We start from the raw sequence: 57,671 nt of genomic DNA, 5'->3' as shown, positions 1-57,671 counted from the left end.
CAAGCGATGGAAAGGCAAAATGAGCGAGGTATTCGCTTATTGGGTGTATCGGTCGGTCTCGCCTCGAATAGTGTCGCTTCTGAGCATGATGATATAGATAGCTCGCAGATGGATTTAGGTTTTTAAGCACACCGTCAGAAATAGCTCATATTTTAGTTTTACTTCGACGTTAAAGGCTAATAATAGCTGCCAATATTGGCCAACAGTTGTGATGTTAACGGTAATGTTAATTTTTTCATCAGGGCTGTGTGGGTAACAATTACTTAGGACTAAAGCGCCAATTGATACCTTATCCTCTGCTATAGATAGTAAAGGCCACTTATGACTAAGTGGCCTTATTCTTATAAAGCTGTTTTATTGATTAGCCTTTAACTAGTGTACGCTCCAGTACCGCTAACAATAGCTTCCAGTATTGGCCAACAGTAGTAATGTTAACTTTTTCATCAGGGCTGTGTGGGTAGCGAATGGTTGGGCCAATAGAAACCATATCCATTTCAGGGTAAGGCTTCTTAAATAGACCACATTCAAGACCTGCATGGATCACCATAATCGTCGGCTCTTTGTTATAAATTGCCTCGTAGGTTTCGCGTACGCTTGCCATAACTGGTGAGCTATTGTCTGGCTTCCAGCCTGGGTATGCACCACTAAATTCAACATTCGCTCCAGCAAGGTTAGCCAGTGAGCTCAATACGCCTTCAACTTCTTCGCGACCTGAATCAATAAGAGAGCGAATTAAGCATAAGATTTGCACGCTATTGTCATCGGTACTGATCACACCCACGTTAAGTGATGTCTCTGTAACACCTTCTACTTCGTCACTCATGCGAATGACGCCATTAGGGCAAGCATTAAGCACGTCAATTAAGATCTGTTGTGACTCTTCACTCATGACCTGTTTTTCTGCTGGGATCTCTTCTAGCGTTAGAATCGTACCTGGATCGGCGATGGCTAACTCTTGACGAACTAAGGCTTGAAACGCTGAAACACGCTCTTGCAGTAAAGCCAAGTTTTCAGGAGGAAGCATAAAATTAACGTCTGCTTCACGTGGAATGGCATTGCGCAGTGAGCCGCCAGTAAACTGAGTTAACTCAATAGCCAGTTCATCGCCATGGTCAAACAGGAAGCGGGCTAAAAGCTTGTTAGCATTACCACGACCTAAATGGATGTTAACCCCTGAGTGGCCCCCTTTTAGGCCCGAGATTGACAACTTATAGCTGGCATTGGTCGGTTCTGGCGATTGCCAAACCATAGGTACTGATAACTGTGCGTCAACACCGCCAGCGCAGCCCATGTAAATCTCACCTTCTTGCTCTGAGTCGGTGTTGATCAAGATTTCAGCATCTAACATGCCAGCTTCTAGACCAAACGCCCCAGTCATGCCTGCTTCTTCATCAATTGTCAGCAGTACTTCTAGTGGGCCGTGAACAATGTCATCGGCGCCTAAAATAGCCAGAGCAGATGCCATACCAATACCGTTATCAGCACCTAAAGTTGTACCATTTGCTTTGACCCAGTCACCATCAACATACGCTTCAATAGGATCTGTTTCAAAGTCGTGAACTTTGTCTGCGTTCTTTTGTGGCACCATATCAATATGGGCTTGTAACACTACGATTTTGCGGTTTTCCATGCCGGCGGTTGCGGGCTTTTTGATGATCAGGTTGCCAACTTTATCTTCGACAACGCTCAGCTGCTTATCTTTAGCCCAAGCTTGAATATGCGCACTCAATGCTTGTTCATGTTTAGATGGGTGTGGAATAGCACAGATCTGCTCGAACCATTGCCAAAGTGCTTGTGGTTGTAATTGGTTTAAAGTGGTCACTTAAAAATCCCCTGTTCTAATAAAATCACCCAAGTGCTATTAAGTCGTCGATTTTATTTAAATCGATAGCGCGCTGGTGCGGGTGTGGCGGAAAATGCACACAGTCTAGCATAGTCTTTGGGCGCCGCGGAGTCGTTTGCAATGGCTTTAAATCTTACGTGGCAGGCAAAGTTTCCATAATCATTTTCATGCACATTAAAGTCGTTGGTAATCTAAGCACAATAGAGGAATAATGCCTGAGCAAATGAGTCGTTTTGCCAAATGGGTTATGAGGCAAAATGGCAATATAAAATATAATAAGGAAGGGTTATGGGGTCAGTTAAGTTTATTGATGTAGTTGAACAAGATGCTATTTTTGAAGGTCATGGTTGGGATGCGCTGGTGGTGGTTACACCGGACTTGGACTCGATACAATTTGAAGAGATATCCTTGCTGGCTAATCATGGCCAGAAGGTGGATAAGCGAGTTGGCAAATCAGCCACTCTGCTTTTTGCGCCAGGCATGGCGGGTGGACGTCTTATTGTTGCACCGGTTACAAAGGCTGATGATGACTATCAAGATGTGCGGGTGTTTGCTGATGCAGCAAGGCAAGGGATCAAGCTTGCTAAAGAGGCGGGGGCAAGACGACCGCTGTTACTCGTTAATGGCTTAGCTGAGCATCGTTATCAACATGCCGAGCAGGTTGCAGCGCTCGCTTGTGGGCAGGAACTTTGGCAAGCACTAGAGCTTAGAGAAGCCGGTGGAGCCGATGAGCCGTTAGAGGCAATTGGCTTATTAGGCAGCGAACACACAGGTGAAATGTTAACGGCGATTGAGGCTGGTCGTAGCCTGGCTCGTGACTTATGTGGTACAGAGCCTGAGCGTATGTCAGCGCCAGCCTTTGCGGATTATTGTCTAGATGCGTTAAACGATCTTGGGCTGGCAATCAGCGTGGTTGAAGACCGAGATATTCTTGAGCGAGACTACCCGCTATTAAGTGCCGTTGGTCGCTCTTCGTTTGCCGTACTAAGGCATCAGCCTCGCGTAGTTAAGCTTGAATATGTTGGTGAAGGCCCAATTGAGCGTAGCTATTTCTTCGCTGGAAAAGGTGTGGTTTATGATACTGGTGGAGCAGACTTAAAAATTGCTGGTGGTATGGCTGGCATGAGTCGCGATAAAGGTGGTGCGGCAGCAGTAGCTGGACTAATGAAAACTATTGGTATGCTAAAACCTAAAGGTATACGCATCGTTGCTGAGCTGGGGCTCGTTAGAAATAGCATAGGTAGTGAGGCGTTTGTTACCGATGAAATTATCACCAGCCACGCAGGCAAGCGGGTGCGTATTGGTAATACCGACGCAGAAGGGCGTTTGGTGTTAGCCGATCTATTATCACATTTACGTTTAAAAGCCGTGAATGCCGTCAAGCCACAAATGTTTTCAGTGGCCACATTGACCGGCCATGTGGTTCGCTGTTTCGGCGGATATACCGCAGCGGTGGAAAACAGTGTTGCCAAGCAGGCTAATGTCGCATCTGTTATGCAGCAACAGGCCGCACTTTGGGGGGAGCCTATCGAGGTATCTCAGTTACGCCGTGATGACTTTAGTAAAATTGTCGACCCGTCGGCAGCCGCAGACATGTTGTCGTCTAACAACGCGCCATCTTCTGTCACCGCGCGTGGCCATCAGTATCCAGCAGCATTTTTGATTGAAGCTTCTGGATTGAGTGGTCATGGTTTAAATGCGGCTCTGCCGATTGCTTACACACATTTAGATATTGCCGGTAGTGCAACGGAAGGTCATCCACAATATGGATCACCAACCGCCACACCATTAGTTGGATTGTTTAAATACATAACGGAAAGTTAAACCGAGCAAGATTGCTCTCAAGCAACAACCTCTAACTGTCTAGCGCTTAACTGCGCTTGATAGTTTGCTTAAAGCTGGCGCTCAAGTGCCAGCTTTTTTATTTTAGGCCTGAAATAAGCACAAATTGAGCTACCTCTATTTAGCCCCGCTCGATTTAGCTCCCTTAATTTCAGATCTTTTCGTTCAGCCTCTGCGATAGCTGTAGATAAAGGTACAAAATGACTCAAATAGAGCAGAGTTACAGTTAGGTTTTGTAATAAAATAACGTAAAGTGGCTTTTTTACGCTTATTTAATAAAAAAGCTTGTAATAAAACTACAAATACCTATAATTGCTTTCGTCGGATAAGCAATGGTGCTTAACGACACTTAGTCTATCCAGGATGGATAATTCTCCAAGGAATCGAGCGACAAGTTGACTCTACAAGCCAGCGAACGGCTTTTACGAAAGTAGAGCATTAGGAATTCAACTTTGTTTGGAGTATTAATTATGTATTTTAGTAACACTATTTATTCGCAAAGCTTTTGGTTAAACACTGAGAGTATGCGTGGCGGTTTATACGCCATGACTTTTAAGGGCTAACCCTCCTTATATAAAGTCGCATCAGTTTCCATCAACCTTTATTGTATCTTTTAGATACTTATAGACCAAGTCGCAGATAGCCCGAGTTAGTATACTTCCGCTGTTTGCCATTGATTATCGCTAGCGCGCTAACCAATTTCCACTAGGAACACTTGAAATGTCTTGCCCGCTCATTGAGCGGGCTTTTTTTTAGCTTAAACTTGCACTTTTACCTGCTAAGCGCTTAAATCTTGTTCGATAGTTGTAGTATTTTTGATCGCGAAAGATAGCGGGTTGTGAAGCTTCACATTATACACGGGTGTTTTGTGATATGTGTCACTACACTGTGTCGTAAAATTACCGCTGTGACAGTTTTTGAGCATTATTTACAATAAATACTTGTAATAAAATTACGCGGGCTTATAATTGCTCTCACTGGTTAAGCAGAGCTTTCCAGTTTGTAAGTCTATCCAGGACGGATCATTCTCCAAGGAATCGAGCGACAAGTTGACTCATTAAATTAGTTTGGCTCAACCCCATTGGCTAATTTAATTTGAGATGATATTAACAACTTTGTTAGGAGTACTGACTATGCCTTATACAGGGCAAACTACGATTTACTGGCAAAACACTTGGTTTAATTCAAATGTTTTGCGTGGCGGTTTATACGCCATGACTTTTAAGGGCTAACCCTCCTTAAAAGTAGTTCCATCATCCATCATCCATCAACCTTATAACACCCTTTGGGTGTGTTTAGACCTCAAGTTGTATATTGACACAGTTGATATGCCATTGATTAACGCTGGCGCGCTAACCGATTTCCTTATGGAACACTTGAAACATGTCTTACCAGCTCTTTGAGCTGGTTTTTTTTGCCTAAATTTTAATGGATGCTAAAGGCTGGTGGGCGTCAATACCGATATTGCAATGAATTAACGCCAGCAACATTATGCCGATTTCCTTATAGCGCTTTGTTAGAGATAGTTGAAACATGTTTTGCCAGCTCTTTGAGCTGTTTTTCTGCTTTGGATTTAGAACTCTCATTTTATAAGCATTGCCAACACTGCAGTGGTGTTTAGTTTGGCCGCAAAAAAGTCGAGTAATGATTCAAGCTTTGACACCCAATATAAATGGCAAGTTCTACTTCCTCTGACTAAACTTTAGTGAATGCTGAAGTAGGAGGTTGGTATGCCGCGGGCAAGAAGTACCTTAATTAGCCTTGAAGATACGCCGTATTATCACTGTTGTAGCCGTGTAGTTCGACGCGCCTATTTGTGTGGTGATGATAAATACACAGGCAAGAACTATGACCATCGCCGTGGTTGGGTAGAGTCGCAAATTCTGAAGTTAACAGAGGTGTTTGCGATTGATGTCGCAGCCTATGCAGTGATGAGTAACCACCTACATGTCGTACTCTATATTGACTTAGAAACGGTGAATACCTGGACGGATAGGGATGTTGTTGAACAATGGCATAAGCTGTTTAACGGTACAGACTTAACTCAAAAGTTTGTTAAAGGTGATGTGATTGAAGCATGCATGGTCGCAGTATTAAAAAAACTCATTGCGACTTATCGTTCACGCTTAAGTGATATCAGTTGGTTTATGCGTTGCCTTAATGAACCGATAGCAAGGCAAGCAAATTATGAAGACAACTGTACTGGGCATTTTTGGGAAGGACGCTTTAAGTCACAAGCATTACTTGATGAAGCCGCAGTACTTGCCTGTATGGCCTATGTTGAGCTTAATCCTATACGCGCCAAGGTGGTTAAAACACCTGAACAATCAGACTATACCAGCTTGCAACTAAGAGTGAAGGCTGCATTAAAGGGCAAGCAGCCTGCCAAGTTACTGCCCTTTCTTGGTAATGAAAAAAAGTATCAACCGAAAGGCATTAACTTCTCGTTTGAAGATTACCTAACGCTTGTTGATGAAACGGGTCGAATCATTAGGGATGACAAGCGAGGAGCCATTTCTGCTAATGCAGAAAAGATTCTGAATACACTCAATATTGCTAGTGAGAACTGGGTCAAGCTTGCTACAGATTTTGGTAAGTTGTTCCATGGGCCGGTTGGTTCGTTACAGGAGTTAACTGACTACTGTGAACACCTAGAAAAGCGACGACGACATTTCGCGCGCAGCTGCGAGTTCCTCCAGGCAGGTTAAGCATTCACACAATCTTCTTATTTAGTTTATAGAATCATTCTATGAGCTAACTCTCTTTGTTTAAAATCCATTACTTTTCAGCAAAAGCATCGCTAATTGATACTGTCTTATCTTTAATCGCCAATCTGGAAATATGACTTGATAGTTTTATGTGGCTTGGAATCTCAATCTGGCAAGTTGGGGCTATCTTGTTGATTTAACATGGGTGGCTTGAATTAAACTACTAGTCAGAAAATGATACGTGCGATCAAAACTTTGAGAAAACAGAGCGTTTACTCGATGGATTTAATGCATTTGTATCCACGCTAGCCAACATAACGCCATACCCTTTTTCTAGAGAGATATATGGTATTTCTTCAAAGCGTGGTAATAAGTTCCAAGTGTCAATTTCAATGATACTAGCTGGTATTTATAAAAAGTTAGTGGAGTCCGGCTTTGACTTTGGGCTATTAGAAAATGCTACTAACTTAGAAACTTTCTCAATAGAGATTACCAGAATATTAAATCAATCTCATTTAGAAGACCCAGAGTATAAAGCTTCTACTACCAACCCTGTAGAAATTGAGAAAACCGTCGAGTCATTTGAGCTAAAGTTGGTATAAAAAGCATTTAAGAGTGATTCCCATAAAAGATAGGACAACCTTAACTTCCAATGTCAAAGCTTGTGCTTTTCTAACTCGGTGTAGATACGGCCGTGACCGTCCATGACATAGACGTCATGGCCGAGCTTCCAGGGATGGACTTGCTGCGTGTCACGGCAGTGTCTGCATATGCGCTGGCCGCAGGCCATTGGAACCACTTTAGCTGATTGTCATGCTTGGCCTAAAAATAACATTATGGCTATGCTATACAATCTCTCGGGTGCGGGCGAAGCGCCGCGACTTTAGTTGTTCGACGCAATCTAACTTGAAATCCTTCAGTGATTTGGAAGTTCACGATCTTTTATCAAACGAAGTTTGATTGCTTTAATTTTTAGACGAAGTCTAACGTTAATCGCTGACATGCCAATTGTTATCAACAACAAAACAATCAGATCACTGAAGCAGGCTAAAACTGAACTGAGTAGCCTCCCGAATTGCCAAACTCAAAAATAAACATGCGTTTTAAATATCTAGCCTCTGGCCTAAAGCCTCCGTATAATCGCTTCGAAATGTACAAGTTGGACAGTTATTGTACACCTCTATATGCGTGCTTTATCAACCTAGACTCCCTGTAAATAAAACTATTATTGTTTCATAAAAAGAAAAGTCATACTTAAGTGCTCTCAATGAGTACACCCTACAAATCAATATAATAAAAAATAAGGGACTCAGCTCCATGCTAGAGAAAATATTCAAATTAAAACAAAACCAAACTTCGTTAAAACAAGAAGTCGTTGCGGGCCTAACAACATTTTTGACCATGGCCTACATTATTTTCGTTAATCCTATGATGCTCGCTGATGCCGGTATGGATCATGGCGCCGTATTCGTTGCGACCTGTTTAGCTGCCGCCATTGGTTGCTTTATCATGGGTTTCGTTGCCAACTATCCCATTGCGCTGGCACCAGGTATGGGATTAAACGCTTTTTTTACCTATACGGTTGTTGGCGAGATGGGCTATTCGTGGGAAACCGCGCTGGGTGCGGTTTTCCTATCGGGGATCTGCTTCTTAGTGCTGTCTTTAGTGCGGATCCGTGAATGGATAGTCAATAGCATCCCTATGTCTTTGCGTTTTGGTATTGCAGCGGGTATCGGCCTATTTTTAGCGCTTATCGGGCTGAAAAGTGCGGGGATTGTGGTTGCGAGTCCTGCAACCTTAGTCACCATGGGAGATGTGACTGCATTTCCTGCCGTTATGGCGGTACTGGGTTTTTTCTTGATTATTGCCATGGTGCACCGAGGTATGAAGTCGGCAGTTATTGTTAGTATTCTTGCCGTTACCGCATTAGGGCTATTATTGGGTGATGTGCAGTATCAAGGCGTGGTTGCTATGCCACCTTCAATAGTACCAACTTTTATGAAGATGGACCTATCGAGTGTGCTTGAGATCAGTATGTTGTCGGTGGTGTTTGCCTTTTTGTTTGTCGATCTGTTCGATACGTCCGGCACCTTAGTTGCAGTGGCTCAGCGTGGTGGTTTCTTGGATGATAAAGGACGCCTGCCACGCCTTAATCGTGCATTGACTGCAGATAGCACAGCCACCATCGCCGGTGCCATGCTCGGTACGTCGACCACTACCAGTTATATTGAGAGTACCGCCGGTGTGAGTGCGGGCGGGCGCACAGGGTTAACGGCTATTGTGGTTGGCTTGTTATTTCTCGGCTCGCTGTTTATCTCTCCTTTGGCTGCTATGGTGCCTGCGTATGCGACTGCTGGAACGCTATTTTATGTGGCAATCTTAATGATGTCTGGGCTGGTTCATATTGAGTGGGAAGATATTACCGAGGCAGCGCCAGTCGTTGTGGTGTGTATTTTAATGCCGCTGACATTTTCAATCGCTACAGGCATTGCGATGGGCTTTATCTCATATGCGGTCATTAAGTTGATGAGTGGACGTTATAAGGACTTAAGCGTTGGCGTGGTGATATTAGCAGCTCTATTTATTGCTAAGTTTATTTATGGCTAGCGCTTAATTGACTTAAGCTGCACACACAAAAGCCGCACTCGCTGTGGCTTTTGTGTTTATGGGTATTAGCTCTGACTGTTAAAAAATCTCGCGTTAAATTTCAATATTCTGCTAAATTTCCTGCCATTTTTACGAGAAACCCCTAATTCAGCCTTTTTTTTCAGTTTCTTTGTTGGTGCTTACTACCAATTCAAACCTAGATTGGGTATAAGGTTTTATTCAATGTAATTTTGTTAGCAAATAATGAACTTAAGTGAGATTAGTTACCGCCGCGTAGTGGTTAAATTGGGAACAAGTGTACTGACATCTGGCAGCTTAAAGTTAGATAAAGCACACATGGTTGAATTAGCACGACAGATGGCTTGCTTGATGAAAGCTGGCGTAGAAGTCGTTTTGTGCACCTCGGGAGCAATCGCTGCGGGTAAAGAGCATTTAGGCTACCCCAAACTACCCGATACCATAGCCAGTAAACAGCTGCTCGCTGCGGTAGGGCAAAGCCAACTTATTCTTGCTTGGTCTCAGTTATTCAGTATTTATGGTTTGCATGTCGGCCAGCTATTGCTGACCCGCGCCGACCTGCATGACAGAGAGCGCTACTTAAACGCGAGAGACTCTCTTAATGCACTGCTTAACAATGGCATTATTCCCATTATTAACGAAAATGACGCCGTAGCAACGGCCGAGATTAAAGTGGGCGACAATGATAATTTATCAGCCAGAGCCGCACTGTTATGTGATGCGGACCTATTGATCTTATTGACCGACCAAAAAGGTTTGTTTGATGCTGATCCGCGTAAAAATCCGGATGCAAAGCTGATCACTGAAGTTCAAAATATTGATGATAGTTTACGCATGCTGGCTGGTGGCGCTGTTTCTGGGCTGGGCACTGGTGGCATGGCGACTAAGCTCGAGGCTGCAGACATTGCACGCCGTGCTGGTGTTGAAGTGGTCATCGCGTCAGGACATCATAAAGATGTGATTCAAAACGTGGTCTGCTCAAAACCTGTCGGTACTCATTTTACCGCGCTTGAGCACCCGCTTGAGAGTCGTAAACAGTGGATTCTGGCAGGGCCTAAGGCTCGTGGACAGCTGGTACTTGATAGCGGCGCAATTGGCGCAGTCACCGAGAAAGGCAGAAGCTTGCTCTCTAAAGGGATCATCGAGGTTAACGGTCTTTTTCAGCGCGGTGATACCATAGAGCTTGTTGATACAAAGGGTAAGGTTTACGCCAAAGGCATGAGTCGATACGGCTCACTAGATGTCAGTAAAATTGCTGGTAAGCACTCTGATAGCATCGAAGAGATGCTTGGCTACGATTATGGTGATGCAGTAGTTCACCGCAACGACATGGTGGTGTTATGAATAACGAAGAATATTTAACGGCTTTAGGGCAAAATGCTAAGCAGGCAAGTTATGCATTAGCGACACTTTCTGGCAACCAGAAATCTGCACTGCTTAAGTGCATCGCGCAAAAGCTGACTGCCGCAAAAGCAGACATAGTCAATGCAAACCTGCAAGATGTTGCTGCCGCTAAAGCCAATGGCCTATCTGATGCGATGATCGATCGCTTGTTGCTTGATGAAACCAGACTGATGGGCGTGATTAGCGATATTGATAACGTGATTGGCCTGACCGATCCAGTCGGAAGCGAAATTGATAGCCGCCTTTTAGATAACGGTTTGCGCTTATCACGCAGGCGTGTGCCGCTTGGGGTTATTGGCGTTATTTATGAAGCGCGTCCAAATGTTACCGTCGATATTGCAGTGCTAGCCCTTAAAACCGGTAATGCGGTGATTCTGCGTGGCGGTAAAGAAACGTTAGCGTCGAACAAAGCCCTATGCACTGTGATCCGTAGCGCTATGGTCGAGCACGGTTTATCAGAAGATTGTGTGCAGCTAATTGATAGCCCTGATAGAAGCTTGGTATCTGGATTATTAAAACTCGATAAATATGTCGATATGATAGTGCCGCGCGGTGGTCAAAATTTACAACGTTTATGCGCCGAGCAAGCCACGATTCCGGTGATCTTGGGCGGGATTGGTATTTGTCATATCTATGTCGATGCTGAGGCTAACTTAGAAAAAGCGATTGCAGTTATTGAAAACGCTAAAGTTCAACGACCTACAGTATGTAATGCACTTGATACCGTGCTTATTCATCAAAGCCATGCCAAGCAGTTTATTCCTCAGTTATGCAAGCACCTTGCAAGCCTTGGGGTTAAGTTTTATGGCTGCGACCAGACGCAAGCGATGTTAAACACGCAAGGGATTGAGGTTTGTGCTGCCAACGACGAAAGTTTTGCCACTGAATGGCTATCGTTAACACTCGGGATTAAGGTTGTTGCTGACTTAAGCCAAGCGGTAGAACATATTCGTACGTTCTCAAGCGGACATTCAGAGTCGATTTTGACTGACAATATCCATATAGCCAGTGAGTTTATGAATGCTATCGACTCGGCAGCCGTCTATGTTAATGCTAGCACTCGCTTTACCGATGGTGGCGAATTTGGCCTAGGTGCCGAAGTGGCGGTAAGCACCCAAAAGTTGCATGCTCGTGGACCTATGGGACTAGAAGCACTGACAACCTATAAGTGGTTAGCGTGGGGCGATTATACCATTCGAAGTTAAATTAATTCGCTTCTGTATCAGCATAAAAAAGCCGCATTGAGCGGCTTTTTTATGCTGATATTTTCTTACACTAATGGGTATAAGTGGGTAAAGGTGGGAATACGAGCGGCTCATAAGTGATGACTTGGTGCAGGTATAGCACCAAGTAGACGATTGCCATCACCGAGGTGTAGATCCTAAAGGGGGTGAGAAAACCTCGCATATGGAAAAAATGACGGTATTGGATCTCCCGGGTAAAATAGAGTGATGGCAGCAAGAAAAAGCAATACAAAAATGCGAAGTACCAAGTGTACGAACGCTCTTGTTGTAATTCATGTATTAGCATAGCAATAGCAAATGCCATTGAGCTCAGCCTGATAAACTTAACGACTTTAGCTTGCCTAAAAAACTTTAATGCATCCATATATTTGTAATACATAACTAATTTCCGTATTGTTACGCAGTTGTTACACTTATACCTAAGCTTGAACTTATTTACAATTGGCCATAGAAAAAAAGTCCATAAGTTGTAGATGAATAACATTAAATGGGTAAAAGAATGATTGTTAGCTGTGTTGACCTGCTACTAACTCTTCGTGTTTAGCCCCATTTTGTTCAGTTCTATTTTTAGTTCAGCTTTAGTTTGGCCCGATTCTGTTTAGTCTAATTTTATTTAGACCGAATCTATTTTATCTCGAATTTAGTTTAGTCCAATGTACATTAAACAGATGAAAAAACCGACTCAAGGTCGGCTTTGTTTTGAAACCATAGTGCTAAGCATTGCTTTAAAGCCATGATATTAGATCCATGGTGTTAGAACGGGGAGGAAGGACTAGTGCAGCCCTCCCTTGATTGGCGTTAGTCTTTCATGCCTAGATATTATGCCTAGATGTTATACAGGGATACGCTTTTTTGCGCGCCACTGACCGACTTTAGGCAATATTTGCTGTAATGCCAGCGCGAATATAATCAAACCTAAGCCTATGTATGTCGATTTTTCAATGCTCTCTTGTAAAATCCAAGCGATAAAGCCTATCGACATCACTGGCGTAATAAATACTAGCGTGCTGATACTCGCAGTGCGCTCTGCTTTCTTTAAGGCGATTAACCAAAGCACAAAAGTAACGCCCATTTCAAACAGCCCAACATATACGCCAGCGAATATGGCTTTTATGTCCCAAGTGGGTAATGACTGAGTCAATAACAGCGCCACCACAATAAAAGGCAGCCCGACCAAAAAGCTTAATAATAGGCTAACAACGGGATCGCCCTTATCTTTAGTATTCACTATCCAGTAAAGCGACCAAAGCAGGGTACTGGTTAACGCAAGCACTACACCAGTCATGCTTTCAAAGTGAACGTTGGTGATATTACCTTTTGTCGCAATAAAGAATACACCGCAGTACGCTACCAGTGCGGCCGTAATGTCACTCTTTCTTAATTTTTGCCCCAGTAATGGCACTGATAATAAAGGTAACAAAATCGCCCAAGTGTAATTTAAGGACAATGCTTGCTGAGCAGGTAAAAGATCATAGGCTTTGAACAGGACTAGATAATACAGAAACGGGTTGAGCAGGCCTGTTTGCAAATAAAACCAAGGTCGTCCCCAAAATTGCTGCTTAATGAGTGACAGCTTTTTTTGGGCGATTAATATCGCACCTAAAGCAAAGATAGATGTAGTCACGGCAATAAACACCAATTGTAAGGGTGTAAAGTGCGCCAAAGCTAACTTAAACGCCGTTGCGACAGTGGACCACAAGAAAATGGCGCCAATGCCAAATACGTATGCTTGATGGGATGATTTCAATGTTTACTACTCTATACAACAAGATGATGACAAAGCGCATAATCCAGTTTTAGCTCTGATATCGTGCGCCATCTTTAAGATTGTATTCATTATACGTTTTACCGTTTTTTTAACCGCGTCCTAGATCAAATTAATGCACTCTTAAGATAAAATTTAAATTTATCCCTTGTATTCATTCTAAACGTCCCAATATAGGGTTTATGAGAAGATTTAGGGTGATAAAAAAGACTTGAAAAGTATTAAGTCTGTCCCCACTTCATAAACCAGATAACAAATTTAGTTTTTAAAAGTTTTTCGGAGGACTCCATGGGTAGAATTATTGGTATCGATTTAGGCACAACTAACTCTTGTGTTGCAGTATTAGATGGCGGCAAAGCACGCGTATTGGAGAATGCTGAAGGCGATCGTACGACACCCTCAATCATCGCATACACTGCTGATGAAACATTAGTTGGCCAGTCTGCAAAGCGTCAGGCTGTAACAAACCCAACGAACACAGTATTTGCTATTAAGCGTCTAATTGGCCGTCGTTTTAAAGATGACGAAGTTCAGCGTGACGTTGACATCATGCCATTCAAAATCATCAGCGCTGACAATGGCGATGCATGGGTTGAAGCACAAGGCAAGAAAATGGCTCCACCACAAATCTCTGCTGAAATCTTGAAGAAGATGAAGAAAACGGCAGAAGATTTCTTAGGTGAAGAAGTGACTGAAGCGGTTATTACCGTTCCTGCTTACTTTAACGATTCACAACGTCAAGCAACTAAAGATGCGGGTCGCATCGCAGGTCTTGAAGTTAAGCGTATCATCAACGAGCCAACAGCGGCGGCACTTGCTTACGGTATCGATAAGAAGCAAGGCGACAATATCGTTGCTGTATACGATTTAGGTGGTGGTACATTTGATATCTCTATCATCGAAATCGACAGTGTTGATGGCGAGCAAACGTTCGAAGTACTTGCAACTAACGGTGACACTCACTTAGGTGGTGAAGACTTTGATAACCGTATGATTAAGTATCTTGCTGACGAGTTCAAAAAAGAGCAAGGTCTTGACCTACGTAACGATCCACTAGCGATGCAGCGTCTAAAAGAAGCGGCAGAAAAAGCGAAGATCGAACTATCGAGCACAACACAAACTGAAGTTAACCTGCCTTACATCACAGCTGACGCAACAGGTCCTAAGCACTTAGTGGTTAAAATCACTCGTGCAAAACTTGAGTCACTTGTTGAAGATTTGATTAAACGTTCACTTGAGCCACTAAAAGTTGCACTTGCAGATGCTGACCTTTCAGTTTCTGACATCAACGAAGTGATTCTAGTGGGTGGCCAGACTCGTATGCCTAAAGTGCGTGAAGAAGTTTCTGCATTCTTTGGCAAAGAGCTACGTCAAGATGTTAACCCTGATGAAGCGGTTGCTATCGGTGCAGCGGTTCAAGCGGGTGTACTATCAGGTGAAGTTAAAGACGTACTGCTACTAGACGTTACGCCACTGTCTCTAGGTATTGAGACTATGGGTAGCATCATGACGAAGCTTATCGAGAAGAACACCACTATCCCGACTAAAGCGTCACAAACATTCTCGACTGCTGACGACAACCAAAGTGCTGTGACTATTCACGTACTTCAAGGTGAGCGTAAGCAATCAAGCGGTAACAAGTCTTTAGGTCAATTTAACCTAGAAGGTATTGAGCCTGCACCACGTGGCATGCCACAGGTCGAAGTGACTTTTGACATCGATGCTGACGGTATCTTGCATGTATCTGCTACAGACAAGAAGACTGGCAAAGCACAAAACATCACGATTAAAGCCTCTTCTGGTCTAAGTGATGAGGAAGTGGACGCTATGGTTCGTGACGCTGAAGCACATGCTGATGAAGATGCTAAGTTCGAAGAGCTAGCTACAGCTCGTAACCAGGCTGATGGCATGGTTCACGCAACTAAGAAGCAGATCGAAGAAGCGGGTGAGGCACTACCAGCGGACGAGAAAGAGAAGATTGAAGCTGCAATGGCTAACGTTGACACTGCTGTTAAAGGCAATGACAAAGAAGCGATTGAAAAGTCTACTCAAGAGCTAATGGAAGCGTCTTCTAAATTAATGGAAATCGCTCAAGCTAAGGCTCAAACTGAGCAAGGTCAACCTCAAGGCGAAGCACAAGCTTCTAAGCCTGAAGATGACGTAGTTGACGCTGAGTTTGAAGAAGTTAAAGACGACAAAAAATAATGACGGGTAATTCCTAAATTATTGTAGCGGGCGTTATGAGGAAACTCTAACGCCCGTTTGTGCAACTTTAGCCAAAAAGTATTAAAAACTATGTCAAAGCGCGATTTTTACGAAGTATTAGGTGTCGGACGTGACGCCAGCGAACGCGAAATAAAGAAAGCTTATAAGCGTTTAGCAATGAAATTTCACCCAGACCGCAATCCGGGTAACAAAGAAGCTGAAGCAAGCTTTAAAGAAGTTAAAGAAGCTTACGAAATTCTAACCGACAGCGATAAGAAAGCGGCCTATGACCAGTTTGGTCATGCTGGCGTTGATCCTAATCGTGGTGGCGGCGGTGGTTTTGGCGGCGGCGGTGATTTTGGCGACGTATTTGGTGATGTGTTCGGCGATATCTTCGGCGGCGGACGCCGCGGTGGTCAACGTCAAGCTGCGCGCGGAAGTGACTTACGTTACAACTTAGAGTTGTCTTTAGAAGAGGCGGTTCGCGGCTTAACCAAAGAGCTACGTATTCCAACATTAGCGGCTTGTGATGTGTGTGACGGCAGCGGTGCTAAGAAAGGCTCCTCGCCAACAACTTGTGGTACCTGTCATGGCCAAGGCCAAGTACAGATGCGTCAAGGTTTCTTCGCAGTGCAGCAAGCCTGTCCAACCTGTCATGGCCGTGGCAAAATCATTAAAGATCCTTGTAACAAGTGTCATGGTGAAGGTCGCGTAGAAAAGAGCAAGACCTTATCAGTTAAGATCCCAGCTGGGGTTGATACAGGCGATCGTATTCGTCTTTCTGGCGAAGGTGAAGCGGGCGAGTTTGGTGCACCACCAGGTGACTTATATGTTCAGGTGAGTGTTCGTGAACATGCCATCTTCCAGCGTGATGGCAACAACCTTTATTGTGAAGTGCCTATTTCGTTCAGCAAAGCGGCGTTAGGCGGCGAGATTGAAGTGCCAACACTTGATGGTAAGGTTAATCTTAAGATCCCAACTGAAACCCAAACTGGACGCATGTTCCGTATGCGCGGTAAAGGTGTTAAGTCTGTTCGCAGTCATGCAGTGGGTGACTTGCTATGTAAGGTCGTCATGGAAACACCTGTCAACCTTAATGAGCGTCAAAAAGAGCTACTACGTGAATTTGAAGATACGTTAACGGGTCAATCAAAGAAGCACAGTCCAAAGGCTGATGGTTTCTTCGATGGCGTGAAGAAGTTTTTTCAAGATCTGAATAGCTAAATCTGAGCTCGTTCAGTATATAATTTAAGCCTCGCGAATGCGGGGCTTTTTGTTATATGTGCTGAAGCTATTTGTACTTAGGTTATTTGCACTAAAGCTATATATTATGTTTTACGTGAAGGGAGTTAAGCTTATATGAAAGGAATACTATTACTGCTTAGCGCTGTATTATTGTGTACGGGCTGCGCTACTCATCAATCGCCAACAGGGCGGGGGCAAACCTTGCTGTTTTCATCAGAAGAGATGTCGCAGCTTGGTGATACTTCATTTGCTCAGCTCAAGCAGCAAGAGATAGTTAGCCAAGACAAAGCGATAAACAGCTATGTTAATTGCGTTGCACAGCGTATTACTCAAGCGTTACCCGATCAGAGTTTGCCATGGGAGGTCGTGGTATTTGAGTCAGAGCAAGTCAACGCGTTTGCGCTGCCTGGTGGCCATATAGGGGTTTATACCGGTCTGCTAAACGTGGCGACCAACCCTGACCAGCTTGCCACAGTGATTGGTCATGAGGTGGCTCATGTACTGGCAAACCACAGTAACGAGCAAGTGTCGCGCGCACAGATGACAGGTGCAGGCATGCAACTGGCAGATCTTGCCTTAGGCGCGGGGGGGATTGCGGATAAAGAACTTTATATGGCAGCCCTTGGTTTAGGTGTACAAGTTGGATACATACTCCCCTATGGTCGTGACCAAGAATCAGAAGCCGATATGATAGGTGTCGAATTGATGGCCAAAGCGGGATTTGATCCAGCTCAGAGTGTCGATCTGTGGCGCAATATGTCTAAAGCGGGCGGCGAGCAGGGGCCAGAGCTGCTTTCTACTCATCCATCCCATGGGCAGCGTATTGCACAGTTACAACAAATGCAGGCGAAAGCCCAACCTCTATATAATGCCAGTAACGCGAGTATGAAAAATTCTTGCCAAAGACCAAAATAGCTACGGTTTTTAGGGCAATATCACAGAAATTATGATAAAGTTTCGCGCGAAATTTAAATTGAATCAATGAGAGTACAATCATTATGTCTGATAAGTTCAGTACAATTGAAGAGCAAGCAAGCTACGGTGTTGGTCGTCAACTAGGTGAGCAACTAGCTGCAAACTCGTTTGAAGGTATCGATATTTCTGCTGTTCAATTGGGTCTATCTGACGCATTCGAAGGTAAAGAAAGCCTAGTGTCTATGCAAGATATGCAAGTTGCTTTCACCGAAATCAGCCAGCGTATCCAGAAAGTTCAAGAAGCTGCTGCTGCGGCTGCATCAGAAGTAGGTGAAAAATTCCTTACTGATAATGGTGCTCGTGAAGGTGTTGTGACTTTGGACTCAGGTCTACAGTACGAAATCATTACTGAAGGTAACGGTGATAAGCCTGGTTACGACTCTACAGTACGTACTCACTACCACGGTACTTTCATCTCTGGTGACGTATTCGATAGTTCTGTTGCTCGTGGCGAGCCAGCAGAATTCCCAGTATCTGGCGTTATCGCTGGTTGGACTGAAGCATTGCAACTTATGCCTACAGGTTCTAAGTGGAGACTATTTGTACCACAGCACCTAGCATACGGTGAACGCGGCGCAGGTGCTGCAATCCCGCCATATTCAACTTTGGTATTCGAAGTTGAATTGTTAGACATTATCTAAGTTAGACAATAAGCCTAAGTTAATACTTAGGCTTTTTTTTGACATTTGCAGGGAGTACTGAGATGACTGAACAAGTAAGAGTGGCAATAACAGGCGGCAGTGGCCGTATGGGACGTACTCTTATTGAAGCGGCAAAACAAAATGAAATGATTTTGTTGGGCGCGGCGATTGAACGAGCTGGTTCGACTCTGATGGGCGTCGATGCGGGTGAACTTGCAGGCGTTGGGGCGATGAATGTGGCCATTACCGACTCTCTCGATAAAGCGGTTGATGATTTTGATGTGCTTATCGATTTTACCTCACCTGAAGCCAGTGTTGTGCATACAGACTGGTGTGCAAAGAATGGCAAAGCAATCGTTATAGGCACCACCGGGTTCAATCATGCTCAGAAAGAGCAAATTTCTGCCTACTCTGATCAGATACCGATTGTCATGGCGCCAAATATGGCGGTTGGCGTTAATCTTATGTGGAAACTGCTTGAAGTGGCCGCAGAGGTGATGGGCCAATACAGCGATATCGAGATCATAGAAGCTCACCATAGATATAAGAAAGATGCACCGTCAGGTACCGCGCTGAAGATGGGTGAAGTGATCGCTGAAACCTTAGGCCGTGATCTGGAAAAGTGTGCAGTGTATGGCCGCGAGGGGATTACTGGTGAGCGTGATAGAGAAACCATAGGTTTCGCTACTGTGCGTGCTGGCGATATCGTGGGTGAGCATACCGCATTATTTGCCGATATGGGTGAACGACTAGAGATCACCCATAAAGCATCGAGCCGAATGACCTTTGCAAATGGTGCTATGCGCGCCGCAACCTGGTTAGTCGAGCAAAATGCAGGGCTTTACGATATGCAGCAAGTCTTAGGCTTGAAGGCATAATTATTTAAAACCGCTATTAGCGGTTTTTTTTTGCTTGAAATTTTTTTGATAAAATACTTTCTTCATCTATAGACAGGTTTTGCTTTTACATATAAAATCGGCGGAATTTGTCAAAATTTTGCATTTTAGCGAAAGTTGGTATTTTAAAAACATATAAAAAACAATTAATTTCAATGATTTGGCTCTTTCCGGAGGTCGCGTTGACAAAGTCTGCCTTACTCGTACTTGAAGATGGAACCATTTTTTCTGGCACTGCAATTGGTGCTGAAGGGATGTCTGTTGGTGAAGTCGTTTTTAACACTTCAATGACCGGTTACCAAGAAATTTTGACTGATCCATCATATTCACGTCAAATGGTAACCCTCACTTATCCACATATTGGTAATACTGGTACCAATGATGAAGATACAGAGTCTAGCTCTGTTCATGCATGTGGCCTTATCATTCGAGACTTGCCGCTAATCGCAAGTAACTTTCGTAATCAGCAATCTTTAAGCGATTATTTGATCGCTAACAACGTTGTTGGTATTGCTGATATCGATACTCGTAAATTAACTCGTATCCTACGTGAAAAAGGCGCTCAAGCCGGTTGTATCATGGTGGGTGATTTAGATGAAGCTAAAGCGCTAGCTGCAGCTAAAGCCTTCCCAGGCCTTAAAGGCATGGATTTGGCTAAAGAAGTCACCACAAACGAAACATATTCATGGCGCAGCGGTAGCTGGCGTTTAGTTGGCGGTTTGCCATCTGATACGCCTGAAGCTGAGCTTAAATATAAAGTCGTTGCTTATGATTATGGCGTGAAGCGTAATATTTTACGCATGTTGGTTGACCGTGGCTGTGATGTCACTGTTGTACCAGCTCAAACTCCTGCTGCAGAAGTACTTGCAATGAATCCTGATGGGGTTTTCCTATCAAATGGCCCTGGTGACCCAGAGCCATGTGATTATGCAATTGCTGCGATTCAAGAGATTTTAAAGACTGACATTCCAGTTTTTGGTATCTGTCTTGGTCACCAGCTGCTGGCATTAGCTTCAGGTGCTAAAACACTGAAAATGAAGTTTGGTCATCACGGTGCTAACCACCCTGTGAGCAATATTGAGCAAGGTAATGTGATGATCACCAGCCAAAACCACGGTTTTGCTGCGGATGAAACAAGCTTACCAGCCAATATTAAAGTGACACATAAGTCACTATTTGATGGTTCACTGCAAGGTATACACCTTACAGATAAGCCTGCATTTAGTTTCCAAGGACACCCTGAAGCGAGTCCTGGACCACATGATGCGGCGCCACTGTTTAATCACTTCATTGACTTGATTGATTTGTACCGTCAAAACGCCAAGTAGTAACCTCATCCGGGAGAAGATTTAAGCAATGCCAAAACGTACAGATATAAAGAGTATTCTTATCCTAGGTGCTGGACCAATTGTCATTGGTCAAGCCTGTGAGTTTGACTACTCAGGCGCACAAGCCTGTAAAGCCCTACGCGAAGAAGGTTATCGAGTTATTCTTGTTAACTCTAACCCTGCAACCATTATGACCGATCCTGAGATGGCCGATGCAACATACATCGAGCCAATTCATTGGGAAGTCGTGCGCAACATTATTGCAAAAGAGCGTCCAGATGCGATTTTGCCAACAATGGGCGGCCAGACTGCACTTAACTGTGCACTTGAGCTTGAAAGCCGTGGCGTACTAAAAGAGTTTAATGTTGATATGATTGGCGCGACAGCCGATGCAATCGACAAAGCGGAAGACCGTAGCCGTTTCGACAAAGCAATGAAGTCGATTGGCCTTGAGTGTCCTCGTGCTGGTATCGCTCATACAATGGATGAAGCTCGTGCTGTTCAAGCTGAAGTGGGCTATCCATGTATTATCCGTCCTTCATTTACCATGGGCGGTAGTGGTGGCGGTATCGCTTATAACAAAGAAGAGTTTGAGGATATCTGTTCTCAAGGTCTTGAATTATCACCGACTAGCGAACTCCTTATCGACGAATCTTTGATTGGTTGGAAAGAGTACGAGATGGAAGTAGTTCGTGACCGTAATGATAACTGTATCATTGTCTGTGCGATTGAGAACTTCGATCCTATGGGCGTGCATACGGGTGACTCGATTACGGTTGCGCCAGCGCAGACACTAACCGATAAAGAATACCAGTTGATGCGTAATGCATCTCTTGCTGTATTACGTGAGATTGGTGTTGAAACTGGCGGTTCAAACGTACAGTTTGGTATCAACCCGAAAGATGGCCGTATGGTTATCATCGAGATGAATCCACGTGTATCTCGCTCATCGGCATTAGCATCAAAAGCAACCGGCTTCCCGATTGCTAAGATTGCCGCCAAGCTAGCGGTAGGTTTCACTCTTGATGAGCTAAGCAACGACATTACTGGCGGCGCAACACCAGCATCATTTGAGCCAGCCATCGATTACGTTGTGACTAAAATCCCGCGCTTTAACTTTGAAAAGTTTGCCGGTGCCAATGACCGCCTAACCACACAGATGAAGTCTGTGGGTGAAGTGATGGCGATTGGACGTACATTCCAAGAATCACTGCAAAAAGCCCTTCGTGGCCTTGAAGTGGGCAAAAATGGTTTGTGCCCAGAAATCGACTTGGCAGATCCTGAAGCGCTATCACGTATTCGTCACGAGCTTAAAGAGCCTGGCGCAGAACGTATTTGGTATATTGCCGATGCGTTCCGTATGGGATTGTCGGTAGATGATATCTTCGCACTAACCAATATTGACCCATGGTTCTTGGTACAAATTGAAGACTTGCTTAAGTCTGAAGCGCAAGTTGCTGAAATCGGTCTTGCTGGTCTAAATGAAGATGTTCTACGTAAGCTTAAGCGCAAAGGCTTTGCTGATTCACGTTTAGCAGCACTTGCAGGTGTGAGCGAAACAGAAGTACGTAAGCTACGTACTCGTTTTGAAATTCACCCAGTGTATAAGCGCGTTGATACCTGCGCTGCAGAATTTTCAACCGATACTGCTTACATGTACTCAACGTATGAAGAAGAGTGTGAAGCGAACCCATCAAATCGTGACAAGATCATGATTTTAGGTGGTGGTCCAAACCGCATTGGCCAAGGTATTGAGTTTGATTACTGTTGTGTACATGCGGCATTAGCGCTACGTGAAGACGGGTACGAGACCATCATGGTTAACTGTAACCCTGAAACGGTTTCTACCGATTACGACACGTCAGATCGTTTGTACTTCGAGTCAGTGACATTTGAAGACGTGCTTGAAATCGTACGTATCGAGAAGCCAAAAGGCGTTATCGTGCAGTACGGTGGTCAAACGCCGCTTAAACTTGCTCGCGACCTAGAAGCCGCAGGCGTACCGATTATCGGTACAAGTCCTGATGCGATTGACCGTGCTGAAGACCGTGAGCGTTTCCAGCAAGCAATTCAGCGTTTAGGCATGAAGCAGCCTGAAAACGATACCGTTACAACGGTTGAAGGTGCAGTGATTTCTGGTGAGCGTATCGGTTATCCGTTAGTGGTTCGTCCATCATATGTACTTGGTGGCCGTGCGATGGAAATCGTTTATGACGAGCAAGACTTACGTCGCTACTTTAACGAAGCGGTAAGTGTTTCGAATGCATCTCCTGTGCTATTGGATTGTTTCCTAGATAACGCGATTGAAATCGACATCGATGCAGTATGCGATGGCGAAACCGTTGTTATTGGTTCAATCATGGAGCATATCGAGCAGGCTGGTGTTCACTCTGGTGACTCAGGTTGTTCATTACCTCCATATAGCCTTAGCCAAGAAATCCAAGACCGCATGCGTGAGCAGGTCGGTAAGCTTGCAATGGAACTTGGTGTAATTGGTCTAATGAACGTGCAGTTTGCGGTGAAGGATAACGAGATCTACATGATTGAAGTTAACCCACGTGCTGCGCGAACAGTACCATTCGTATCAAAAGCGACTGGCGTTCCATTAGCTAAGATTGCAGCTCGAGTGATGGCAGGTCAAAGCCTTAAGTCACAGAACTTCACCAAGGAAGTTATTCCGCCATTCTTCTCTGTAAAAGAGGTAGTATTGCCGTTTAACAAATTCCCAGGTGTTGACCCTCTGCTTGGCCCTGAAATGCGCTCAACGGGTGAAGTGATGGGTGTCGGTGACACGTTTGCTGAAGCCTATGCTAAAGCACAGCTTGGTGCGACATCTGAAGTGCCTAAGTCTGGCCGCGCGCTATTGTCTGTTCGTAACAGCGATAAAGCACGTGTAGCAGATTTAGCGGCACAGCTAATCGCACTGGGTTATGAAATCGATGCGACTCACGGCACTGCAGTTATCTTGGGCGAAGCGGGTATTAACCCACGCCTAGTGAACAAGGTACATGAAGGTCGCCCACACATTCTTGACCGTATCAAGAATGGTGAGTACACCTATATTGTCAATACCACAGAAGGTCGTAAGGCGATTGAAGACTCACGTCAACTTCGCCGCGGTGCACTACGTTATAAAGTGAACTACACCACGACTCTGAATGCTGCATTTGCAACTTGTATGGCACACTCGGCGGATGACCGTTCGAACGTGACATCAGTGCAAGAGCTGCATAAGCGTATTACGAAATAAGTTGAGCTAAAACAGAAGGCCGCTTAAAGCGGCCTTTTTTATTGGCTTGACCTTTTGATTGAGCAGGGCAGCGATAAATAAAAATTTATCTTCCATTGCTAGCAAGTCTGGCAAAGGTTAAGTAAGCTCTACGGTCTCAAGTCGTGATTTGCTTCGAAAAAAAGGCGGTTTACTCAGCCTTAATGATAGCTAGATCGCGAGCAAGTATAGATTAGAGTGCATCGAATGCCCTCTGCGTTTACAATAACGTAATTCCACCTGATTTTACCTCACTGATGTTGTTCTCAGTGGGACATGCTTTTGTTTTAAAGGAGACGAAAGAGCTTATGAGTACGGTTCCAATGACCATAGTCGGTGCTGCAAGACTGCGTAAAGAGTTAGATTTTCTTAAGTTTGAGCGCCGTCCGCTAATTGCCGCTGCAATTGGTGAAGCCCGTGAGCTTGGCGATTTGAAAGAAAACGCTGAATATCATGCTGCCCGTGAAGAGCAGGGATTAAGCGAAGCGCGCGTTAGAGATATCGAAGGTAAGTTGTCTCACGCACAGATCATCGATGTGACCACAATGGAAAATAACGGCCGCGTTATTTTCGGTTCTACAGTGACTATTTTAAATGTAGATACTGAAGACGAAGTGACTTACCGCATTGTGGGTGAAGACGAAGCTAACATTAGAGAAAACTTGTTGTCAGTGAGTTCTCCAATTGCCCGTGGTCTAATTGGTAAGAGCTTAGATGATGAGATCTCTATTGTGACACCTGGTGGCACAACTGACTTTGAAATTATCAAAGTTGAATATATCTAATCTAACCCGTTAGAACTAAAAAAACCGCTTTTTAGCGGTTTTTTTATGTGACGCAGTGACCGGTAGCGCCAAAACAGTGAATAATCGTTTGTATCGAGGCTGTGCTACGTTTAGTATATTCGACATAGTAAATAGACTTAAAATAGGTAATTAGTGCTGTCATTTTGGCGATTCGGCTTCATCTTGTTGTTCATAGGGGGATTATTTCTCACACCTATGTCTGCAAGTGCATCTGAAAATGTTCAAAGTAATGATATGCGCTCAGTGGAACCTGCAGGGGCTGTTATAACCGTTATACAGGCTGCACCGCATAAGAATATGCTCGCAGATATGACAAGCACGCAATCCTCTGGCTTACCTAAACATACTCCTTTAACGCTTGAAGATAAGCAGGCAAAGCAAACTGACAAAGATGGCTCTGAATATGCGCCACTTGTTTCGCAGCGCTTTATCAGTTTTTCTCAACATGATCCCCTGCAAAGTCGTCCCGACTATTTGCTGGCCTTTGAATTTACTTCCCCCGCAGTGCCTTCTTTAACCGTTGGTTATCGCATGGATTTTGCGCCAGCAGTAGACTGGTCACTGCACATTGATACTCGCTCCCACCGACTTTGCGCGTGGAAAGAGTCTAATCTTCTCTACCGCTTTTCTCAGTCTCGCTCCTTAAGCTAACGACCGATAGCCATTTGGCTTCGTTATCGGTTGGTTTTTAAAGCAGCTATTGAGCTCGGCAGTGTTAGTTATTACTAACTTTCCCCTGATGCATTGACGTACTCGGTGTTTATTCACTTTGTTGTTGATTCCGCTAATGGTGAACTCCCTATAAGCCGCTTACTTATTTCCGTCACAAGCATGTGATTGAAACGGTGAACGTCTACCTCGATAGCTCTAAAGCATACTCGCCCAATATTCCTAGGCACCAATGTTATTAGGCATTAGTCCTGCTGGGGTTAGCCTTTTAATAATAAGTCCAGTTTCACTTCTGTGGCCTTTGAATAATGGTGAGTTGCTATCACACTTTTAGTGAATTTAAAGAGCAAAAATATGAGAGAACAGAAAAAATCAGCAATTTTGAACCATTATGCTGCTTGGAAATACATAGTGTTAGTCGTCACCATCAGCATTATGTTACTGAGTGCGTTACCGACTTTTTTTGGTGAAGATGCTGCGGTGCAGATTAGCGACGAGGCCGGGTTGAAAGTTAACCCTTTGGAATTACATCAGCTGCTCGTGTCCCAAGGTGTTACCGTTAAGCGTATCGATCAAGCTAATGGACAAACCTTGATTGTGCTTGACGACAATTCACAACAGAGCCAGCTGAAAACCTTGCTTGCAAGTCAGGTAAAGGATCCATCAAAACTAACGCTTACTCTAGCGCCTGCAGCGCCAAACTGGCTATTATCGCTCGGTTTTACTCCGATTAAATTGGGATTGGATTTGCGAGGTGGGGTGCAATTTCTATTGGATGTTGAAATTGAGCCTGTCTATAAGTTGCACGCCAACACGTTCATTGACTCTGTTAGGCAATTTGCGCGTGAACAGTCCTTATATGGTGTCACGATTCAGCAGCAGGCTGACGGTAATGTGAACATAACAACTACGGATTTAGCACAAAAAACAGCGATAAGACAGTTTGTTACTAAGCAATATCCTAATTGGCAAGTCTCAAACTCTGGTGAGCAATCTTTAAATGCTGATCTGTCAGAAGCTGAAAAAATGAATATTCGCGACCTAACCGTGAAGCAAAACTTGCAGATCATGCGCAGCCGTATCGAGCAACTAGGGATCAGTGAGGCTGTCGTTCAGCGTCAAGGTGAGCATCGAATTCGAATAGAATTACCGGGTGTACAAGATCCTGCTGCTGCAAAGTCAGTGATAGGTGCTACCGCCAGCCTTGCTTTCTATCAAGTTAAGCAACAGGGTTCTGTTAATGCCAAGGTATTGAAAGATGAGCTGGGGGCTCCTGTCTATGTTGCTAGACGCGCGGTACTCGGCGGTGAGCATATTGTCGACGCAAGAGCATCGCTCGGTGAGATGGGGCAGCCTGAAGTGGTTATTCATCTAGACCGAGAAGGCGGCAGAATCATGTCGGCTTTTTCTCGCGACAATATTGGTAAGCCGATGGCGACTTCATATAGTGAGTATAGCCGCGGTGATAATGGACAAATTAGACAAACCACTGAAGTTATCAGTGTAGCGACAATTCAATCTCAGCTGGGAGACCGATTTAGCGTAACAGGCTCTAGGGATTATGCCAGTGCGCAGCAGCTTGCTTTATTACTTCGAGCGGGCTCAATGACGGCACCTGTGACTATTGTTGAAGAACGGACTATTGGGCCAAGCTTAGGCGAAGAAAACATCACCAACGGTTTCTCTGCGCTTGCCTTAGGTATGGCGGTGACATTGCTGTTTATGGGGCTTTGGTACCGACGTTTAGGTTGGATAGCGAACGTGGCACTTTTAGCCAACATGATCCTTATATTTGGCTTAATGGCACTGATCCCTGGCGCGGTTTTAACCTTACCTGGCATCGCAGGTTTAGTGCTAACCGTTGGTATGGCAGTAGACACTAACGTACTTATTTTTGAGCGGATTAAGGACAAGTTAAAGGAGGGGAGGAGCTTTGCTCATGCCATTGACCGAGGCTTTGATAGTGCCTTTTCAACCATTGTTGACGCCAACATTACCACGATGATCACTGCAGTGGTTCTTTATGCTATCGGTAACGGGCCAATTCAAGGCTTTGCGTTAACCCTAGGGTTAGGTCTGCTAACCAGTATGTTCACCGGGATTTTTGCATCCAGAGCATTAGTTAACTGGGCATATGGTCGTAATTTTAGTCGTAACGTGAAGGTATAATATGAATTTTAATCATTTAAGTAAGTTGAGTAAATTAACAAAAGCACGTTACCTCTCAAGTGTCTTCTCTGTGCTGATCATGCTGTCATCTATTGGCATTATTGTCGTCAATGGATTTAATTGGGGGCTAGATTTTACCGGAGGGATTGTTACTGAGGTAAAACTCGATTCGAATATTAAGGCCACGCAAATTAGTAAGCTATTGTCAGCAACCTCGGAGCAGGAGGTCAGTGTTATTTCGGCGGGTGAGCCAGGTCGTTGGATTTTGCGTTACGCTAAAATAGACAATGCTGGGGCTGGTGATATCAAAACCATATTGGCGCCGTTGACTAATGATGTTGAAGTACTCAACTCTAGCATAGTTGGGTCGCAAATTGGTCAAGAGCTCGCAGAGCAAGGAGGGTTGGCACTGCTTGCGGCAATGTTATGTATTCTGGCTTATTTAAGTTTTCGTTTTGAGTGGCGTCTTGCCAGTGGCGCATTATTGGCACTATTTCACGATGTTATCTTCGTGCTGGCATTTTTCTCGTTAACGCAGATGGAGTTCAACTTGACCATTTTGGCAGCGGTACTGGCTATTTTAGGTTACTCACTGAATGACTCGATTGTCATTGCTGACAGGGTAAGAGAAGTGCTGATTGCTAAACCTAAGATGGCGATTGATAAAGTGTGCAGTAGCGCAGTAAAAGCCACGTTTTCACGTACCATGATCACGAGCGGTACCACACTATTTACCGTTGGCGCCTTATGGGTGATGGGCGGTGCGCCGCTGCAGGGATTTTCAATTGCGATGTTTCTCGGGATCATGATTGGAACGGTGTCATCGGTATCTGTAGGTACTTGCTTACCCGAGTATTTGAAAGTGAATGCCGAGCACTATAAAGTCGAACCTATTAGCGAAACGCCATAAAAAAGGCCCATAAAAAAAGAGCCGCTGAATAATCAGCGGCTCTTTTTATTTATCTTACAAAGGCTTCTTTATCTTAATGAAGACGTCTTTGTTAATTACTTTGCCTTAGGCACTGCAATTTTCATTTCTTCAGACTGACGGAACAGTACTAAAACGTGACCGATAAGCTGTATTTTTTCAGCTTTAGTTTCACGTACAATGGCATCTACGATAGCGTTTTTAAGCTCTCTGTCACCAGAGGCTACTTTCACTTTAATCAATTCATGATGTGAAAGTGCATTATCAATTTCAGCCAGCACTCCCTCAGTCAAGCCGTTACCACCAAGCATCACTACAGGCTTGAGACTATGCGCTAAGCCCTTTAAGTGCTGTTTTTGTTTGGTTGTTAAGTTCATTTATACCAACTTTATGCTGAGTTACTGTTGAAAACCCGCTATTCTACCCTTATATAGGCTTTGTGTAACTCTCAATTTTGTTGCGGATTTTAAATGTCAGGAAAAAAACGAACAGCCAGTTCTTCTCGCTGGATGCAGGAACATTTCGATGATCACTATGTCAAACTAGCGCAGAAGCGTGGTTTAAGGTCGCGTGCGGCTTTTAAGATTGAAGAGATCCAAGAAAAAGATAAACTCATTCGACCTGGAATGACGGTTGTTGATTTAGGGGCCGCACCTGGTGGCTGGTCTCAGGTAGCCGTTAAATTGGCAGGTGATAAGGGTAAAGTTATCGCTTGTGATATTCTACCTATGGACCCGATTGTTGGCGTTGATTTCCTACAGGGTGATTTTCGCGAGGAAAAAGTGCTGGACGCATTGTTAACCCGAGTGGGTGATGCCAAGGTTGATGTGGTGCTATCTGATATGGCACCGAATATGAGTGGTACAGGTGGTGTTGATCAGCCGCGTGCTATGTATTTAGTAGAACTTGCGTTAGATATGTGTCATCAAGTGTTGGCGCCTAATGGTTGTTTTGCTGTTAAAGTCTTTCAGGGGGAGGGCTTTGATGAATACATGAAAGCGGTTAAAGAGGCGTTCAAAACGGTTAAAACACGTAAGCCCGATTCTTCACGTCCACGTTCGCGTGAAGTCTATCTTGTGGCGACTGGGTACAAGTTGTAGTAATCTACCCTAAGTACTCTAACATTAGTTTTCGAAAGACTTTAAAAGAGGTCGAGTAATTTGAGTGACATGGCAAAAAATTTAATTCTCTGGGTTGTCATCGCCGTTGTGTTGATGTCAGTTTTTCAGGGCTATTCCCCCTCTTCTTCGACTAAGCAGAAGATGGATTATTCAACATTTTTAGATAACGTTAAAGACGGTCAAGTCAATACTGCAACGGTTAAGAGTGACCAGCGCACTATTGAGGGAACAACGCGTACTGGTGAAAAGTTTGTCACTGTAATGCCGTTACCTGACTTAGATCTAATTAATGAACTAAATCGCAAGGGGATTACATTCAAGGGAGAAGAAGCTGAAGAGTCAGGGTTCTTAACTCAGATATTTATCTCTTGGTTCCCAATGTTACTGCTTATCGGTGTGTGGATTTTCTTCATGCGTCAGATGCAAGGCGGTGGCGGTAAAGGCGCAATGTCATTTGGTAAGAGTAAGGCCAAATTGATGAGCGAAGACCAAATTAAAACTACTTTTGGTGACGTTGCAGGTTGTGATGAAGCTAAAGAAGACGTTAAAGAATTGGTTGATTACCTGAAAGAACCCACTAGGTTCCAAAAGCTGGGTGGCCGTATTCCAACAGGCGTATTGCTTGTGGGTCCGCCAGGTACAGGTAAAACTTTGCTTGCTAAGGCGATTGCTGGTGAAGCAAAGGTTCCTTTCTTTACTATTTCAGGTTCTGATTTCGTAGAAATGTTTGTCGGTGTTGGTGCATCTCGTGTACGTGACATGTTTGAACAAGCTAAAAAATCAGCTCCTTGTATCATCTTTATCGATGAAATCGATGCCGTAGGTCGCCAACGTGGCGCTGGTGTTGGTGGTGGTCACGATGAGCGTGAGCAGACATTGAACCAGATGCTAGTTGAGATGGATGGTTTCGAAGGTAACGAAGGTATTATTGTTATCGCTGCGACTAACCGTCCAGACGTACTCGATGCTGCATTGTTACGTCCTGGTCGTTTTGACCGCCAAGTGGTTGTTGGCTTGCCTGATGTACGTGGTCGTGAGCAAATCCTTAAGGTACATATGCGTAAAGTACCTTTGGCTGACGGTGTTAAAGCAAGCGTTATCGCTCGTGGTACACCAGGCTTCTCGGGTGCAGATCTTGCTAACCTTGTTAACGAAGCGGCGTTATTCGCTGCTCGTAACAACCGCCGTGTTGTGGGTATGGAAGAGTTCGAAAGCGCTAAAGACAAGATCATGATGGGCGCTGAACGTCGCACTATGGTGATGTCGGAAGAAGAGAAAGAGATGACCGCTTACCATGAAGCGGGCCATGCTATTGTGGGTTGTTTGGTACCGGAGCACGACCCTGTGCATAAGGTAACAATTATTCCACGTGGCCGCGCACTGGGTGTGACCTTCTTCTTACCAGAAGCAGATGCAATCAGTCAGAGTCGTCGCAAGCTTGAGAGTCAAATCTCTGTGGCTTACGGTGGACGTATTGCTGAAGATATTATCTACGGTAGCGAGAAAGTATCAACTGGCGCGTCACAAGATATTAAGTACGCAACGTCGATTGCACGTAACATGGTGACTCAGTGGGGCTTCTCTGAAAAGCTAGGTCCTGTACTTTATGCTGAAGATGAGAACGAAGTGTTCTTGGGGCGTAGCATGGGTAAATCTCAGCATATGTCTGATGATACTGCACGTGTTATTGATGCTGAAGTTAAAATGCTGATTGATGCTAACTACAGTCGAGCAGTTACTTACCTAACTGAAAATATGGATATTCTTCATGCAATGAAGGATGCGTTGATGAAGTATGAAACCATCGATGCAAACCAAATTGATGACTTAATGGCTCGTCGTGAAGTGCGTATGCCTGCTGAGTGGGAAAAAGATCTGCAGTCAAATGATAACGATAGCAATGACGCTTCATCTGAAAAGAAAGAAGAGATCAAGGAAGCTAAAGAAGATAAGCCTGATGTCAGTGATGCTGACGAATCACCCGCTAAGTAATCTTTAGTTAGATAAAGAAAACCCCTTCTAGGGGTTTTCTTGTTTACGGAACTTTATTTTGTCTAAATTAATCAGTGGTAATGCATCTCTAGATTTAAGTTCTCCAGTTGTGATGGGGATCCTCAATGTCACGCCCGACTCATTTTCTGATGGTGGCGAATATTCTTCAATCGAAACAGCCTGTAGACAAGCCGATTTTATGGTGGCTAATGGCGCCAAAATCATCGATATTGGTGGTGAGTCCACCCGTCCTGGTGCGAAAGATGTATCTGTTGACGACGAGCTGGCGCGTGTGCTGCCTTTAATCGATTACGTGAGCCGTACTCATAATGTGTGGATCTCAATAGATACCAGCAAGGCCGCCGTGATGCAGGCAGCAATAGAAGCGGGTGCCCATCTGATTAACGACGTGCGAGCACTGCAAGAACCGGGTGCATTAGCTGTCGCTGCGGCATTGAATGTACCTGTGTGCCTGATGCATATGCAGGGGCAGCCTAGGACGATGCAAGATGCGCCGCAATATGGTGACATCATTAGCGATATCACCGAGTTCTTCAATCAACGTATTGAGGCCTGTATTGCGGCTGGGATAAAACGTGAACAGATAGTGATCGACCCCGGTTTTGGTTTTGGTAAAACCCTTGCACATAATTATGAGCTGCTAAATCGTATGGCAGAATTTTTACCTATGGGCTTACCTATCCTGGCTGGCTTATCACGTAAGAGTATGTTCGGGCAGTTACTTGGACGTGAAGTAGCACAAAGATTAAGTGGTACACTTACTGGTAATATGCTGGCAGTCCAAGCTGGCGCGAATATTGTGCGCGTGCATGATGTGCAAGAAACCAGTGATATGCTTGCTGTTTTAGCAGCGACAAAGAATTATATCGCTTTAGCTTAATCGTTGGCTTTGATGCCAGCTGTTCAGCTAGGGTTAGTATTTTTACGGTAGAATCGATGGATTTAGATCTACGTGATTAGTGAGTTTGGAGTTCAAGTGAAGCAAAGACAATTTTTCGGAACCGACGGTATTCGAGGCAAAGTAGGCGCGGGCAAAATGACCCCTGAATTAGCGCTTAAGTTGGGTTGGGCTGCGGGGCGCGTATTATCTCGTGCTGGCACCCATAAAGTTATTATCGGTAAGGACACTCGCATTTCAGGTTACCTGTTTGAATCTGCATTGGAAGCGGGGCTTTCTGCCGCAGGGATTGATGTGATGCTTATTGGCCCAATGCCAACACCGGCAGTTGCCTATTTGACACGCACCTTCCGTGCTGAAGCCGGTATTGTTATTAGCGCTTCCCATAACCCGTATTACGATAACGGTATTAAGTTCTTTGCTAACGATGGCAGTAAACTCGACGATGACGTTGAACTTGAAATCGAAGCTGAGCTTGAAAAATCATTAACCTGTGTTGAGTCTCACCTGTTAGGTAAAGTGGCTCGTATTGATGATGCCGCTGGTCGTTACATTGAGTACTGTAAGAGTCATTTCCCAGCAGAGCAGACGTTAAGCGGTCTTAAAATTGTTGTCGATTGTGCTCATGGCGCAACTTACCATATCGCTCCGAGTGTGTTTAGAGAGCTTGGCGCTGAGGTTATCGCTATCGGTGATAAGCCAAATGGTTTGAATATCAACGATAAAGTTGGCGCCACCTCGATGGCAAAGATTTGTGAAACCGTTTTAGCCGAAAATGCTGATTTAGGTATTGCTCTTGATGGTGACGGCGACCGGATCATGATGGTTAACCGTCATGGACGTGTTATTGATGGCGATGAAATTCTTTATATCTTAGCCTGTGATGCGCAAAAAAGCGGCGTCCTTCGTGGTGGTGTTGTCGGTACCTTGATGTCAAATCTAGGGTTAGACCTCGCATTACAAGCGCTCAATATTCCTTTTGTACGCTCTAAAGTGGGAGATCGCTACGTCATGGAGCTTCTAAAAGAGCATGATTGGCGTATCGGTGGTGAAAATTCAGGTCATATTTTGAATCTCGACCATGGCACAACCGGTGACGGTATTGTTGCCGGCATCTTGGTGCTAGCGGCTATGCAGCGTCAAAACGCCAGCCTTGAGCAGCTAACTGCCAATATCACCATGTTGCCACAAGTATTAGTGAACGTTCGCTTCGAGGGTAATAACGACCCGTTAGCAGCTGATATTGTGTTAGCTGCAAAGGCAGAAGTAGAACAGAAACTGGGTGAACGCGGTCGTGTGTTACTGCGTAAATCAGGAACTGAACCGCTATTGAGGGTGATGGTAGAAGGTGATGAGCAAGAAGCGGTCACCAAATATGCTAATTATATTGCGGATGCTGTTCGTAATTTAGTTTAGTATTTAGTTAAATAAACAGGATGTTATAGGCAGTCGTGGTTGAATTTGCTGCAAAGCTGTTATTAATCGTACTGCCAACATCTTGTTAGCATAAAAAACACGCGTTCTCGCCTTAATTCGTAAAAATAACGTCTTTAGGTATTGTAAGTTAACAAGTGGTTCGCTATTATTCACGCCGCTTTCAAAGGAGACAGTAATGGCACTCAGACGTCCCATGGTTGCTGGTAATTGGAAAATGAATGGCAGTGCGCAACTTGCACAAGAGCTTTTCAAGAAATTCGCTACCAAGCTCCAAGATGATTCAGCGGAAGTGGTATTGTGTCCACCTTCTATTTACTTAGAAAGTGTACGACAGCTACTGGATGAAAACAAAGAAGCCTTAAATGGTTGTTTGGTCAGAATGGGAACGCAGAATATAAGTCAACATGACTTCGGCGCCTATACTGGTGAAATATCTGGTCAGATGTTAAAAGATTCAGGATGTCGATATGTTATTATCGGACATTCAGAACGTCGCCGTATGTACGGAGAGACGAGTGATATCGTGGCAGAGAAATTTGCCGCAGCTCAGAAACATGGTTTGACCCCAATACTTTGTGTTGGTGAGTCGGGTCCAGCTCGTGAAGCAAGACGCACTTTTGAAGTGATTGCTGAAGAGTTAGATGTGGTCATTGAAAAGAATGGCACCATGGCTTTTGACAACGCAATTATCGCCTACGAGCCATTATGGGCAGTAGGAACCGGTAAGAGTGCTACGCCAGAGCAGGCGCAAGAAGTTCATGCGTTTATTCGCAAGCGTCTCTCTGAAGTATCTCCATTTATCGGAGAAAACATCAGGATTTTGTACGGTGGTAGCGTAACACCGAGTAATGCAGCAGACTTGTTTGCTCAACCTGATGTAGACGGTGGTTTGATTGGTGGTGTAAGCCTCAATGCTACCGAATTTCTCAGTTTATGTACGATAGCGATGAGCGCATAATATGTATGAAGTTCTAATGGTTGTTTACTTGTTGGTTGCGATTGGTCTAGTAGGACTTATCCTTATCCAGCAAGGTAAAGGTGCTGACATGGGTGCTTCTTTTGGCGCCGGTGCTTCAGGTACTCTGTTCGGTTCATCTGGTTCTGGTAACTTTTTGACTCGTTCAACTGCAATTTTAGCAGTCGCGTTTTTTGCTCTAAGTCTTACCATTGGTAACTTAAGTGCAAATCACACTAAAGCTGAAGGTGCATGGGACGATTTAGGAAGCAACGCAGCGCAAGTTGTTGAGCAAGTTCAGCAAGAAGCTGAAAAGTCAGAAGATAAAATCCCTGACTAATTCATAAGAATGTTTATGAATGGTATCAATCTTAGATTGATTGGTACCGACTGTTAGATTGCTACGCCCTCTCAATGTAGCAAACAATGATAACAGTCAGATGTAACGATTTATGCGGATGTGGTGGAATTGGTAGACACGCCAGCTTGAGGGGCTGGTGAGCGAAAGCTCGTGGGGGTTCAAGTCCCCCCATCCGCACCAAATCTTTGAGTTCGTTAACGACGGAGTCGAAGATAATAAAGTGGTTTAAACGCCCTTTATTATTGCAAGTGGAGAGGATTCTCAATATACTTGCACAAGTTGTCGCGGGGTGGAGCAGTTTGGTAGCTCGTCGGGCTCATAACCCGAAGGTCGTCGGTTCAAATCCGGCCCCCGCAACCAGCTTCCCAGTAAAGAAATTTATTTCTATACTGTTACAGGTTCTGGATATATCAACCTCGTCATTACGGGGTTTTTTGTTATCTGGAACTTATAAAACGGTCACTCAAGGTGACGTATACTGGGGCTATTAGGCCCTTTTTTGTTTTTCTGGGGGTAACCTTGGCTACATTAGAACGCAAACTGGTAGAAATGCTCAACGCACCAGTTGAAGCATTAGGCCACAAACTTTGGGGTCTGGAATATATTCAAGCAGGCAAGCATTCTATCTTGCGTTTATATATAGACAACGAAAAGGGCATCTTCATCGAGGATTGCGCCGAAGCAAGCCGCCAAGTAAGTGCTGTGCTGGATGTTGAAGATCCAATCACATCTGAATACACGCTAGAAGTTTCTTCTCCTGGTGTAGATAGACCGCTGTTCACCGCTGAGCAGTATAAGGCCTACATCGGTGAGACTGTAAAAGTACAATTAACGATGCCTGTAGCAGGCAGTCGTAATTTAAAAGGCACCGTTACTGGCGTTGATGGGCAAATGCTTAATCTGTCGGTAGATGGGAACGAACTTATTGTTGCTTTGGATAATATCCGTAAAGGCAACTTAATCGCTAAGTTTTGATGAATTCAAGGTGAACGAGGCAAGACAATGAATAAAGAGATTCTGCTAGTCGCTGAGGCGGTTTCAAACGAGAAAGGTGTACCGCGCGAAAAGATTTTTGAAGCGCTGGAAATTGCACTAGCCACAGCAACCAAGAAAAAATACGAAGGTGACATTGAAGTTCGTGTTGCAATCGACCGTAAGACAGGTGCTTATGAAACTTTCCGTCGTTGGATGGTAGTTGAAGATGCGGGCGTTCCATTAGAAAACCCGTTCCGTGAGATCACACTTGAAGCTGCAAAGTATGACGATCCAGAAATTGAGCTGGGCGGTTACATCGAAGATGAAATCGAGTCAGTTGCATTTGACCGTATTACCACTCAAACCGCTAAGCAAGTTATCGTACAAAAAGTACGTGAAGCTGAGCGTGCTCAAATCGTTGATCAGTTCCGTGATCGTGAAGGCGAGTTGATTGTAGGTGTTGTTAAGAAGAGTAACCGCGAGAGTGTAGTGGTTGATCTTGGTAATAACGCTGACGGTGTGCTGTTTAAAGAAGATTTGATTTCACGTGAATCTTTCCGTCCTGGTGATCGTGTTCGTGCATTGCTTTACTCTGTACGTCCGGAAGCTCGCGGTGCACAACTGTTCTTAACGCGTACTAAACCTGACATGCTTATTGAGCTATTCCGTGTTGAAGTACCTGAGATTGCAGACGAGATGATCGAAATCATGGGCGCTGCTCGTGATCCAGGTTCTCGCGCTAAGATCGCCGTTAAGTCTAACGACCGCCGTATCGACCCAATAGGTGCGTGTGTTGGTATGCGTGGTGCACGTGTTCAAGCTGTTTCAAACGAGCTTGGTGGTGAGCGTGTAGATATCGTGCTTTGGGACGATAATCCAGCGCAATACGTTATTAACTGTATGGCACCAGCGGATGTGGCTTCTATCATCGTTGATGAAGATAACCACTCAATGGATATCGCAGTTGAAGCTGACAGCTTAGCACAAGCAATCGGTCGTAACGGTCAGAACATCCGTTTAGCTACTCAGCTATCAGGCTGGGAACTTAACGTGATGACTGTTGCTGACATGAAAGCTAAGCATCAAGCTGAAAGCGCAAAAGTAGTCAATCTATTCATTCAAGCATTAGATGTGGATGAAGATTTTGCACAACTACTATCTGACGAAGGTTTCACTTCTTTAGAAGAGATTGCTTACGTTCCAGAATCAGAGCTATTAGAAATTGATGGATTCGACGAAGATACCGTTGAGTCATTAAGAGAACGCGCAAAAGCGGCGATCTCTACTCGTGCACTTGCGACTGAAGAAGCACTTGATGGTGCTGAACCAAGTGAAGATCTTCTTGCTCTAGAAGGTCTAGATAGACACTTGGCATTCGTAATGGCAAGCAAAGGCGTAATTACGCTTGAAGATTTGGCCGAACAAGGCATTGATGATTTGATCGAAATTGAAGAATTAACAGAAGAAAAAGCAGGCGAGCTAATTATGGCTGCCCGTAATATCTGTTGGTTTGGCGAAGAAGCATAAGTCGATCAGCAGAGGGGAGTTTTAATATATGGCAGATACTACAGTAGACAAGCTAGCCCAGGAAGTTGGGAAAAGCACTGATCGTTTAGTCGAGCAGTTTTCTCAGGCTGGTATTAAGAAGTCGGCGAGTGATACGGTTTCTGAAACTGAAAAACAGCAGTTGCTTGATTTCCTTAAGAAGCAACATGGTGGCGATGCAGCCCCAACTAAAATGACATTACAACGCAAATCAGTTTCAACACTTAGTGTTGCTGGTAGTGGCGGACAGTCTAAAGACGTTAAAGTCGAAGTGCGTAAAAAGCGTACGTTCGTAAAACGTGACGAAGCGGCAGAAGCAGAACTAGCTGCTGCGGCTAAAGCAGAAGAAGCTAAAGTTGCTGAAGAAGTTAAGGCTGCCGCGGAAGCAAAAGCTAAAGCGGATGCAGAAGCAAAGGCAAAAGCTAAGGCTGATGCCGAAGCTAAGGCGAAAGCAAAAGTGTTAACAGAAAAACCAGTTCAAGAAAGTGCTGAAGATAAAGCAGCTAAAGCAGAAGAAGCAAAATTGTTAGCCGCTCAAGACGCAGTTGCGAAAGCAAAAGCTGATGAAGAAGTTGCAGCAGCTGCAGAAGTTGCTCGTCGTTTAGCGGAAGAAAACGAAAAGCGTTGGGCTGAAGAAGAAAAAGCCCGTAAAGAAGCTGAAAAGTCAGTTGATCACCACGTGACGACCTCTACTGAGGCACGTGCTGCTGAAGATACAGCTGATGCGAACGCTGAAAAGCGCGGTCGTCGTCCACGCAAGCCTTCTGCTAATGCGGGTAATAACCCTAACGCGAATGCTAACGCTGGTGCGGGTAAGCCAACAGGTAAAGGTAAGCGCGGTAAAGATAACCGTCGTGATAGCCGTAACTCACGTAATTCACGAAGCAACAATCGTAGCGTTGCGCCAGAGTCAATGGATCACGCGTTCACTAAGCCTGCTGCAGTGGTTAAAGCTGATGTCAGCATCGGTGAAACGGTTTCAGTTTCTGAATTGGCTTCTAAGATGTCAATCAAAGCTACTGAAATTATCAAGCAGATGATGAAGATGGGCTCTATGGTTACAATTAACCAAGTCCTAGATCAAGAAACTGCGCAGTTAGTTGCTGAAGAAATGGGTCATAAAGTTGTGCTTACTCGTGAAAACGAACTAGAGCACCAAGTACTTGCTGATCGTAACGGCGATATATTAGCTGAATCTCGTGCTCCAGTAGTCACTATCATGGGTCACGTTGACCATGGTAAGACATCGCTACTTGATTACATTCGCCGCGCGAAAGTTGCTTCAGGCGAAGCCGGTGGTATTACTCAGCACATCGGTGCGTACCACGTTGAAACTGAAAATGGCATGATCACTTTCTTAGATACTCCTGGTCACGCTGCGTTTACCGCTATGCGTGCTCGTGGTGCTAAGGCTACCGATATCGTAATCCTAGTGGTTGCGGCTGATGACGGTGTTATGCCTCAAACAATCGAAGCGATTCAACATGCTAAAGCCGGTGGCGTTCCGCTAATCGTTGCAGTTAACAAGATGGATAAGCCTGAAGCAGATCCTGATCGTGTTAAGTCTGAGCTTTCACAGCATGGCGTTATGTCTGAAGATTGGGGCGGAAACAACATGTTTGTTAATGTTTCTGCTAAGACTGGCGATGGTATCGATGAGCTATTAGAAGGTATTCTTCTAGAAGCTGAAGTACTTGAACTTAAAGCTGTTCGTGAAGGTATGGCTGCTGGTGTTGTTGTTGAATCTAAGCTTGATAAAGGCCGTGGTCCAGTTGCAACAGTTCTTGTACAAGAAGGTACATTGAAGCAGGGCGATATCGTTCTATGTGGTCTTGAGTACGGTAAAGTCCGTGCGATGAGAGATGAGAATGGTAAAGCAATTACTGAAGCTGGCCCATCTATTCCTGTAGAGATCTTAGGTCTTTCAGGTGTGCCATCGGCTGGTGATGAAGCGACGGTAGTACGTGATGAGCGTAAAGCACGTGAAGTTGCACTATATCGTCAAGGCAAGTTCCGTGATGTTAAGTTGGCTCGCCAGCAGAAGTCTAAGCTTGAAAACATGTTTGCTAACATGACTGAAGGCGAAGTCGAAGAGTTGAATATCGTGCTTAAGGCTGATGTTCAAGGTTCACTTGAAGCTATTTGTGATTCATTAAATGCGCTTTCAACTGGCGAAGTTAAAGTTAACATCATCGCACGTGGTGTGGGTGGATTAACTGAAACTGATGCAACTCTTGCTGCAGCATCTAATGCAATTATGGTCGGCTTTAACGTTCGTGCTGATGCACAGGCGCGTAAAGTTGTTGATAGCGAAAGTGTTGACCTACGTTATTACAGCATCATCTATCAATTGATTGATGAAGTTAGAGACGCAATGAGTGGCCTGCTTGCTCCTGAATTTAAGCAAGAGATCATTGGTCTTGCTGAAGTTCGTGATGTATTTAAGTCTCCTAAGATTGGCGCGATCGCCGGTTGTATGGTGACCGAAGGTACTATTAAGCGTAGCGCTCCAATCCGCGTTCTTCGTGACAACATTGTTATCTACGAAGGTGAGCTTGAATCACTTCGTCGATTTAAAGACGATGTTAGCGATGTTCGTAACGGTATGGAATGTGGTATCGGTGTGAAGAACTATAATGACGTCAGAGTTGGCGATCAGATTGAAGTCTTCGAAACGGTAGAAATTGCACGTACCTTGTAATTCAACTAGTTACTTATAAGGGCGGCGTTAGCCGCCCTTAATATTTATGGCAAATATATTATGGCAAAAGAATTTAGTCGTACACGTCGTATTGCACAGCAGCTTCAACAAGAGCTAGCACAAGTGCTACAACGTGATATGAAAGACCCACGAATCGGGTTTGTGACGGTTAATGATGTCGATGTTTCTCGCGATTTAAGCTATGCAAAAGTCTATGTCACTTTCTTTGAAGAAGACGAAAAGCTTGTTCAAGAGAAAGTTGAAGCGTTAGATGCAGCTGCAGGCTACATCCGTTCATTGGTTGCCGGCCGTATGAAGTTACGCGTTATGCCTGAACTTCGCTTTATCTACGACAGCTCGCTTGTTGAAGGTATGCGCATGTCTAACTTAGTTAGCCGCGTTATCAGCAATGACGAAGCAAAGCAGAAGCAACACGGTATTGAACCTGATGCTGCGAAAGATGATACAAAGGAAGAGGGCGATAAGTAATGGCACGTCGTTCTCGCGGTCGTTTTATCGACGGTATTGTACTGTTAGATAAAGATACTGGTATGAGTTCTAACTTTGCATTACAAAGAGTGAAACGCTTTTTTAATGCAAATAAGGCTGGCCATACCGGTGCTCTTGATCCGCTAGCAACGGGCATGTTACCTATTTGCTTAGGTGAAGCGACGAAGTTTTCGCAGCACCTACTTGATGCGGATAAACGTTACTTAGTGACTGCAAAGCTTGGGCAACGTACCGATACCAGCGACTCTGATGGTGAAGTTGTTCAAACAAGAGAAGTTAACTTCACTCAACAACAGCTTGATACAGCACTGGATTATTTTCGCGGTGAGACGATGCAAGTCCCGTCTATGTTCTCGGCGCTCAAGTACCAAGGTCAGCCTTTGTATAAGTACGCTCGCGAGGGAATTGAAGTCCCCCGTGAAGCACGCCCTATCAATGTGTTTGAGTTAAATTTTATCAGCCTTGAAGGTGATGAGTTGACCTTGGATATCCATTGCTCTAAAGGCACTTACATCCGTACAATCACTGACGATTTGGGCGAGATGCTAGGCTGTGGTGCTCACGTTATCATGCTACGTCGCACACAAGTTGCCGGTTACCCATACGATAAGATGGTGTCGCTTAAACAGCTTGAAGAACTTGTGACGAAAGCTGAAGATGAGTCTTTATCACTGTCTGAAGTGCTCGATCCACTCTTGTTACCTATGGATACCGCGGTAAGTGGTTTCAAAGAGATAAACGTCTCTGACGAACTTGCTACTTACTTGATGAACGGTAACCCTGTACAGGTGGCCAACTTACCGGTTGATGAGTTAGTTCGTATCACTATCGGCGAATCTCGTCAGTTTGTTGGTATCGGACAAATGAACGATGATGGACAGCTTGCCCCTAAGAGACTTATCGTACTAAGAGAGCAACAAGATTAATTGAGGACTTATTCCTAGATTAATCTTGCTACCCAAAGTCTAAATGGGTAGAATGGCGCGCCCCTTTGGCTGAGTTAGTGATCGGCTAAAGATTTTTTAATGTAATATTTTGGAGATAGAAATGTCACTAAGTGTTGAAGCTAAAGCTCAAATCCTAGCTGAATTTGGTCGTTGTGAAAATGATACTGGTTCTTCTGAAGTTCAAGTTGCTCTGCTAACTGCGCAGATCAACCACCTACAAGGTCACTTCAAAGAGCACATCCACGATCACCATTCACGTCGTGGTCTACTACGTATGGTTAGCACACGTCGTAAGCTTCTTGCATACCTTAAGCGTACTGAAAACGTTCGCTACCAAGAGCTAATCAAGAAGTTAGGTCTACGTCGTTAATTTTAACGTCTGATCTATTAAAAGGAGGCCAAGCCTCCTTTTTTTGTGCCTGACTTTCGGCTATAAGCCGCCATTCGCCAGTTTATAGCTGTTGGTATGCAGGGTGCTTTAGCTGAAGATATACCTGTTGGTTTTAATCCTGAACGTTTTAGCTGATAAGTGAAGTTCGATTGGTTGCAATGTATTTTTCTTCAAACTCTTCTATTGGCAAAGGCTTACTAAAGTAAAACCCTTGGCCTATTTGGCAGCCACGCTCCTGCAACCAGGCTAGTTGTTGCTCACTTTCAATTCCCTCAGCCACAATGTTTAAGTCAAGCTGCTTACCGAGCATCAAGATGGTTGACGCGATAGCACTTTCCTCTGGTAGATCGGACACAAAACAACGATCAATTTTCATGGTGGTAATGGGCAGGCGACGAAGGTACGACAACGAAGAATACCCGGTACCAAAATCATCAACCGCAATCCCAAACCCCGCACTCTTTAGCTCTCTAAGTTTGATAATGGACGACTCGATATCACTCATTAGAGAGGTCTCAGTTATCTCAATCTCTAACAGCTCTGGAGCGATTTGATAGCGTAGTGTCGCTTGCTTAATATCGGGCACAATACTGGCGTCTAGAAACTGCTGAGGAGCGACATTAATTGCAATAGGTAGTGAGAAATTATAACGCATTTGCCAATCTCTAATCGTCTTACAGGTTTGCTCAATTACCCAGCGCCCGATAGGTATAATGATACCAGTCTCTTCAGCCACAGGAATGAAAGATATTGGACTGATTAAACGTCCATCTTTTTGCCAGCGGATCAGTGCTTCACAGCCAATAACCTCTCCGGTTTTTATATCGAGTTTAGGCTGAAAATGGAGTAAGAATTCATTGTTTTTTAGTGCATCATGTAAGGATGCTTCGGTTCTTAAGCGAACGGCTGCTCTTTCGGTCATTTGGGATTTAAAGAAAGCCCACTGGTTCGACCCTGCAGCTTTTGCACTGTACATGGCGATATCTGCATGGCGAATTAGATCTTCTGCCCGCAGGCCATCGTCTGGGTAGATGGCGATACCTACCGAGGCCGCCGGGTGCACAGTATGCTCATTGAGTTGCATAGGGTTATTCAGTTGTATTAGCAGCTTATCGACAAACTCAGCCGCTTGGCTTGGTGACTCTAAACCATCCGCGAGTACCACAAACTCATCGCCCCCTAATCTAGCAACAGTGCCCATTTGGCCAACAGCAAGCTCTAAGGTACGGGCTACACGGATCAAAAACTGATCGCCAATCTCATGGCCTAATGAGTCATTTACATTTTTGAATCGGTCTAAGTCAATAAATAGCAGTACGAATTGACATTGCTGTTTTTTTGCTCGCCCAATGGTTACCGCGATGGTTTCTAAAAGCAAAGTGCGGTTCGGCAAGCCCGTTAAGGGATCTCGGGTTGCCATTTTGCGTAATTTATTTTGAGTATTATCAAATTGAACCAAAATTTGATTTAGCTTAGAGGTGACGAGCCCGAGTTCATCATTACAGTGAGCACTGTCTATGGGTAGTAGGTTTCTCGCAGGAGACTCCGGGTCTATGTTGTCGATAGACTCACTGATGCGAGCAATAGGTTGGGTTAAAAATCGGTGAAATAATACCGACAATACCAGTGTGAGCAAAAATGCTCTCGCTAAGGTAGCCCAAAGGCTGAAGCGCAAAGTTGATATTAATGAACTGGTGAGCTCTTGGGTGTCATAAAAGACCGTTAAGGTACCAATCAGTTCTTCGTTACCATTACTGTCAACATAAAATGGTCGATACAGCGAGCGGGATAGCTGTTTGAAATCACCAAAAAGCGCAGCGCTAATTTCGCTATACACTTCAGCATTAGCCGCTCCGGGACCGTTACTGACTGACACGAACCGACTACCGTCTTCTAAATCCATTATTGCAGAGCTTACATGCTCAACTTTTAAGATCCCTTGTATTGTTTGCACGGCAAGTACATCATCTAACGCCCAGACTGCATTTGTTGCAGGTTGTTCGACGGAATCCAGTAGTTCGCGCTGGGTATCGGTTAACTCATGGCGGGCGTTAATAACGAGCAGAGAAATCTCAATAAGAAAGATGGCAACGGCAAAAAATAGCGTTGCAGATACGACCAAAATAGTCTGTTTCCACGTGAGGGATTTAAAGCGCTGCTCCATCAACTCTTGTCCTTTATATCAATGACTTATTTTTGTAGTGTTGATTGCTTTATGTTTACGTTGTACATGTTTTTTACCGAATGAAACCACTTTAGAGAAAAGATTCCGCTTTGTCATCAATCTATTCTCTTTATCTATTGAATAAACTTGCAGTATACTTACGCGCGTAATTAAGGTAATTAAATATTAAGGAATGGTTCACGTGAATCCAATCGTAAAGAGTTTTGAATATGGTCAGCACACAGTCACATTAGAGACTGGGGTTATCGCGCGTCAAGCAGATGCAGCTGTTTTGGCAAGTATGGGTGATACAACAGTTTTAGTAACTGTTGTTGGCAAGAAGTTTGAAGAGCCAGGCCGTGACTTTTTCCCGCTAACCGTTAATTACCAGGAAAAAACATACGCAGCCGGTAAGATCCCTGGTGGATTCTTTAAGCGTGAAGGTCGTCCATCTGAAGGTGAAACGCTGACTGCACGTCTAATTGACCGTCCAATCCGCCCACTATTCCCGAACGGCTTTAAAAACGAAGTTCAGGTTATCATTACTGTTGTTTCAGTTGATCCAGAAATCAGCCCAGAAGTTATCTCTATGATTGGTACTTCTGCAGCACTGTCTATCTCTGGTATTCCATTTAACGGTCCACTAGGTTCAGCTCGTGTTGGTTATGTAAACGGCGAATACATCTTAAACCCAACTGTATCTCAGTTAGTTGACAGCCAGCTTGAGCTATCTGTTGCCGGTACTGAAAGTGCAGTATTGATGGTTGAGTCTGAAGCAAGCGCATTGCCTGAAGAAGTCATGTTAGGTGCGGTTGTTTATGGTCACGACCAGCAGCAAGTTGTTATCAAAGCTATCAAAGAGCTACAAGCTGAAGTGAACAAGCCTGTATGGGAATGGGCTGCACCAGTTCAAGACCAAGAGCTTGTTGCTAAGATCAAAGGTTTGGCTGAAGCAGGTTTAACTGAAGCTTACCAGATTGAAGTTAAGCAAGATCGTTACGCTCAAGTAGGTGTTGTTAAAACAGCAACTAAAGAAGCATTGTTGGCTGAAAATCCAGATGCTAATACACGTGAAATCGACGGTCTTCTAGCTAGCCTAGAGAAGAAAGTGGTTCGTAGCCGTATTATCGCGGGTAACCCACGTATCGATGGTCGTGAACCAGATATGGTTCGTGCACTTAACGTGATGGCTGGTGTTCTTCCACGTACTCACGGTAGCTCACTATTCACTCGTGGTGAAACTCAAGCGCTAGTAACTTGTACTCTTGGTACAGAACGTGATGCACAGAAGATTGATAGCATCATGGGCGAGTACACTAACCGCTTTATGCTTCACTACAACTTCCCTCCATACTCTGTTGGTGAAACAGGCATGGTTGGTTCTCCAAAGCGTCGTGAAATTGGTCACGGTAAGCTAGCATGGCGTGGTATTAACGCTGTTATGCCAACAGCTGAAGAGTTCCCATACAGCGTTCGCGTTGTATCTGAAATCACTGAATCTAACGGTTCAAGCTCTATGGCTTCAGTTTGTGGTACGTCTCTTGCTCTTATGGATGCAGGTGTTCCAATCAAGACTTCTGTTGCGGGTATCGCAATGGGTCTAGTTAAAGAAGGCGACGATTTCGTTGTTCTTTCTGACATCCTAGGCGATGAAGATCACTTAGGTGACATGGACTTTAAAGTTGCTGGTACTCGCGACGGTATTACTGCGCTGCAGATGGATATCAAGATCGAAGGTATCACTAAAGAGATCATGCAGATTGCTCTACAGCAAGCATACGGCGCACGTGTTCATATCCTAAACGTAATGGACCAAGCTATCTCAGGTCACCGTGGTGATATTTCTGAGCATGCTCCACGTATTACAACAATCAAGATCAATCCAGAGAAAATTCGTGATGTTATTGGTAAAGGTGGTGCGACAATTCGTGCACTTACTGAAGAAACCGGTACTACAATCGAACTTGATGACGATGGTACAGTGAAAATTGCTTCTTCAAACGGTGATGCGACTAAAGAAGCTATCCGTCGTATTGAAGAGATCACTGCAGAAGTTGAAGTGGGTACAGTTTACAACGGTAAAGTTGTTCGTATCGTAGACTTCGGTGCTTTCGTAACGATTCTTCCTGGTAAAGATGGTCTAGTTCATATTTCACAAATCGCTGAAGAGCGTGTTGCGAATGTGTCAGACTACCTAGAAGTAGGTCAAGACGTTAAAGTTAAAGTGATGGAAGTTGACCGCCAAGGCCGTGTACGTCTTTCTATGAAAGAAGCTGCACCTAAAGCTGAAGCGCCAGCTGCTGAGTAAGCACTAGCACTTTAAATAAAAGGAGGCCTATGGCCTCCTTTTTTGTGCCTGTAAAAAATATCTTGATGAAATAAGCAACACTAATTGGAATATTTTCAAATCCTTGATAGCAGTAGTGAATAGGGGTTGCTATGATTGGAGCTATTGGTGAACTCAAAAGGTTAAATGGATGAATCAAAAGATGCGAACTGCCGTGGTCGTGGCTATGGCAAGCGTGAGTATGCTGCTAACAGGATGTGTATCAACTTCCGAAAGCGAACAACAAGCTTCGATTAAAGTCGCGCCGGTTTCTCCTGATTATAAATTAGAAATCACCTTAGCAAAATTGAATGAGATTTTGGCATCTGTTGAGCTAACGCCTGAACAACGCGCACGATTTCATTATGACCGTGGTGTTATCTATGACCGCGTGGGCCTGCGTATACTAAGCCGCATTGATTTTCATCAAGCGCTAAAACTTCAACCTAATCTCGCAGATGCCTATAACTTCCTTGGTATTTATTACACTCAAGAAAGTGAATTTGAAAGCGCTTATGAAGCATTTGACGCTGTTTTAGAGCTGTCACCAGGTTATGACTATGCTTACCTTAATAGAGGGATTTCACTTTATTATGGCGAAAGGATGGAACTTGCTGTCTCTGATATGAACGACTTTTATGCTCGTGATCCATCAGATGGTTATCGAGTGTTGTGGTTATACTTAGCCGAACGTGAAGTGGATGAACTGGCTGCTCAAACGCAATTAGCGAATAATCGCACTAAGCTGCAAGCTAATGCTTGGTCAACTGCCTTGGTGGATTATTATTTAGGGCAAAAGAGTAAAGAGCAGATCTTTAGCCTGGCAAAAGAGGGATTAAAACACCCGAATGAATATGCTGAGCGCCTTTGTGAAGCGTATTTTTATATGGCGAAAATAGCGCAAAAACGTGGCGAAAACGTCGAAGCCGCGAACTATTTCAGATTAGCATTAGCCACTAATATCTATGATTTTGTTGAGCATAGGTACGCTCGACTCGAGCTTGCCAGAATAAACCAAATATTGCAGCCTGCGGCAAATTAGCGCGGGCTGCCTATAAATAAGCCTCCTGATGGAGGCTTTTTTATAGGCCGTCATTTACAAATCCTCCCCATACTGATTTTACGCTCTAGTTTGGTAGCCAAAATATAGGTGAACGGCTATAATTGCGGCCTTTGTGAACTCCCAGAATTACAGGTAAACATGTCAGGCAATAAAGTTGAGGTCGACAAACGTCGCACTTTCGCCATCATCTCTCACCCAGATGCGGGTAAAACCACCATTACTGAAAAGGTTCTTTTATTCGGCAACGCGTTACAAAAAGCGGGTACCGTAAAGGGCAAGAAATCAGGTCAGCACGCTAAGTCTGACTGGATGGAGATGGAAAAAGATCGCGGGATCTCAATTACGACTTCTGTAATGCAGTTTCCTTATCACGATGCGCTGGTGAACCTGCTAGATACGCCTGGTCACGAAGACTTCTCTGAAGATACCTACCGTACATTAACGGCGGTTGACTCATGTCTGATGGTGATTGACTCTGCTAAAGGTGTAGAGCAACGTACTATTAAGCTAATGGAAGTTACACGCCTACGTGATACGCCTATTGTGACCTTCATGAACAAACTTGACCGTGATATTCGCGATCCAATCGAATTGATGGATGAAGTGGAAGAGGTGCTGAACATTAAGTGTGCCCCTATCACTTGGCCAATCGGTGCAGGTAAAGAGTTCAAAGGTGTTTATCACCTATTGCGCGATGAAGTGATCTTGTACAAAGGTGGCATGGGTCATACCATTCAAGATTCTCGTATCATTAAAGGTTTGGATAACCCAGAGCTTGATGAAGCGATTGGTAGCTATGCCGCTGAAATTCGCGATGAGATGGAATTGGTTGTTGGCGCTTCACATGAATTTGACCACGAACTATTCTTAAAAGGCGAATTGACACCTGTTTACTTCGGTACAGCGTTAGGCAACTTCGGTGTTGACCATATTCTTGACGGTATCGTTGAGTGGGCTCCAACACCTCAGCCCCGCGAAACAGAAGTGCGCGACGTGCTGCCTGATGAAGAAAAGTTCAGTGGTTTCGTGTTTAAGATCCAGGCAAACATGGATCCTAAGCATCGTGACCGTGTGGCCTTTATGCGAATTTGTTCAGGTCGTTATGAGCAGGGCATGAAGATGCATCACGTACGTCTAGGTAAAGACGTAAACGTGAGCGACGCGTTGACCTTTATGGCCGGCGATCGTAACCGTGCTGAGGCTGCATATCCTGGTGATATTATCGGCTTACATAACCATGGTACGATTCGAATTGGTGATACTTTTACCCAAGGTGAGAAGCTTCGCTTTACTGGTGTACCAAACTTTGCACCAGAAATGTTTAGACGCATACGTTTACGTGACCCTCTGAAGCAAAAGCAATTGCTTAAAGGACTGGTCCAGCTTTCAGAAGAGGGCGCCGTACAGGTATTTAGACCACTGGACAGTAATGACTTGATCGTAGGCGCCGTGGGTGTGCTTCAGTTCGAAGTTGTTGTCGGTCGTTTAAAGACTGAGTATAAAGTAGAAGCTATTTACGAGGCTATCAGTGTGGCTACCGCTCGTTGGGTCTATTGTGATGATCACAAGAAGCTTGATGAATTCAAACGTAAGTGCAGCATGAACTTAGCGTTGGATGGTGGTGATAACTTGACTTACATTGCACCGACTATGGTTAATCTTAATCTGTCGATGGAACGTTATCCTGATATTGAGTTCGCTAAGACACGCGAAAACTAACAGTCATACGCGCTTTTTATATTAAGCTGTTATTTTTAACCCCAAGCCTAGCTTGGGGTTTTGTTTTTAAGCTCAGTGGCTCTTATGCTATGTATACTAATTATGTAATAGTTATCAGCTTGTGATTGACTCTATCAGCGTTTTGAGGAGGGTGTATGCGATATATAAGACGGTTATGGCATAAATACATTCAATGGTGTGATCGGATGGGCTTAACGCTTGAAAATCGCCGTTGTTGTGCACCACTGCTATCAGAACCAGAGCTTCCGCGAACAACAAAGCCGGTCTCAAAAAGTTGCGGTTCAGCTAAAGTAGAAGCAAAAGTAGTGGTCAATGGGAAACCTTTAAAACAAGTACCATTACCCCCAGCGCAGTTAACTCCAGCTCAATTATCCACAGTGCAGTCAGAGTCTAAAACTGAACATGATAAGCAACAGCTTCATGGCGTTTATCAGCAGTCAGCAGATAACGTAAGCGAGCTCAAGCGATGACTAATGCGGGTGTTTACGTACAGCCTATTATTGATAGTCATGCCCATATCGACTTTCCAGAGTTTGATTGCGATAGGGGCTCGCTATTTGATGATATGCAAGCTGCAGGTATTAAGACGGTTGTTATCCCTGGTGTCTCTCCTGAGCGATGGGGACGGCAAATCGAAGTGGCTAAGCAATATAACTGTTTTTTTAGTTTAGGGATCCATCCTTGGTATTGCGAAAGTACAACAGATAATGACATTGAAAAGTTACGTGCTTTACTTACTTACTATAGAGATGACCCTAGATTAGTTGCAATCGGTGAATGTGGCCTAGATAAGTTACATAAAAGTAATTTCGCAACACAAATGATGGTGTTTAAAGCTCAAATCAGCTTAGCAAAAGAATTTGAGTTGCCTCTCATTATGCATGCGGTAAGAGCACATGAAGAAGTGATTAAGTGCCTTAGAAGCGAGAGCTTAGTGAAAGCGGGCGTCATTCATGGTTTCTATGGTGGCCCCGAACTAGCAATGCAATATGTTAATTTAGGTTACAAGCTAGGCATTGGGGGTTTGTTGCTCAATGATAATGCACCTAAGCTGCAACAAACAGTAGCAAAGTTACCGCTAGAATCATTCGTTTTAGAAACCGATTCACCTGCTATGGCCCCTAAACGCAGTCAAACGAATCGTAATACCCCGCTAATTTTGCCTGAAATAATCAAAAAAATAGCAAATTTACAAAATAAATCAGCCGTTCTTATTTCCGAACAGATGTTTTTCAATGTCACGCAACTCTTTGACCTTTAATTTTTTTCTGTTCAAACAGATGTTCCGCGCACCGGAAATTCCAACGAAATCATTGAAATAAAACCTCAAAAACTTGATCAATACGACGCTTTTACCGACGTGGTCGGGTATAATCGGAGTCGTAAAAAAAGGTTGGTTAACAACATAATTAAAAAGTATTAACAATAGGGTGATGGTTAATGGATATTTTAATGAGTTTAGTAGGGGTGGTCACCTTACTAGCGATAGCTTTCGGGTTATCAAACAATAGAAAAGCAGTTAATAAGCGTACCGTTTTTGGTGCGTTAGCAATTCAAGCCGCTTTCGGTGGTTTTGTTTTGTACGTTCCAGTTGGTAAAGACATTTTGCAAGGAATGTCAGATGCAGTATCTAGTGTTATTGGATACGCTCAAAGCGGTATTGGTTTCTTATTTGGTGATTTAGCTAACTTTAAAGTTGGCTTTATTTTTGCCATTAACGTACTACCAATCATCGTTTTCTTCTCTTCTTTAATCGCAGTTCTTTACTACTTAGGCGTTATGCAGTGGATCATCCGTATTATCGGTGGTGCGCTACAAAAAGCATTGGGCACAAGTCGTACAGAGTCTATGTCTGCGACTGCTAACATCTTCGTTGGTCAAACTGAAGCTCCACTTGTTGTTCGTCCGTTTATCGCGACTATGACTAACTCTGAACTATTCGCCGTAATGGTGGGTGGTCTTGCATCTATTGCGGGTTCAGTAATGGCTGGTTACGCGCAGATGGGTGTACCTATTGAGTATCTAGTTGCGGCTTCGTTCATGGCAGCACCTGCTGGTCTATTAATGGCTAAGCTGATGCACCCTGAAACAGAAGAAGCAAAGAACGACATGAGCGATTTACCAGAAGATCCTGATAAGCCAGCTAACGTTCTTGACGCTGCGGCTGCAGGTGCTTCATCTGGTATGCATTTAGCACTTAACGTTGGTGCAATGCTTTTAGCATTCGTTGGCTTGATTGCTATGGTTAACGGCATTATCGGTGGCATCGGTGGATGGTTCGGTATGGAAGGCTTAACACTAGAATTAATTTTAGGTTATATCTTCATGCCTCTAGCATTCCTTATCGGTGTACCTTGGAACGAAGCACTTGTTGCTGGTTCTTTCATCGGTCAGAAGATTGTCATTAACGAATTTGTTGCTTACCTAAACTTTGCTCCATACCTAAAAGATCTTGCTGATGGCGGTATGGTTGTTGCTGAGACTGGTGTAGCAATGTCTGACCGTACTAAAGCGATTATCTCTTTCGCTCTATGTGGTTTCGCTAACCTATCTTCAATTGCGATTCTACTTGGTGGTCTAGGTTCTATGGCTCCGACTCGTCGTCATGACCTAGCTAAGCTTGGTATCCGTGCGGTTATCGCAGGTTCTCTAGCTAACTTAATGAGCGCAACACTCGCTGGTTTATTCTTAGCGTTGTAAGCCTCTATTAGACTGGGCATTCATTGCCCAGTCTAAGCGCTATCCACCTTTTGGCTAGCGCTATATTAAATCAATCGTTTTCCAAACTAAGTGTTCTTTGAAATGATCAATAACTAGGGTTAGGGATTATTTCGACTTAAATAAGACAATAATAGTGATTAGGCAGCATATTCGGCCTTAAAATCACAAAGTTGTTCGAATGTTAAAACTTAGTGTTCGCATTTTTACATTAATCATGTTGATGTTTGACGTAAATAAAGTAGAATGCGCGCCATAAAAAAGAAACGCTGACTCTTCAATAAAGAAGCGCAGCAAACCATAAATAAAAATGGGGTTGATGATGAAAAACGTTAAAACTTTAGCACTAGCTGCTACTGCTGTTGCCGCTACTTTTACTGCACCTACTTTCGCTGCTGACCGCACCGATCTACGCGCTGGCGATTACAGCTGGATGCAGTTCAACGCAATGTACGCTGTAAACGAGCTTCCACGTGATGGCTCTACAGACGGTGGACACGATTACCTAGAGATGGAATTCGGCGGCCGCGCTGGCATCGTTGACCTATACGGTTATGTTGACGTGTTCAACGTAACTAACCGTGACTACGGTGACAAAGGTGCAGGTAAAGGCGCGAGCAAGTTATTCATGAAGTTTGCTCCACGTTTCTCTATCGATGCAATGACTGGCATGGATCTTTCTGTAGGCCCAATCCAAGAGCTGTATGTTTCTACTCTATTCAACTGGGATGGTACAGTTGGTGAAGGTATTAACAACACATTCTGGGGTCTAGGTGCTGATGTTATGGTTCCATGGTTAGGTAAAACTGGCATGAATATCTACGGCCTTTATGACCTAAATGCTAAAGAGTGGAACGGTTACCAATTCTCTATGAACTGGTTCAAGCCTGTAATGAACTTCGATAATGGTTCGTTTATTTCTTTCCAGGGTTATGTTGATTACCAATTTGGTGCTGATAAAGTTTACTTCCCTGATATCGAAGGTGTTGTTCGTGAAGGTAAAGCTTCAAGTGGTGGCGCTGCATATTTCGGTCTACACTGGCACTCAGATAACTACGCCCTTGGTTATGGTCTAAAAGCTTATAACGACGTTTATTTGCTAACAGATGATGGTGCTACAGGTCTAGAATCAACTGGTTTCGCACACTACTTCACAGCTACTTACAAGTTCTAAGCTAAGCTTAAAACAGGTTCAGTATATGTTAGAGCCGCGAATTTCGCGGCTCTAATTAACTTCTACCAACCGCAAACTACATCTTTAATTTTTATTTCTACATCGGGTAACAGAATCAGCAGACGGTAATAAAAACGCCTTAATTTTTACTTAAGCATCAGCTATATTTATTAAGCTCTTATTAATGGGCACTGGTAAGTCAGTTTGTTTAGGTAAGCATTAAGTCCTTCTCTCACACAATAAGTTGTATAAGAGAGGTGTCATAATAAAAGTTAAAAGTTTTACTACGCGCTAAAATGGATTTTTCGCGGAAAGGCTGAAATAAGCAGTTTCAATTTCCCTTCCCGGTCTTCATGGATTCAAGTCGTGACACTAGTGTCAGGATGGTTGCGCTCAATTGAGTTTACAACGTTGGATACCTGAATAGTATTTTGATGTTAAGCGTTAAATGATGCTTAACATGTAATTCGGTAATGCCCGAAGGCCCGGCCCATAACAATAATCAAAATAAGCCAGTTCAAGGCATCGCCGTGCGATAATTTTCTGTTTTAAATTAATTATTTGAATCTTTCTCGGAGAGCTATTATGAGCGACTTAAAAAAAGCAGCACAACAAGCCATTAGTTTAATGGACCTTACAACGCTTAATGACGACGATACCGATCAAAAAGTCATCGACCTTTGTCATAAAGCTAAGACGCCTGCTGGCGACACTGCCGCTATCTGTATTTACCCTCGCTTTATTCCTATTGCGCGTAAAACCCTAAATGAAATTGATGGCGACGATATCAAGATCGCAACAGTGACTAACTTCCCACACGGTAACGACGATATCGCTATCGCAGTACTAGAGACTCGCGCAGCAGTTGCCTACGGCGCAGACGAAGTTGACGTCGTATTCCCATACCGCGCACTAATGGCTGGCAACGAAACGGTCGGTTTCGAGCTAGTTAAAGCCTGTAAAGAAGCTTGTGGTGAAGATGCAATTCTAAAAGTTATCATCGAGTCTGGCGTATTAGCCGATCCAGCTCTTATCCGTAAAGCATCTGAGCTATCAATCGATGCGGGTGCTGACTTTATCAAGACATCTACTGGTAAAGTTGCTGTTAACGCAACACTGGAAGCCGCTGAGATCATGATGACAGTGATCAGCGAAAAGAACCCTAAAGTTGGCTTTAAGCCAGCTGGCGGCGTAAAAGATGCTGCAGCTGCTGCAGAGTTTTTAGGTGTTGCGGCTCGTCTTCTAGGTGATGACTGGGCGACGCCTGCGACATTCCGTTTCGGCGCTTCAAGCCTGTTGACTAACCTTCTTCATACACTCGAGCTAGGTGACGCACCACAAGGTGCACAAGGTTACTAATCTTTACTGATTAAGCTTGTTGTTAAGTGTGATCTAAATCTAATTAGGTGTATCAAAAGTTCGTTAGTATGTAACAATATTACGACTTTTGATTCCCTTTAGCGGAATGCTAACTGAAAGCACTATTTATTAGGAACTCAGTTACACTCTTGGAGGTAGTACATGTTTTTAGCTCAAGAAATTATTCGTAAAAAACGTAATGCTGAAGTTCTTTCGACTGAAGAGATCCAATTCTTCGTCAACGGTATCACCAACAATACTGTTTCAGAAGGTCAGATCGCAGCCCTAGGCATGGCGGTCTATTTCAACGACATGAACATGGATGAACGAATTGCGCTTACTACGGCGATGCGCGATTCTGGCACAGTACTAGACTGGAAATCGCTCGACCTTAATGGTCCAATTATTGATAAGCACTCAACCGGTGGTGTGGGAGATGTCATTAGTTTGATGTTAGGCCCAATGGCTGCTGCTTGTGGTGGTTATGTGCCGATGATTTCTGGCCGGGGTCTAGGCCATACAGGCGGTACGCTCGATAAATTCGATGCCATTCCTGGCTATAATACCGAACCTGATAGTGCGCTGTTCCGCAAAGTTGTAAAAGAAGCAGGTGTGGCCATTATTGGTCAAACAGGCGATCTCGTTCCAGCTGACAAGCGTTTCTATTCTATTCGTGATAATACCGCGACCGTAGAGTCTATCTCTTTAATCACAGCTTCTATTCTTTCTAAAAAGCTTGCCGCAGGTCTTGATGCTTTGGCGATGGACGTCAAAGTCGGTACTGGCGCATTTATGCCGACTTATGAAGCCTCTGAAGAGCTCGCACGCAGTATTACCGCTGTCGCAAACGGAGCGGGCACTAAGACAACTGCATTGCTAACTGATATGAACCAAGTACTGGCTTCATGTGCCGGTAACGCTGTAGAGGTGAAAGAAGCGGTCGACTTTATGACGGGTGCTTACCGTAACCCGCGTCTGTATGAAGTGACCATGGGTCTATGTGCTGAGATGTTAGTGCTAGGCGGGATCGCCAGTACTGAGGCTGAAGCGCGCGTAAAACTCAACGCAGTACTGGATAACGGTAAAGCGGCAGAGATCTTTGGTCGCATGGTGTCAGGTTTAGGCGGTCCAGCAGATTTTGTTGAGAACTACAGCAAGTACCTACCTGATTCTCAAATTATTCGTCCAGTGTATGCAGACAAAGCCGGTTTTGCATCGGCAATGGATACCCGAGAACTTGGACTTGCAGTCGTTACCTTGGGCGGTGGTCGCCGTAAACCTGGGGATACTCTCGATTACAGCGTCGGACTTTCTAAAGTTTGCGCACTAGGTGATGAGATTAACGCTGATAAGCCTATTGCATTTATTCATGCTCAATCTGAAGACGCCTTTGCTGAAGCACAAGCTGCAGTGAAAAAAGCGATTCATATTGGCGATACCAAACCAGACAAAACTCCGGAAATTTATCGTTATATCCGCGAGTCAGATCTGTAACGGAGCACAGTTTATGAAACGTACTATAATCATGATGCTAGATTCATTCGGCATAGGTGAAGCGCACGACGCGCATGCCTTTGGTGATGTGGGTTCAAACACATTTGGCAATATCGCTAAAGCGTGTGCTGAAGGTAAGGCAAATGATGGTCGTGAAGGCCCATTAAAACTGCCTAACCTAGCTCGACTAGGTCTTGGTCATGCATCAAAAGAGAGCACCGGTGAGTTTCCTGCTGGCTTTGGTGATGATGTAGAGATCATTGGGGCATATGGCCATGCTGACGAGTTAAGTTCTGGTAAAGATACACCAAGTGGGCACTGGGAAATGGCTGGCGTACCTGTTCTTTATGAATGGGGTTACTTTGGCGATAAGCAGAACTCTTTTCCAAAAGAGCTAACTGATAGAATCCTTGCAAGAGCCGGTCTAACTGAGTTTCTTGGTAACTGCCACTCTTCAGGTACGATAATTTTAGAAGAGCTTGGCGAAGAGCATATGCGCACCGGCAAGCCAATTTTCTATACATCGGCTGACTCTGTTTTCCAGATTGCATGTCACGAAGAGAGCTTTGGTCTTGAGAAGCTTTATGAGCTTTGTATCATTGCCCGTGAAGAGCTTAGCGATTACAACATCGGTCGTGTTATTGCGCGTCCATTTGTGGGAACTTGCGCAAGTGATTTCGAGCGCACAGGTAATCGCCGCGATTACGCGGTTGAGCCACCTGCACCCACAGTGCTTGATAAACTTAAAGCAGCCGGTGGCGAAGTGGTCAGCGTAGGTAAGATTGCTGATATTTATGCACATTGCGGTATTACCAAAAAAGTTAAAGCGACAGGTCTTGAAGCCTTGTTTGATGCGACATTAGAGCAAGTTAAACAAGCGGGTGAAAATACTATTGTATTTACTAACTTCGTAGACTTTGATTCGCATTATGGTCATCGTCGCGACGTAGCGGGTTACGCACGTAGCCTTGAGTATTTTGACTCTCGCTTACCTGAGATTTTAGCGTTACTCGATGAAGATGATTTCTTGCTGCTAACGGCAGATCACGGTTGTGATCCAACTTGGCCAGGCAGTGATCATACTCGCGAACGTGTACCAGTTTTAGCCTATGGTGCAGGCCTTGAGCCTGGTTCATTAGGGCTGCGAAACAGCTTTGCTGATATGGGGCAATCCATTGCCAGCTACTTTAAGCTCGAACCAATGGAATATGGCGAATC

Annotated in this window: 45 protein-coding genes, 2 tRNA genes and 1 pseudogene (2 of these 48 cut by a window edge); 42 read left to right on the top strand and 6 right to left on the bottom strand. The window is 44.3% G+C overall.

The window, feature by feature from the left end; genetic code table 11:
* Positions 1-126: the 3' portion of a DNA polymerase IV gene (dinB, locus tag ACVBJC_RS06940; RefSeq protein ID WP_447160145.1), read on the top strand. 951 nt of this gene lie to the left of the window's left edge; 126 of the gene's 1,077 nt are visible here — the last part of the coding sequence; its start codon lies beyond the left edge, outside the window; the stop codon is at positions 124-126.
* On the opposite strand, the pseudogene ACVBJC_RS06935 reads toward dinB, so the two are convergent.
* Together ACVBJC_RS06935 and ACVBJC_RS06930 are read right to left on the bottom strand one after the other, a co-directional pair.
* Positions 115-294 (bottom strand): annotated as a pseudogene (locus ACVBJC_RS06935) (hypothetical protein); the annotation flags it as partial. The gene dinB and the pseudogene ACVBJC_RS06935 overlap by 12 nt on opposite strands.
* A 67-nt stretch (positions 295-361) precedes the next feature.
* Positions 362-1,822: an aminoacyl-histidine dipeptidase gene (locus ACVBJC_RS06930; protein WP_447160144.1), complete on the bottom strand. Its 1,461-nt coding sequence runs from the start codon at positions 1,820-1,822 to the stop codon at positions 362-364.
* A gap of 309 nt (positions 1,823-2,131) precedes the next feature.
* On the opposite strand from ACVBJC_RS06930, the gene ACVBJC_RS06925 reads away from it, so the two are divergent.
* From ACVBJC_RS06925 to ACVBJC_RS06900, 6 genes are all read left to right on the top strand, one after another.
* The gene (locus ACVBJC_RS06925; protein ID WP_447160143.1) at positions 2,132-3,667 is read left to right on the top strand and encodes a M17 family metallopeptidase; all 1,536 of its coding nucleotides are present in this window, start codon (positions 2,132-2,134) and stop codon (positions 3,665-3,667) included.
* Between the two features lie 1,748 nt (positions 3,668-5,415).
* Positions 5,416-6,393: a transposase gene (locus tag ACVBJC_RS06920; RefSeq protein WP_447160142.1), complete on the top strand. Its 978-nt coding sequence runs from the start codon at positions 5,416-5,418 to the stop codon at positions 6,391-6,393.
* Positions 6,394-6,773: 380 nt separating this feature from the next.
* Positions 6,774-6,995: a hypothetical protein gene (locus ACVBJC_RS06915; protein WP_447160141.1), complete on the top strand. Its 222-nt coding sequence runs from the start codon at positions 6,774-6,776 to the stop codon at positions 6,993-6,995.
* Between the two features lie 715 nt (positions 6,996-7,710).
* Positions 7,711-9,000 carry an NCS2 family permease gene (locus ACVBJC_RS06910; protein ID WP_447160140.1) on the top strand — a complete coding sequence of 430 codons (1,290 nt, stop codon included), beginning with the start codon at positions 7,711-7,713 and terminating at the stop codon, positions 8,998-9,000.
* A 243-nt stretch (positions 9,001-9,243) separates the two neighbouring features.
* Entirely contained in the window at positions 9,244-10,362 is a 1,119-nt protein-coding gene (gene proB, locus ACVBJC_RS06905) for a glutamate 5-kinase (RefSeq protein ID WP_447160139.1), read from the top strand.
* Positions 10,359-11,627, top strand: coding sequence for a glutamate-5-semialdehyde dehydrogenase (locus tag ACVBJC_RS06900; protein WP_447160138.1), 1,269 nt, complete (start codon positions 10,359-10,361; stop codon positions 11,625-11,627). Before proB ends, ACVBJC_RS06900 begins: the two co-directional genes overlap by 4 nt.
* Before the next feature lie 70 nt (positions 11,628-11,697).
* Here ACVBJC_RS06900 and ACVBJC_RS06895 read toward each other — a convergent pair whose 3' ends face one another.
* Both ACVBJC_RS06895 and ACVBJC_RS06890 read right to left on the bottom strand, forming a co-directional pair.
* On the bottom strand, positions 11,698-12,045 hold the full coding sequence (locus ACVBJC_RS06895; protein ID WP_447160137.1) for a hypothetical protein: 348 nt from the start codon (positions 12,043-12,045) through the stop codon (positions 11,698-11,700).
* A 453-nt stretch (positions 12,046-12,498) separates the two neighbouring features.
* Positions 12,499-13,413 carry a DMT family transporter gene (locus ACVBJC_RS06890; RefSeq protein WP_447160136.1) on the bottom strand — a complete coding sequence of 305 codons (915 nt, stop codon included), beginning with the start codon at positions 13,411-13,413 and terminating at the stop codon, positions 12,499-12,501.
* Positions 13,414-13,719: 306 nt separating this feature from the next.
* Between ACVBJC_RS06890 and dnaK the strand changes: the two genes are divergently transcribed.
* From dnaK to secF, 11 genes are all read left to right on the top strand, one after another.
* Entirely contained in the window at positions 13,720-15,636 is a 1,917-nt protein-coding gene (gene dnaK / locus ACVBJC_RS06885; RefSeq protein ID WP_447160135.1) for a molecular chaperone DnaK, read from the top strand.
* 90 nt (positions 15,637-15,726) lie between these two features.
* A complete protein-coding gene (gene dnaJ, locus ACVBJC_RS06880) occupies positions 15,727-16,860 on the top strand; it encodes a molecular chaperone DnaJ (RefSeq protein ID WP_447160134.1) in 1,134 nt (377 codons plus the stop codon).
* A gap of 135 nt (positions 16,861-16,995) precedes the next feature.
* On the top strand, positions 16,996-17,796 hold the full coding sequence (locus ACVBJC_RS06875) for a M48 family metallopeptidase (protein ID WP_447160133.1): 801 nt from the start codon (positions 16,996-16,998) through the stop codon (positions 17,794-17,796).
* Between the two features lie 83 nt (positions 17,797-17,879).
* Complete coding sequence (locus tag ACVBJC_RS06870) at positions 17,880-18,497, top strand: FKBP-type peptidyl-prolyl cis-trans isomerase (protein ID WP_447160132.1); 618 nt, start codon at positions 17,880-17,882, stop codon at positions 18,495-18,497.
* 62 nt (positions 18,498-18,559) lie between these two features.
* Positions 18,560-19,375 (top strand): 4-hydroxy-tetrahydrodipicolinate reductase, encoded by an 816-nt coding sequence (dapB, locus tag ACVBJC_RS06865; RefSeq protein WP_447160131.1) that lies wholly within the window; start codon positions 18,560-18,562, stop codon positions 19,373-19,375.
* A 173-nt stretch (positions 19,376-19,548) separates the two neighbouring features.
* Entirely contained in the window at positions 19,549-20,721 is a 1,173-nt protein-coding gene (carA, locus tag ACVBJC_RS06860) for a glutamine-hydrolyzing carbamoyl-phosphate synthase small subunit (protein ID WP_447160130.1), read from the top strand.
* 28 nt (positions 20,722-20,749) lie between these two features.
* Positions 20,750-23,971 (top strand): carbamoyl-phosphate synthase large subunit, encoded by a 3,222-nt coding sequence (gene carB / locus ACVBJC_RS06855; RefSeq protein WP_447160129.1) that lies wholly within the window; start codon positions 20,750-20,752, stop codon positions 23,969-23,971.
* A 326-nt stretch (positions 23,972-24,297) separates the two neighbouring features.
* Positions 24,298-24,774, top strand: coding sequence for a transcription elongation factor GreA (gene greA / locus ACVBJC_RS06850; RefSeq protein WP_447160128.1), 477 nt, complete (start codon positions 24,298-24,300; stop codon positions 24,772-24,774).
* Between the two features lie 216 nt (positions 24,775-24,990).
* Positions 24,991-25,446 carry a hypothetical protein gene (locus ACVBJC_RS06845; RefSeq protein ID WP_447160127.1) on the top strand — a complete coding sequence of 152 codons (456 nt, stop codon included), beginning with the start codon at positions 24,991-24,993 and terminating at the stop codon, positions 25,444-25,446.
* A 372-nt stretch (positions 25,447-25,818) separates the two neighbouring features.
* Entirely contained in the window at positions 25,819-27,633 is a 1,815-nt protein-coding gene (gene secD, locus ACVBJC_RS06840; protein WP_447160126.1) for a protein translocase subunit SecD, read from the top strand.
* A 1-nt stretch (position 27,634) separates the two neighbouring features.
* Positions 27,635-28,543, top strand: a complete 909-nt coding sequence (gene secF / locus ACVBJC_RS06835; RefSeq protein WP_447160125.1) for a protein translocase subunit SecF — start codon at positions 27,635-27,637, stop codon at positions 28,541-28,543.
* A 95-nt stretch (positions 28,544-28,638) separates the two neighbouring features.
* On the opposite strand, the gene yhbY is transcribed toward secF, so the two are convergent.
* Entirely contained in the window at positions 28,639-28,938 is a 300-nt protein-coding gene (gene yhbY, locus ACVBJC_RS06830) for a ribosome assembly RNA-binding protein YhbY (RefSeq protein WP_447160124.1), read from the bottom strand.
* A 93-nt stretch (positions 28,939-29,031) separates the two neighbouring features.
* Here yhbY and rlmE point away from each other — a divergent pair, with 93 nt between their 5' ends.
* The 14 genes from rlmE (at position 29,032) to rpsO (ending at position 42,394) form a co-directional block, all read left to right on the top strand.
* Positions 29,032-29,661 carry a 23S rRNA (uridine(2552)-2'-O)-methyltransferase RlmE gene (rlmE, locus tag ACVBJC_RS06825; RefSeq protein ID WP_012278226.1) on the top strand — a complete coding sequence of 210 codons (630 nt, stop codon included), beginning with the start codon at positions 29,032-29,034 and terminating at the stop codon, positions 29,659-29,661.
* Between the two features lie 69 nt (positions 29,662-29,730).
* On the top strand, positions 29,731-31,674 hold the full coding sequence (gene ftsH, locus ACVBJC_RS06820; RefSeq protein ID WP_447160123.1) for an ATP-dependent zinc metalloprotease FtsH: 1,944 nt from the start codon (positions 29,731-29,733) through the stop codon (positions 31,672-31,674).
* 58 nt (positions 31,675-31,732) lie between these two features.
* Positions 31,733-32,575 (top strand): dihydropteroate synthase, encoded by an 843-nt coding sequence (gene folP / locus ACVBJC_RS06815; protein WP_447160122.1) that lies wholly within the window; start codon positions 31,733-31,735, stop codon positions 32,573-32,575.
* Between the two features lie 96 nt (positions 32,576-32,671).
* Positions 32,672-34,009 (top strand): phosphoglucosamine mutase, encoded by a 1,338-nt coding sequence (glmM, locus tag ACVBJC_RS06810; RefSeq protein WP_447160121.1) that lies wholly within the window; start codon positions 32,672-32,674, stop codon positions 34,007-34,009.
* 196 nt (positions 34,010-34,205) lie between these two features.
* Positions 34,206-34,988, top strand: a complete 783-nt coding sequence (gene tpiA / locus ACVBJC_RS06805; protein WP_028769143.1) for a triose-phosphate isomerase — start codon at positions 34,206-34,208, stop codon at positions 34,986-34,988.
* A gap of 1 nt (position 34,989) precedes the next feature.
* Positions 34,990-35,325 carry a preprotein translocase subunit SecG gene (secG, locus tag ACVBJC_RS06800; RefSeq protein WP_447160120.1) on the top strand — a complete coding sequence of 112 codons (336 nt, stop codon included), beginning with the start codon at positions 34,990-34,992 and terminating at the stop codon, positions 35,323-35,325.
* A 114-nt stretch (positions 35,326-35,439) separates the two neighbouring features.
* Positions 35,440-35,526 (top strand) — tRNA-Leu (locus ACVBJC_RS06795).
* 103 nt (positions 35,527-35,629) lie between these two features.
* A tRNA-Met gene (locus tag ACVBJC_RS06790) sits at positions 35,630-35,706 on the top strand.
* A 159-nt stretch (positions 35,707-35,865) separates the two neighbouring features.
* Positions 35,866-36,321 carry a ribosome maturation factor RimP gene (rimP, locus tag ACVBJC_RS06785; RefSeq protein WP_447160119.1) on the top strand — a complete coding sequence of 152 codons (456 nt, stop codon included), beginning with the start codon at positions 35,866-35,868 and terminating at the stop codon, positions 36,319-36,321.
* A 27-nt stretch (positions 36,322-36,348) separates the two neighbouring features.
* Entirely contained in the window at positions 36,349-37,848 is a 1,500-nt protein-coding gene (nusA, locus tag ACVBJC_RS06780) for a transcription termination factor NusA (RefSeq protein ID WP_447160118.1), read from the top strand.
* 28 nt (positions 37,849-37,876) lie between these two features.
* Entirely contained in the window at positions 37,877-40,567 is a 2,691-nt protein-coding gene (gene infB / locus ACVBJC_RS06775; RefSeq protein ID WP_447160117.1) for a translation initiation factor IF-2, read from the top strand.
* 60 nt (positions 40,568-40,627) lie between these two features.
* Positions 40,628-41,056: a 30S ribosome-binding factor RbfA gene (gene rbfA / locus ACVBJC_RS06770; protein ID WP_447160116.1), complete on the top strand. Its 429-nt coding sequence runs from the start codon at positions 40,628-40,630 to the stop codon at positions 41,054-41,056.
* Entirely contained in the window at positions 41,056-42,003 is a 948-nt protein-coding gene (truB, locus tag ACVBJC_RS06765) for a tRNA pseudouridine(55) synthase TruB (RefSeq protein WP_447160115.1), read from the top strand. Before rbfA ends, truB begins: the two co-directional genes overlap by 1 nt.
* Before the next feature lie 121 nt (positions 42,004-42,124).
* A complete protein-coding gene (rpsO, locus tag ACVBJC_RS06760; RefSeq protein WP_012156278.1) occupies positions 42,125-42,394 on the top strand; it encodes a 30S ribosomal protein S15 in 270 nt (89 codons plus the stop codon).
* Positions 42,395-42,542: 148 nt separating this feature from the next.
* Here the strand turns inward: rpsO and ACVBJC_RS06755 are convergent, their stop codons facing one another.
* A complete protein-coding gene (locus ACVBJC_RS06755) occupies positions 42,543-44,579 on the bottom strand; it encodes a putative bifunctional diguanylate cyclase/phosphodiesterase (RefSeq protein WP_447160114.1) in 2,037 nt (678 codons plus the stop codon).
* Between the two features lie 202 nt (positions 44,580-44,781).
* On the opposite strand from ACVBJC_RS06755, the gene pnp reads away from it, so the two are divergent.
* From pnp to ACVBJC_RS06705, 10 genes are all read left to right on the top strand, one after another.
* Complete coding sequence (gene pnp, locus ACVBJC_RS06750) at positions 44,782-46,887, top strand: polyribonucleotide nucleotidyltransferase (protein ID WP_447160113.1); 2,106 nt, start codon at positions 44,782-44,784, stop codon at positions 46,885-46,887.
* 169 nt (positions 46,888-47,056) lie between these two features.
* Positions 47,057-47,947, top strand: coding sequence for a lipoprotein NlpI (gene nlpI / locus ACVBJC_RS06745; RefSeq protein ID WP_447160112.1), 891 nt, complete (start codon positions 47,057-47,059; stop codon positions 47,945-47,947).
* A gap of 159 nt (positions 47,948-48,106) precedes the next feature.
* Positions 48,107-49,687 carry a peptide chain release factor 3 gene (gene prfC / locus ACVBJC_RS06740; RefSeq protein WP_447160111.1) on the top strand — a complete coding sequence of 527 codons (1,581 nt, stop codon included), beginning with the start codon at positions 48,107-48,109 and terminating at the stop codon, positions 49,685-49,687.
* Positions 49,688-49,842: 155 nt separating this feature from the next.
* Complete coding sequence (locus ACVBJC_RS06735; RefSeq protein WP_447160110.1) at positions 49,843-50,178, top strand: hypothetical protein; 336 nt, start codon at positions 49,843-49,845, stop codon at positions 50,176-50,178.
* A complete protein-coding gene (locus ACVBJC_RS06730) occupies positions 50,175-50,969 on the top strand; it encodes a TatD family hydrolase (protein ID WP_447160109.1) in 795 nt (264 codons plus the stop codon). Before ACVBJC_RS06735 ends, ACVBJC_RS06730 begins: the two co-directional genes overlap by 4 nt.
* A 179-nt stretch (positions 50,970-51,148) precedes the next feature.
* Positions 51,149-52,408, top strand: a complete 1,260-nt coding sequence (locus tag ACVBJC_RS06725) for a NupC/NupG family nucleoside CNT transporter (protein ID WP_447160108.1) — start codon at positions 51,149-51,151, stop codon at positions 52,406-52,408.
* A gap of 340 nt (positions 52,409-52,748) precedes the next feature.
* Positions 52,749-53,600 carry a nucleoside-specific channel-forming Tsx family protein gene (locus ACVBJC_RS06720; protein ID WP_447160107.1) on the top strand — a complete coding sequence of 284 codons (852 nt, stop codon included), beginning with the start codon at positions 52,749-52,751 and terminating at the stop codon, positions 53,598-53,600.
* Between the two features lie 585 nt (positions 53,601-54,185).
* Complete coding sequence (gene deoC / locus ACVBJC_RS06715) at positions 54,186-54,959, top strand: deoxyribose-phosphate aldolase (RefSeq protein WP_447160106.1); 774 nt, start codon at positions 54,186-54,188, stop codon at positions 54,957-54,959.
* A gap of 162 nt (positions 54,960-55,121) precedes the next feature.
* Positions 55,122-56,453, top strand: a complete 1,332-nt coding sequence (deoA, locus tag ACVBJC_RS06710; RefSeq protein WP_447160105.1) for a thymidine phosphorylase — start codon at positions 55,122-55,124, stop codon at positions 56,451-56,453.
* A gap of 13 nt (positions 56,454-56,466) precedes the next feature.
* Positions 56,467-57,671: the 5' portion of a phosphopentomutase gene (locus ACVBJC_RS06705; protein WP_447160104.1), read on the top strand. It continues 16 nt past the right edge of the window; only the first 1,205 of its 1,221 coding nucleotides appear in the window; its start codon is at positions 56,467-56,469; its stop codon lies off the right edge, out of view.

It is taken from the genome of Shewanella sp. 0m-6 (genome assembly GCF_052977325.1).
This window is presented reverse-complemented; position numbering and strand designations above follow the sequence as displayed.

What these genes read in the sequence shown, in the direction of transcription:
- truB (WP_447160115.1), top strand. Translation starts at nt 41,056, where the DNA reads ATGGCACGTCGTTCTCGCGGTCGTTTTATCGACGGTATTGTACTGTTA.
- ACVBJC_RS06870 (WP_447160132.1), top strand. Translation starts at nt 17,880, where the DNA reads ATGTCTGATAAGTTCAGTACAATTGAAGAGCAAGCAAGCTACGGTGTT.
- proB (WP_447160139.1), top strand. Translation starts at nt 9,244, where the DNA reads ATGAACTTAAGTGAGATTAGTTACCGCCGCGTAGTGGTTAAATTGGGA.
- dnaJ (WP_447160134.1), top strand. Translation starts at nt 15,727, where the DNA reads ATGTCAAAGCGCGATTTTTACGAAGTATTAGGTGTCGGACGTGACGCC.
- carA (WP_447160130.1), top strand. Translation starts at nt 19,549, where the DNA reads ATGATTTGGCTCTTTCCGGAGGTCGCGTTGACAAAGTCTGCCTTACTC.
- nusA (WP_447160118.1), top strand. Translation starts at nt 36,349, where the DNA reads ATGAATAAAGAGATTCTGCTAGTCGCTGAGGCGGTTTCAAACGAGAAA.
- rbfA (WP_447160116.1), top strand. Translation starts at nt 40,628, where the DNA reads ATGGCAAAAGAATTTAGTCGTACACGTCGTATTGCACAGCAGCTTCAA.
- rlmE (WP_012278226.1), top strand. Translation starts at nt 29,032, where the DNA reads ATGTCAGGAAAAAAACGAACAGCCAGTTCTTCTCGCTGGATGCAGGAA.
- secD (WP_447160126.1), top strand. Translation starts at nt 25,819, where the DNA reads ATGAGAGAACAGAAAAAATCAGCAATTTTGAACCATTATGCTGCTTGG.
- ftsH (WP_447160123.1), top strand. Translation starts at nt 29,731, where the DNA reads ATGGCAAAAAATTTAATTCTCTGGGTTGTCATCGCCGTTGTGTTGATG.
- nlpI (WP_447160112.1), top strand. Translation starts at nt 47,057, where the DNA reads ATGAATCAAAAGATGCGAACTGCCGTGGTCGTGGCTATGGCAAGCGTG.
- ACVBJC_RS06920 (WP_447160142.1), top strand. Translation starts at nt 5,416, where the DNA reads ATGCCGCGGGCAAGAAGTACCTTAATTAGCCTTGAAGATACGCCGTAT.
- ACVBJC_RS06755 (WP_447160114.1), bottom strand. Translation starts at nt 44,579, where the DNA reads ATGGAGCAGCGCTTTAAATCCCTCACGTGGAAACAGACTATTTTGGTC.
- yhbY (WP_447160124.1), bottom strand. Translation starts at nt 28,938, where the DNA reads ATGAACTTAACAACCAAACAAAAACAGCACTTAAAGGGCTTAGCGCAT.
- ACVBJC_RS06720 (WP_447160107.1), top strand. Translation starts at nt 52,749, where the DNA reads ATGAAAAACGTTAAAACTTTAGCACTAGCTGCTACTGCTGTTGCCGCT.
- greA (WP_447160128.1), top strand. Translation starts at nt 24,298, where the DNA reads ATGAGTACGGTTCCAATGACCATAGTCGGTGCTGCAAGACTGCGTAAA.
- ACVBJC_RS06925 (WP_447160143.1), top strand. Translation starts at nt 2,132, where the DNA reads ATGGGGTCAGTTAAGTTTATTGATGTAGTTGAACAAGATGCTATTTTT.
- ACVBJC_RS06910 (WP_447160140.1), top strand. Translation starts at nt 7,711, where the DNA reads ATGCTAGAGAAAATATTCAAATTAAAACAAAACCAAACTTCGTTAAAA.
- deoC (WP_447160106.1), top strand. Translation starts at nt 54,186, where the DNA reads ATGAGCGACTTAAAAAAAGCAGCACAACAAGCCATTAGTTTAATGGAC.
- deoA (WP_447160105.1), top strand. Translation starts at nt 55,122, where the DNA reads ATGTTTTTAGCTCAAGAAATTATTCGTAAAAAACGTAATGCTGAAGTT.
- ACVBJC_RS06900 (WP_447160138.1), top strand. Translation starts at nt 10,359, where the DNA reads ATGAATAACGAAGAATATTTAACGGCTTTAGGGCAAAATGCTAAGCAG.
- ACVBJC_RS06735 (WP_447160110.1), top strand. Translation starts at nt 49,843, where the DNA reads ATGCGATATATAAGACGGTTATGGCATAAATACATTCAATGGTGTGAT.
- secG (WP_447160120.1), top strand. Translation starts at nt 34,990, where the DNA reads ATGTATGAAGTTCTAATGGTTGTTTACTTGTTGGTTGCGATTGGTCTA.
- carB (WP_447160129.1), top strand. Translation starts at nt 20,750, where the DNA reads ATGCCAAAACGTACAGATATAAAGAGTATTCTTATCCTAGGTGCTGGA.
- ACVBJC_RS06875 (WP_447160133.1), top strand. Translation starts at nt 16,996, where the DNA reads ATGAAAGGAATACTATTACTGCTTAGCGCTGTATTATTGTGTACGGGC.
- infB (WP_447160117.1), top strand. Translation starts at nt 37,877, where the DNA reads ATGGCAGATACTACAGTAGACAAGCTAGCCCAGGAAGTTGGGAAAAGC.
- secF (WP_447160125.1), top strand. Translation starts at nt 27,635, where the DNA reads ATGAATTTTAATCATTTAAGTAAGTTGAGTAAATTAACAAAAGCACGT.
- ACVBJC_RS06895 (WP_447160137.1), bottom strand. Translation starts at nt 12,045, where the DNA reads ATGTATTACAAATATATGGATGCATTAAAGTTTTTTAGGCAAGCTAAA.
- dapB (WP_447160131.1), top strand. Translation starts at nt 18,560, where the DNA reads ATGACTGAACAAGTAAGAGTGGCAATAACAGGCGGCAGTGGCCGTATG.
- ACVBJC_RS06725 (WP_447160108.1), top strand. Translation starts at nt 51,149, where the DNA reads ATGGATATTTTAATGAGTTTAGTAGGGGTGGTCACCTTACTAGCGATA.
- ACVBJC_RS06730 (WP_447160109.1), top strand. Translation starts at nt 50,175, where the DNA reads ATGACTAATGCGGGTGTTTACGTACAGCCTATTATTGATAGTCATGCC.
- rpsO (WP_012156278.1), top strand. Translation starts at nt 42,125, where the DNA reads ATGTCACTAAGTGTTGAAGCTAAAGCTCAAATCCTAGCTGAATTTGGT.
- ACVBJC_RS06845 (WP_447160127.1), top strand. Translation starts at nt 24,991, where the DNA reads ATGTCTGCAAGTGCATCTGAAAATGTTCAAAGTAATGATATGCGCTCA.
- tpiA (WP_028769143.1), top strand. Translation starts at nt 34,206, where the DNA reads ATGGCACTCAGACGTCCCATGGTTGCTGGTAATTGGAAAATGAATGGC.
- dnaK (WP_447160135.1), top strand. Translation starts at nt 13,720, where the DNA reads ATGGGTAGAATTATTGGTATCGATTTAGGCACAACTAACTCTTGTGTT.
- prfC (WP_447160111.1), top strand. Translation starts at nt 48,107, where the DNA reads ATGTCAGGCAATAAAGTTGAGGTCGACAAACGTCGCACTTTCGCCATC.